Below are 57,671 nucleotides of genomic sequence, written 5' to 3'. Positions count from 1 at the left end.
ACGTGGTCGAAGAAGGCGACGGCGGCCGGTTCGCGTGCGGCGATCTCGGCGTGGAGGGCGGCCGCCTCGGCGAAGTACGGGCGCGCCTCGGCGGTGCGGCCGAGGCCGATGAGCATGCGGCCCGCCGCGAACGCGGCCACCGCGTGCTCGCCCATGTCGCCGACCGTGCGCCCGCCCGCCGTCCGGGCCGCCTCGCGGTGCGTGGCGACCGCCGCGCGCAGGTGGGCGAGGGCCTCCTCCTGGCGCCCCATCTCCCCCAGTTTTACGCCGAGTTCCTGGAGGGCCGAGGCGAGTTCCGTCCGTCCCGTGCCGTCCGCCCGGTCGACGAGGAGGCGCCGCAGCTCCACGGCCTCGGTGACCCGGTCGAGGGCTTCGTGGTGGTGGCCCGTCTCGGCGAGCCGGTTGCCGAGGACGAGGAGCGCGCCGGCCAGTTCGACCCTGCTGCCCTCGGCGCCCCGTGCCACCAGCCCGCGCCAGATCTCCACCGCGTCCCGGGCCGTCTCGCGCGCCTCCTCGTCGCGGCCTCCGACGAAGCCCAGGCCGAGCGCCTTCCGTTGCAGCGCGACGCCCAGGCCAGGGAGGTACTCCTCGGGGAGGCGCCGGTACACCCCGGCCGCCTCCTCCAGGACGTCCACCGCCTCCTCCAGGCGCCCCGGCTCGGTGCCGATCAGCGAGCCGAGCCTCAGGAGGCCGTGGCCGAGCCGCGGGAGGTACCGGTCGGGATCGGCGCGTGCGGCGCGCCGCAGGGAGGCGACGACGCGTTCGAGCTCGTCGGGCGACGCCCCCGGCCCCGGTACCTCGTTCTCCGTCATGACGTTCCCCCTCGTCCGTCCCCGCCGGAGGACCAGGATCGCCCGCCCCGGTGAAATCCGCGTGAAGCCGTCATCCGCCCGCACGGGACCGCCACGAGGGGCACGCGTTCTCCACCGCTCGCCGTCCGGGGCCCGGCGGGCGACCATGGAGGACGGGGCCCTGCGGGGGGCGAGGCAGCGCTGGAGGTACTCGTGGCGCACCACCGCACCACCACCGACGTCCTGGTCGTCGGCGCGGGCCCGGTCGGTCTGAGCGCGGCCGCCGAGCTGCGCCGGCACGGGGTGCACTGCCGGGTCGTGGACCGGCTTCCGGCCCGCCTTCCGTACGCGAAGGCGGTCGGGATCCAGCCGCGCACCCTGGAACTGTGGGACCGGATGGGCCTGGTCCGCGCCGTCCTGGAGGCCGCCGTCCCGATCCGGGGGCAGTTGGTCTACGCCGACGGCGAGGAACGGGCCCGGATCGAGCTGGAGATGCCGCCCGAGGTGCCCTACGGCTTCGCCGCGCTGCCCCAGTACGAGACGGAACGCCTCCTGGAGGAGTACCTGGCCGGTCTGGGGACGGTCGTGGAGCGCGGCACCGAACTGGTGTCGTTCGACCGGGACCGGGACGGGGTCACCGCGCGGCTGCGCACCGCGTCCGGTGCCGACGAGGAGCTGCGGGTGCCGTACCTGATCGGCTGCGACGGGGCGCACAGCGTCGTGCGGAAGGGCCTGGGGCTGTCGTTCGAGGGCGGCGCGTTCCCGGAGGAGTACATGCTCGGGGACGTGGAGGCCGACTGGAACCTGCCGCACGGCTACGGCGTGCGGTCCGGCCGCCGGTCCGCCGACGGCTCGGCCGACGACGTCCTCGTCTGCATCCCGCTGCCGGGCGCGGGCCGCTACCGGATGTCGATGCGGGTGCCGCCCGAGCTGTCCGCCGGAAGGGGCACGGCGCCGGACGGCGTCGCGCACGGCGTGCAGGACGGGCGGGCGCCCGGGCTCTCCGATCTCCAGGCCGTCGTCGACCGGTTGGCGCCCCGGCCCGCGCGGCTCTCCCGGCTGCGCTGGGCCTCGGTCTTCCGGATCAGCCACCGGATCGTGGACCGGTACGGCGAGGGGCGGGTCTTCGTCGCGGGCGACGCGGCCCACATCCATCCGCCGACCGGCGCCCAGGGCATGAACACCGGTGTGCAGGACGCCTGCAACCTGGCCTGGAAGCTCGCCCTCGTGGTCCGGGGCGAGGCGGGTCCCGAGCTGCTCGCCACGTACGACGCCGAGCGGCGGCCGGTGGGCGAGGAGGTCGTGGGCCGGACCGTGCGGCACGCCGTCCACGGCATCGAGGCCGATCCGGACGTCCGGCGGACCCTGCTGCTCCGCGAGGGCCAACTGCTCGTCGGGTACCGGGGCGGCCCGCTCGCCGGCGCGCCGTACGGTCCGGCCGGCGCGCCGCAGCCCGGCGACCGGGCCCCGGACTGCGCCGGCCTGACGACACCGGTCGCCACCTTCCCGCTGCGGCTGCTCGACGTGCTGCGCGGCCGTGCGGGACACGTGGTGCTCCTGTACGGCTCCGACGCCGCCGAGCTGGCCGGCGCGGCGGAGGCGGCGCGGGCGGCGGGCGGTCCACCGGCCGTGGTGGTCCTGCCGGCCGGGGCCGACCGCTCCTCCCTGGCCGCCCTGTCCGTGCCCGTGTACCGCGACGCCGCCGGGGAGTTCGCGCGGCTCTACCTCCCCGACGGCGCCACCGGTCTCGTCGTCCGCCCGGACGGGCAGCTCGGCGCCCGGTTCCCCCTCGGCGGTGCGGCGGCCGCCCTGAGCGCGTACCTCAGGGCCCTGTCCGTACGGCCGCGGCCGAGCGGGAACGGGAGTGGGGCGCCTGCGGGGCCCGGTGGTCCCCCGAGGCCGTGATCGTCACCCGCCAGGGCCGTCAGGGGCGGTGCCGGCAGGCCCCGGGTCCGGGAAGCGGAGAGAGGCGGTGAAGAGAGCGACGGGGGCCTCGGCGGCGACCGCCACGACCGCTTCCCGTGCGCCGTCGGTCCATTCGAGGAGTCCGAGGCCGGTCCCGCCGCCCGCCTTGAACAGGGCCTCGCCCCGCACCCACAGCCGGAGCAGCTCCGGGCCGGGGTCCGGGCGGGCGGCGGCCTCCCGCAGGTCGGCCTCGGGCAGGAGCCGCCGCAGTGCGGACGGGGGTCCCGGCCGGCGCGACGCGGGTTCCACGTCGACGCCGACCGGGCCGGGACCGACGGCGGCCGCGACGAGGCCGTCGGCGTGGCTGATGCTGACGCCGAGGCCGGGCCGGCCGTCGAGGCGCGGGCGCCCGTGCCCGTCCCGGCCGCACTCGGCGCAGTGCTGCTCCGGTCCCGACGCGTCGAGCGGCAGCCCGGTGAACCGGGCGACGCACAGGCGCACGAGGAGACGCGCCGCCAGGACGTCGTCGCGGCGGGCGGGCACCCGTATCCGGTCGAGACGGCGCCGCTCCCACGGCGCGAGCAGGCCCTCGTGCAGCTCCGGGCGGGCCAGGACCTCACCGGTGGCCGCCACCACGGCGAGGACTGGGAGGGACTTCTCCCGGTCCTGCCGGTCCACGGGGCTCTCCCCGTCCCGTTCCGGGTCGCCGTTCATCGGCGGGGACTCACCCGGCGGTGCTCAGGAAGCGCTCGTGGACGCGGCCGAGCGTGCGGAAGTCGTCGATGGTGACCTCCTGGAGGTCGATGGAGCGGCCGGAGAGCTCCTCCAGGAGGTCGACGAACTCCAGGAAGTCCATGGAGTCGATGAGACGGGCCTCGATGAGGTCCTCGTCGGGGGCGATCGGTCCGTCGAGGCCGGGGTTCTTCTCGTGAAGCCACTCGGCGATACGTTCCATGGGGTGGGGTCGCTCCTCGTTCGTGCGCTGTGCGGGTGTGCGTGCGGGCCGGGGCCCGACGGGTGTCAGGGGCCCGGCGGGCGTCAGGCGCCGGCCTCGCGCAGGCGGTCGAGCGCCCGCCCGGGAGTGCCGTGGGCGAGGACCATCGCGTGGACCCAGCGTTCGACGCCGAAGGCGACGCAGGCGCTGTACGCCGGTCCCTCGGCGCCCGCGCGGATGTCCAGGCGCTCGCCGAAGAAGTTGCGGTGCCGGTTCACGGAGGCGATCGCCGTGCCGTCGGGGGCGCTGAACTCGTGCTTGACCGGGTCGAGGGCCATCAGCCGGGCCCGGGAGCCGCCCTTGTCGTAGAAGGGGTCGTCGGCGACGGCCCGGGTGAGGTCGAGGCCGAGGCGTCCGGCCAGCTCCTGGACGAACCCGGCGCCCTGCTCAAGGTGTTCGAGGGCGCCGTCCTTGGTGCCGAGGTAGAGCACCTCGCGCATGTGGAAGCCCCACAGGCGCCGCAGGCCGTCGAAGTGGGTCTCGTTGCGGAAGCAGCGGCCGGTCGCGGAGAGCCGCAGCCCCTCCTCGCCGACGTCCCGGCCCTCCAGGGAGAGCAGCAGTCCGTAGCAGGTGGCGGACGGCAGCAGGTAGCCGGTCGGCCGGAGCGGGAGCTCCCCCGGGACCCCGCCGGCCGCCAGGGCGTCCAGCGCGTCGGGCTCGAACCGCCCGGCGGAGACGCCGAGATGGGGGAAGTTGCGGAAGAAGTCGAGGCGGGCGAGGCCCTCCACGGAGAGCAGGGGCGGCCCGACCACCTCGGGGGCGGAGAGCCGGGCGGCCAGGCCGGCGAGCAGCTCGTCGAGGCCGCGCAGCAGCGCGGTGTGGTCGGGGTCGAGGGTGATCAGGCCCGGGCCGGGGCTCCTCAGGCCGCCGTCGGGCAGGACCGTGGTGCCGGGTGTGCTCATGGGGGAACCGCTCCCTCGGGGGATGGACGAACAGTCGGGGGTGCCGGCGGGACGGACGCGCCGCGGCCCGCTCTCCGGCCGTGGACGGCCTCGCGGGCGGTCGGCGTCGACCGCGGCACGGCGAAGAAAGCGACTGACGGCCCGTCAGGAACGGGACCGCGCAGGGCGACAGTAAGCCAGCCTCCCGCTTGTTGTCTAGACCAAAGTAGCCACCCTGACAACGTTTGCCCGGAACCCTCCCCGACACAACTCGACGTATTGAGATGGCACTTGCCACCCGCTAAGGTCTAAACCAATTCTTTCGCACGGCGTGACGTCCGACCAGCGTCACGGCACTTCCGGCCGTCCGTGCCGTCCGCCGCCGCCCCTTCGCCGGGGGTCGCCGCGTGCTGCCCGCCGGCCGGGGAGGAGCACCCCGGGCCCCGGGCCCGCCCCCGGACCTCCTCCCCCGACTCCCGCACCTGGAGGGACCCATGACGACCCCCGCTCCGCACCGCCCCGCGCGCCGCCCCCGTCTGCACCGGGCGGCCTCGGACCTCCCGTACTTCAGCGCGGACGGCGAGTCCTACCTCGCGCAGACCACCCTGCGGGAGCTGGGCAAGTCACGGCCGCTGCGGGTGCTCTCGGAGGCGGACTTCGCCCACTGGCAGACGTACGGGTACGTCGTCGTCCGGGAGGCGATCCCGGCGGAGGCGGCGCGGCGGCTGCTCGACTTCGCCTGGGCCTTCCAGGGGCTCGACCCGGAGCGGCCGGACACCTGGTACGAGGACCGGCCGTTCCGTTCCCAGCTCGACCGGCAGCTGCACGTCTACGGCTTCGTGGAGGCGTACCACCACCAGCTCCTGTGGGACAGCCGCCAGTCGCAGCGGGTGTACGACGCCTTCGTGGACGTGTGGGACTGCGAGGAGCTGTGGGTCACCCAGGACCGGCTCAACCTCAACCCGCCCAACGTCAAGAACCGCGACCGCGCCCTGATCGAGCCCACCGACCGGGGCTTCGACATCGAGCTGCACTGGGACATCGACACCACGCTCGGCGTGCCGCCGCAGCGGGTGCAGGGGATCATCGCGCTCAACGACACCCGGCCGGAGTCGGGCGGGTTCCAGTGCTGCCCGGAGCTGTTCCGGCGGTTCGAGGAGTGGAAGGTCGGGCAGCCCGCCGACCGGGACCCGCTCCGGCCCGCCGCGGACCGGGACGAGTACCCCGTCGTCCGTCCCGACCTGCGCCCCGGCGACCTGCTGATCTGGAACGGGCTCCTCGCCCACGGGGTGGCCCGCAACACCTCGGAGGACCAGGTGCGGGCGGTCCAGTACCTGTCGATGATGCCGGCCCTGGAGGAGCACGAGCGGCTGCGGAGGTCCCGGGTGGACTCCTGGCGTCATCTGCGCACCCCGCGCTGGAACCGGACCCTCGTCGGCGACCCCGTCCGGCACGAGTCCGAGCGCTACCCGACGGCCGTCCTGAACGAGCTGGGCGAGCGGCTGCTCGGGCTCACCTCGTGGAAGGACCGCGACGGGCACGAGGGCAAGGACGGGGAGCCGTCGTGCGCCGCGTCTGCCTGACCCTGCCCACCGACCGGGCCTGCGCCGCGACCCTCCGGGCGGTAGCCGAGGAGGCCGCGTACGGCGCCCGGCACTTCGGCGTCGAGGTGCACCTGCTGGTCCTGGACTCCTCCGGGCCCGCGGTCCTCGCCGCCCACCGGGAGGCGGTGGCCGCGCTGCCGCCGGAGCCCGGCGTGGTCGTCCACCACTTCGACGAGGACGAGCAGCGGGCCTTCCTGCGCGGGGCCGTCGCCCGCTCCGGGGTCGCCGGGCCGGACCGGGTGCTCGACCTGATGCTGCCGTCCGGGGTCTCCTACGGGGCCTGCACCAACCGGGCCTTCCTGATCGCGGAGGCCCTGGGCTGCGCCTCGGTGCACCGCCGGGACTCCGACAGCCGGTACCAGTACCTGGACGGAAAGCCGGTCTTCCCGCTCCACCACGAGCTGACGGCGCTGGGGCGGCGGGCCGCCGACGTGGCCGGGCTCGTGTCGCGGAGCAGGCTCGACCCGGCGCTCGCCGACCGGCCGGTGGCCCTGGTCGGCGGCTCGTTCGTCGGCGAGATGTCCGTGGACGTGGCGGAGATCCGGGCGCTCGACCCGCTCGTCCACGAGGAGCTCGTCGGCCTGTCCGTCCCGGCCGGGTATCCGGAGATCTGGCGGCGGAACCTCGTCGCCGAGGCGTTCCGGGGCGCCGGGACCACCGCGTTCACCGAAGACCTCACCACGCTCACCACCGTCGGCCCGACCCGCGTGGACATGTGCAACGTCGCCTTCGCGCGCGGGGTCTACGGCCGGGTGCCGCTGCCGCCCGCCACCGACACCATCGGCAGCGACTACTTCCTCCTCCATCTGGTGCACGGCGCCCGCCTGCCCGGCGTCCTGCACAACCGGCACATCGTCAACTTCCACACGAACGAACGCCGTTCGGACGCGGGTTTCCTCGCGTACCAGGTGCGGCTGACCAAGTTCCTCCTCGCCGTCCCGTACCTCCGGGCCGTGTACGCGGGACTGGCGGCGGCCGGCGACGGGCTGCTCGACGGCGACGGCCTCGTCCGCACCTCCGCCGTCGCCGCGGTGGTCCGGGAGGACGCGGGGCCCGAACCGGTGGAGAACGCCGAGCGGTTCGACGTGGTCGAGCGCTGCTACCGCAAGCTCGGCGGCCGTTACGCGGCCGTCGCCGACGTCCTCGCCGCCCGCCGCGAACGCCTCCTCGACGAGGCGCGGCGGGACATGGCGGACTTCGCCCTGCTCCTCGACGCCTGGGGGCCCCTGGCCCGCGCGAGCGAGGGACACCCGCCCGTTCCGGCGCACGGGGGCCTCCCTTCCTCCCCCGTACACGAGGACCGCCCTCCGTCCCCGGCGCACGAGAACCGCCTCCCGTCCCCGAAAGGCAGCACCGCATGAGCCGCCCTCCGCAGCCCCTCCCCCGGCCCGGGGCGGTGGCCGCCCCGTGACCGCGCACGAGCGGGACCTCCCGCGTCCGGCGAAGACGCACACCGTGACCGTCGCCCACGCGGGCGGCGAGGAGCGCCGGGGCCCGGTCACGCTGGGCCAGGCCAACATGATCCGGTGCATGCTGCGGGACGAGCCCGAGCACATCAACATCCACGACGTGTGGCCGGTGCCGGCCGGGACCCGGACGGACGCGGTGATCGACGCCCTGCGCGCCCTGGCCGTACGGCACGAGGCGCTGCGCACCACGTTCCCGCACGTGGCGGGCGCCGTGCCCCGCGAGCAGGTGGTGGCGGCCGAGGGGGAGTTCACGGTCACCGTGCTCGACCACGAGGAGCCGCTCCCGGACGCCGAACGGTACGCCGACGCCGTGGCCCGCCGGGCCCGCGCCGAACGCTTCCGGCTCGACCGGGACTTCGGCCTGCGGATCTCCCTCGTCACCGTGGGCGGCGCGCCGGTCTCCGTCGCCCTGGCGGCGAGCCACACCGTGACCGACGTCAGCGCCCTCGCCGTCCTGGAGGAGGACTGGCTGGCCCTGCTCGCCGGCGGACCCCTGCCGCCGCAGACCGCCTTCACCCCGCTCGACCTCGCCGCCGAGGAGGCCTCCCCGGCCGGGCTCCGGAAGTCGGCGGCGTCCCTGCGGTACTGGGAGCGGATCATCCGCACCGGCCCCCAGGCCATGTTCGACGGGCCGGGCGCGGAGGGCACCGAGATCGTGACGCCGGAGGTGACGCTCCGGTCCCTGCGGGGCGCGCGGGCGCTCGCCCGGGTCGCGGAGCGCACCGGCGGGCTGCCGTCCACGGTGCTGCTCACGGCCTGGTGCGCGCTCGTCGCCCACCGGACCGGCCAGGACGCCTGCGTCGCCGCCGTCCCGACCTCCAACCGGTTCCACGACCGGCTCGTCCGCTCGGTGAACACCGTGTCGCAGGACGCGCTGCTCGCCCTCGACGTCCGGGTGCCGTCCTTCGACGCGCTGCTCGCCAAGGCGTGGGGGGCGGCGCTCGACGCCTACCGGCACAGCCGGTTCGACGCGGTCGCCCTGTGGGAGATGATCGACCGGACGACCTTCGAGCGCGGCAGCCGGTTCGCGCGGGACGTGGTCTTCAACGACGTGAGCGCCCTTCCCGGGACCGAGGGCTCCGGAGCGGCGCCGGACGGGCCGGACCTCGAACTGGGCCGGGGCCCGTCCCAGGTCCTGCCGACCCGTCTCCTCGCCTTCGTGCACGAGACGGCGCCCCTGCTGCGGATCGGCCTGTGGGCCGACCCCGCGCTGTTCGCCCCCGGCGAGGCGGAGGGCTTCCTGACCGGTCTCGTACGGCTCCTGGAGGCGGCCGCCGAGGAGGACGTGCCGCTCGCCTCGCTGACCGGGGTGACGGGGGTCCGTCCGGTGGAGCGCGGTCCGGACTGGATCCGGGTGGACGGCTGCTGGGTCTCGCCGCCGGCCGTGGCGGACGCCCTGGGCGACGCCCTCGGGGGCGTACCCGTGCACGTCACGGCGGACGGGGACGGGCCCGGAGACGGGAAGGGGCCCGGGGAGGGCCTCACCGCGTTCCTCGCCCCCGGCGGTGCCCCGCTGTCCCCGGCGGAGGCCCACGCCGCGCTGATGCACGTCCTCCCGGGCCGTCCCGGGGTCCTCGCCCCCCGCCGGTACGTGATCGTCCAGGCCCCGCCGGAGGCGGCGGACCGGACGGACGCGTGGCTCCGGCAGCACATCCTCACCGAAGGGAACGGCCGGACTCCGGCGGATCCGACATGACGACGAACGACGTGACGACGGACGACGCGCCCGTGGAGCGGGAGCCCGGCTCCCCGCCCAGCCCGTGGCGCTCACACCGCTTCCGGCTCTTCTTCACCGCCCGCAGCACCTCGCTGCTCGCCGACGGCATGCTGATGGTCTCGCTGACCACCGCCGTGCTCGGCGCGGGGTACGGGGCCTCCGGCGTGGGGTACGCGCTCGCCGCGTGGATGGCGCCGATCGTCCTCCTGGTGCTCTTCGGCGGGGTCCTCGCCGACCGGTTCACCCCGCAGGTGATGATGGTCGGCGCGGACGTGGTGCGCATGGTGGCCATGCTCGCCCTCGCGGGGCTCCTCGCCTTCGGGGACGTACGCCTGTGGCACGTCATGGCGCTGCTCGCGGTCAGCGGCGCGGCGACCGCGATGTTCCAGCCCGGTCTGGCGAGCCTGGTGCCCCGGGTCGCCGAGGACATCCAGCGGGCCAACGCGCTGCTGCGGATCTCGGAGTCGATCTGCACCCTGCTCGGCCCCGGCCTGGCCGGTCTCCTCGTGGCGTACGGGGACGTGGCGGGCTCCTTCCTGGTGATCGCGGCCTTCTACGCGTGCAGCGCCCTGGGCCTCGCGCCGCTGCGGAGGCTCGGCACGGCCCCGGACGGGACCGACGAGCCGATCTGGCAGCGGCTCGCCACGGGCTGGCACGAGTTCCGGTCCCGTTCCTGGCTGTGGGGCGTCATCGCCGTGTGGGCCGTCTACGGCCTGTTCGTCTTCGGCCCGGCGCTGCCGCTGGGCGCCGCGCTCCTCACCGAGCAGCACGGCGCCGACGGGTACGGCTGGATCGCCTCCGCCGACGGGGCCGGCACGATCGTCGGCGGGCTGCTCGGGATGCGGGTGCGGCCCCGGCGGCCGCTCGTCGCGGGCGCGTGCGCCATGTTCTTCTTCTCCCTCAACCCGCTGGCCCCCGCCCTGGGCTGGTCGTTCACGCTCACGGCCGTCACCGGCGTCCTGGCGGGCTGCGGGTTCGCCTTCTGGGGCGTCATGTGGGCGACCAGCGTGCAGTCCCACATCCCGCTGGCCGTCCTGAGCCGGGTCTCGGCCTACGACGTCGCCGGGTCCATCATGGTCATCCCGGTGGGCCGGGCCCTGGCCGGTCCGGCGGCCGAGTCCGTGGGCGCCGACCGCGTGCTGCTCTTCTCCTCGGTCATGGGCCTCGTGTGCATCGCGGTCATGCTGGCCGTGCCCGCCGTCCGGGCGCTGCGCCGGGCGCCGGAGAAGCCCGCCGGGACGGGGGCCGCCGTCGCGGACGGCTGAGCGGCGGGCGCCCGGAGGGAAACGGGTGTGCGATTGTCGTACGCGCGTGATAGTCACTACCTCCACGGGGCGAGTGATCACTGACCGCCCCGTTCGTACGGAACAAGGGGTGGGGACATGGCGTTGCTCCGTAACTGGGGGCTCACGCTGGGGAAGAGGGCGGGCCGGCCCGTCGCGCGGCTGGAGAAGGACTCGGACGATCCCGAGGTGCTCCGCCTGAAGGGGGCCGCAGCCGCGGCGGACTGGGCCGTCGTGCGGGAGGTGCTCGAAGCGCGTCCCGAGAGCGAGGGCCGGACGGACCTGCTGTGGACCGTCTGCGACACCGCCGGGGTCGAGAAGTGGATCACCGGGGTGGCCGAGGCCGAGCCGGGGGCGGCGCTGCCCCGGCTCGTGGCGGGCCTCCGCCACGTCAGCTGGGGCTGGGACGCCCGGACCTCGGCCCGCGCCAAGGACGTCTCGCGGGAGCAGTTCGAGGTCTTCCACGAGCGGCTGCGCACGGCCGAGCGGTGGCTGTACGAGGCGGCCGAGATCGAGCCCGGCTGGGCCTCGCCCTGGTACTGCCTCCAGATCAGCGGGCGCGGCCTGGAGGTCGGGGCGGAGGTCGCGAGGCGCCGCTTCGAGGCGACGGTGCGGCGCGCGCCGCACCACTTGGAGGCACACCAGCAGCAGTTGCAGCAGGTCTGCCAGAAGTGGGGCGGTTCGCACGAGGAGATGCACGCCTTCGCGCGCGCGTCCATGCTGAACGCCCCGGGCGGCACGCTCCTCGGCCAGCTCGTCGCGGTCGCGCACCTGGAGGAGTGGCTCTCCCTCGACTCCGGTCCGGACGCCGCCTACATCCGCCGGCCCGAGGTGGCCGCGTCCCTGAACGAGGCGGCGGACCACTCGTACCGGCACCCGGACTTCGTCCGCCGGAACGGCTGGGTCCAGGTGCTCAACAGCTTCGCCATGGCCTTCTCGCTCGCCGGGGACCACGAGGGCGCCCGGGAGTGCTTCCGGGCCACCGAGGGACGGGTCAGCGAGTTCCCCTGGTCCTATCTGAACGGTTCCGACCCCGTCGCGGTCTACCGCGAACTGCGGTCGGCGGCCGGCCGCTGAGCCGGCGGGCGGCCGGGCCCGCACGGACCCGCCGCCCCCACCGGGCCGCTGTCCACGACCGGACCGCCGTCCACGACCGGGCCGCCGGGGCGGTCGCTTCCGCCGCCCCCGCCCTCCCCCGTACCTCTTCCTCCGTACCCCCTTCGCCTCCCGCCCGTCGTCGCGGGCGCGTTCACCGAAAGACTTCACCGGGTGTCTCCTTCCGAGTCAGCGCACACCTTCCAGGTCGACCTGCGCGGTCTGGTCGACCTGCTCTCCCACCACCTCTACTCCAGCCCCCGCGTCTACCTGCGCGAGCTGCTCCAGAACGCCGTGGACGCCATCACGGCCCGGCAGGCGCTCGACCCCGACGCGCCCGGCGCCATCACAGTCCGCACCGGTGACGTCCTCACCGTCACGGACACCGGCGTCGGCCTGACCGAGGCCGACGTCCACCGGTTCCTCGCCACCATCGGGCGCAGCTCCAAGCGGACCGCCGACGGCGCCCTGGACGGCGCCGGGCTCGACGCCGCCCGCGGGGAGTTCATCGGCCAGTTCGGCATCGGTCTGCTCGCCTGCTTCGTCGTGGCCGACGAGATCACGGTGGTCAGCCGGTCCGCGTCGGACCCGTCGGCGCCCGCCGTCGAGTGGCGCGGCCACTCCGACGGCCGCTACACCCTCCGCACCCTGCCCGCCGCGGAGGCGCCCGAGCCGGGCACCACCGTCCGGCTCGTGCCGCGCGCCGACAACGCCGAGTGGACGAGCCCGGGGCAGGTCGTCTCCCTCGCCCGGCACTACGGCGGTCTGCTGCGGCACGAGGTCACCGTCGTCGACTCCCGGGGCGAGACGCACCGGATCAACGAGGCGCCGCCGTGGGAGCGGAGCCACCGCTCGCCGCTGGCGCGCCGCGAGGCCCTGACCGCGTACTGCCGCGACCTGTTCGACTTCACCCCGCTCGACAGCATCGAGCTGGACCTGCCGGCGGCCGGTCTGCGCGGTGTGGCGTACGTGCTGCCGACGGCGGTCAGCCCGGCGCAGCGCGCGGGGCACCGGGTGCACCTCAAGGGCATGCTGCTCACCGACAAGGCGCCCGAACTCCTCCCGGAGTGGGCGTTCTTCGTGCGCTGCGTGGTCGACACGACCAGCCTGCGGCCCACCGCGTCGCGCGAGTCGCTGTACGAGGACGGCACGCTCTCCGCCGTACGGGACGCCCTAGGCGACCGGATCCGCGACTGGCTCACCGGGCTCGCCGCCAGCGACCCGGCGCTCCTGCACCGCTTCATCGACACCCACCACCTGGCGGTCAAGGCGCTCGCCCGCTACGACGACGAGCTGCTGCGGGTCGTGCTGCCGTGGCTGCCGTTCGAGACCACCGACGGCAACGTGACCCTGGAGGAGTTCGTACGGACCCACCCGACGGTCCTGGTCACCCGGAGCGTCGAGGAGTTCCGGCAGGTCGCGCCCATCGCGGCGGCCGCCGGTCTGGGCGTCGTCAACGGCGGCTACACCTACGACCGCGACTTGGTGCACCGGCTGCCCGAGATCCGGCCGGGCACGTCCGTCACGGACCTGGACCCGGCCACGGTCACCGCGCACCTGGACGCCGTGGACCCGACCGCCGAGCTGCGGGCGGCGGCCTTCCTCGCGGTGGCCCGGGAGACGATCGGCGTCCACGACTGCGACGTCGTGCTGCGCGACTTCCAGCCGGTCACCGCGCCCGCGCTGCTGCTCGACAACCGGGAGGCGCGCCACGAGCGGACCCGGGCGGACCTGGCGGGCGACAGCGACGGGCTGTGGGCCGACATCCTCGGCTCGCTGCGCCAGGAGACGCCGCGCGCGCAGCTGGTCCTGAACCACCTCAACCCGCTGGTCCGCCAGGCGATCACGATCACCGAGCGCGGGCTCGCCGTGACGACCGCCGAGGCCCTCTACGGCCAGGCCCTGCTGCTCAGCCGCCGTCCGCTGCGGGCGAGCGAGAGCGCCCTGCTCAACCGGGCCTTCATCGGCCTGCTGACCCACGCCATGCACCGTCCGGACGCGGCGGCACCCGGCTCCGAGCCCCGGAAGGAACTGTAGATGCTGGACACGCCCGAGGCCGTCGTCGAGGCGCTGCGCGAGAACCACGACCGCCCCCACGGCATGCAGCGGACCGTCACCGCCGAGGAACTCGTCGAGGCGGCCGAGGTCTTCGACAAGCCCGACGCCCTCGTCACGGCCCTCCTGGAGCTGATGACGGCGTACGAGTTCACCGGCGAGCAGCGCAAGTCCCCCGTGGTCTTCGCCCGGCTGCTCAAGCTGTGGGACACCGCTCCGGAGTCCTTCAGCCAGTGGGAGGCCCACCAGGTCTTCTGGCGGTTCAAGTGGGTGACGACGTCCCTGCTCCAGGTGCCGGAGATGCCCCTCGCCACCGTGCGGGGCTGGATCGACACGATGAAGGAGCGGTACGAGGGGGCCGGGCACGGGATGCAGCCGGTGGCGGCGATGCGCCACCACGTGGCCGCCCACACCGGCACGGGCGTCGACGACGCCTACGACCTGTGGGCCACCCGGCCCCGTACCGGGCTGAGCGACTGCGAGGCCTGCGAGACCCGGCACCACGCCTGGCACCGGGTGGCGGCGGGCGACGACGCCGGGGCCCTGGACGTCTGGCGGCCCGTCCTGGCGGGCGAGCAGAGCTGCTCCGAGGAGCCGCAGATGAGCCAGGCGCGCGCCCTGCTGCCGCTGCTGCGCCTGGGCCGCGCGGACGAGGCCCGCTCCCACCACCTCACCGGCTACCGCCGGGTCCGGGGCAGCACCGGCATGCAGCACGAGGTCGGCCTCCACCTGGAGTTCTGCGCGCTCTCGCGCAACGAGGGCCGGGGCCTGGAGGTCCTCGCGGAGAACCGCCCGCTGTTCGAGGCGACCGGCGCGCCGCTCGACCGGCTCGGCTTCCTGACCGGCGTGGAGGTGCTGCTCGCCCGGCTCGTGGAGGACGGGCACGCGGAGACGCCCGTCGCCGGGCCGCCCGGACGGAACTGGACCGCCGGCGGACTCCTCGCCCACGTCCGCGCCGAGGCGGACCGGCTCGCCACCGCCTTCGACGCGCGCAACGGCACCACCGCCGTCGGGGACCGGCGCCGCGAGCGCCTGGCCCGGCGCCCGCTCCTGGACGAGCCGCTGCCGCTCGGCCTTCGGTCGGCCGCCCCGGTCCGTGCCTCCGCGAGCGCGGCCCCGGCGGCCCCCGCCGCGGCCGGTTCCGGGGCGCCCGAGGTCCCGGAGGACTTCGTCGCCCTGGTGACCGAGGCACGGCGCCTGGCCCGGCTCGGCCACCCCGGGGACAGCGTGCTCTGGGCCCGGATCGCCGAGCGGCTCGCGGACGGCTCGGCCGCGCACGACGACCGGATCGGCCCGGAGGAGCTGCTGCGGGCCGAGCTCGCCGAGGAGCGCGCGTACCGGCTCCGGCAGAAGGACGAGAACGCCGAGAGCGGCGCCGAGCTGGAGACGGCCGCCGGGCTCTACGAGGAGCTGGGGCTGGCGTGGCAGGCCCTCGCCGCCCGGGTCCGCGCCCTCGCGTGGACGACCGGCGAGGACGACGCCGACGCCGGACGCGACGAGGCGGTCCGGGGCCGTCTCGACGCGATGCTGCGCGAGGCGGAGCGCCTGAAGGACGAGGCCCCGCTGACCGGCGAGAAGCCCGGCGACGCCGAGCGCGCGGCCGGTGCCGACGCGGCGGCGGACCGGGTGTCGGCCTACTTCACCGTGCTGTACGCCGACGCCTACGCCGCCTACCAGGAGACGATGCGGCGGGAGCCGGAGGAGTCCGCTTCCGTTCCGGAGCGGTTCGAGCGGGCCGTGGGGGCGCTGCGCGCCGAGGCGGAGCGCCTGGGCGCGCCCCACCAGGCGGCCAACGCGCGCCAGTTCGCCGCGGACGTGGCCGGCCGCCGGGGCGACGTCGCCCTCGCCGAGGCGGAGCTGCGCGCGGCCCTCGTGGACGTCGATGCCTCGGACCGGCCCTGGCGGGGCTCGCGCCCGCGCGCCCTGCTCGCCCAGACCGTGCTGGCCCGGCAGGAGCCGGCGGAGGCGGTCGAGCTGCTGCACCGGGCGATCGCGGACGCGGTGCGGTACGACGACGCGGACTTCCCGATGGCTCCGACGTACGCCCTGCTCGGCCACGCGTCCTCGCACCTCGGGGACCGCGCCGGGGCCGTGCGCCACCTCTCCGAGGCGGCCGCGCGGTTCGACCGGGACGGGGAGCACGAGGAGGCCGCGGGCGTACGGATCCAGCTGGCCGACGTCCTGGAGGAATCGGGTCGGCAGGCGGACGCCGTGGCGGTCCTGGAGTCGCTGCTCTCCGAGGAGTCGGCCGCCGCCCTGAACGAGCGGATGGTGGCCCAGATCCGGCTGTCCCTGGCGCGCGGGCTGCGGGAGCTGGAGGAGTACCTGCCGTCGGCCGAGGAGTTCCTGCGGCTCGCGAGCACGGTCTCCGGGTGGGAGGACGACGCCCCGATCCGCACCCTGGTGGCGGCGGACACGGCGGTCGCGCTGGTCCTCGCCGACCGCTGGGAGGCGGCGGAGGCCGCGTACGGGCGTGCCCTCGCCGCGCACGACGAGGCGCCGAACCCGCCCATGATCGTGCGGATGGCGCGCGAGTTCGCCCGTCTCACGGCGGCGGCCCGGGGGGCCGAGGGGGTGGAGGAGGCGCTCGCGCACCTGGCGCGGGCCGACGCGGTCCTGGACGGCGTGCCGGAGGACGCCGAGGGCTTCGCCGTCTGGTACGAGCGCGGTGAGGTGCACTACCGCAGGTCCCACGTCCTGGCGGAGGCGGAGCGCTTCGAGGAGGCCCTGGCCGAGGCGGAGGCCGCGATCGGCGTCCACGAGGGGGGCGGGGAGCAGGGCGAGCTGCCGAGGGCGGAGGCGGTGCGGTTCGCCGCCCTGGTCGAGGGGAACGGGCTCGGCCGGACCGACGAGGCGATCGCCCGGCTGACGACGGCGGCGGCGCGCTGCCGGAACACGGGCCACCCCGAGGCCGCGCAGATCCTCACCGCCCTGCGGGAGGAGTACCTGGCGCGGCCCCGGGGCTGAGTTCCCGGGGCCGGGTGGAGGGGACGGGCGGCCGCCGGGCCGCCCGTCCCCCGTCCTACCGGGTCACCGTCCACTTCTGGTTGGCGGTGCCCGCGCAGGTCCAGATCTGGAGCCGGGTGCCGTTGGCCGAGCTGTTTCCGGTGGCGTCCAGGCACTTGTTCGCCCGCGGGTTCACCACGTCCCGGGCGTCGTTGGCGACCCAGCGCTGGGCCTCCGTGCCGTTGCAGTCCCACAGCTGGAGGGGCGTTCCGTCGGCGGTGCCGGCGGAGGCGACGTCGAGGCACTTGCCGAGCGCGCGGATGGTCCCGTCCGTGCCCACGGTCCACCGCTGGGCGGCGGTCCCGTTGCAGTCGTAGAGCTGGACGGGGGTGCCGTTCGCGGTGTTGGCGGCGGCCACGTCGACGCACTTGCCGCCGATCCCGGTGATGGGTCCGCCGCCGGCGGGGGCGTCGGAGGTGGTGACGCGGACGTGGTCGACGACGAGCTGGCTCGGGAAGGGGGTCGAGCCGTTCGGGTCGCCGGGCCAGTAGCCACCGACCGCGAGGTTGAGGATCAGGAAGAAGGGCTTGTCGAAGACCCAGGTCCGGCCGCCGAGGTCGGCGGGCGTGCGGGTCTGGTAGACGTTGCCGTCCACGGACCAGGTGATCCGGCCCGGCGACCAGTCGACGGCGAAGGTGTGGAAGGCGTCGGCGAAGGCCTGCCCGCCGGGCAGGGTGTACCCGGCGCCGATGCCGCCGGAGCCCGAGTAGCCCGGGCCGTGCAGGGTGCCGTGGACGGTGGAGGGTTCGAAGCCGACGTTCTCCATGACGTCGATCTCGCCCGAGTTGGGCCAGCCGACCTGGCCGATGTCGTTGCCGAGCATCCAGAACGCGGGCCACATGCCCTGGCCGCGCGGCACCTTCATGCGGGCCTCGACGCGGCCGTAGCGGGTGGTGAACTTCCCCGAGGTGTTGAGCCGCGCCGAGGTGTACTCGCACCGCCCGTACCAGCACTGGTAGTTGCCCGGGTTCTCCTTGCGGGCGGTGATGACCAGGTGGCCCTGGCCGTCGAGCGCGGCGTTGCGGTTGCCGGCCGTGTAGTACTGCCGTTCGTGGTTGTTGACGTTGTCGCCGGTCTCGATCTGCCACTTGCTCCCGTCCGCGGCGGCGCCCGCGGGGCCGTCGAAGTCGTCGGAGAAGGTGACGGCGGCCGCCTCGGCGGCGGGCTGGAGGGCCGCGGGCTGGAACGCGGCGGGCGTGCGGGCGGCTCCCTCGGCGGGGCCGGCCGAGGCCGCCGGGCCGAGCGCCGCGACGGCGAGGGCCAGGGCGAGCGCGGACAGGGCGGAGGACAGCGTGCGCCGTCGTGAGCGGGAGGAGGTCATGGCTCTCTCTTCCGTCGGATGTGGGGGGACGGCGTCGTGGACGCACGCCTCGGATGCATGTCAGGTACATGACACACACGGAGGCGGACCGCTTCGCCGCCCACCTGATTTAAGAAGTGAAGGAAGGGGGCGTCAAGAGGTGCGACCACGCGAGCGGCCCGGACTCCGTACGATGCGCTTCGTTGCCACTCGTACGTCTTAAGGAGATCACCATGGCCCAGGTCACGCTGAAGGGCAGCCCGGTGCAGGTCAACGGCGCCCTGCCGGAGCCCGGCAGCCAGGCGCCCGACTTCACGCTCGTCGCCGAGGGTCTCGCCGACAAGTCGCTGAAGGACTTCGCCGGCGTGCGCAAGGTCCTCAACATCTTCCCGAGCGTCGACACCCCGACGTGCGCCTCCTCCGTTCGCGCCTTCAACAAGAAGGCGGGCGAGCTGGAGAACACCGTGGTGCTCTGCATCTCCGCCGACCTGCCCTTCGCGCAGGCGCGCTTCTGCGGTGCCGAGGGCCTGGAGAACGTCAAGAACCTCTCGACGCTCCGGGGCCGCGAGTTCCACACGAACTACGGCGTGGAGATCGCGGACGGGCCGCTGGCCGGCCTGACCGCCCGCGCGGTCGTCGTCCTCGACGAGAACGACAAGGTCCTGCACGCGCAGCTCGTGGGCGAGATCGCGGACGAGCCCGGCTACGACGAGGCGCTCGCCGTCCTGAAGTAGTCACCCGGCGGCTCCGGAGCGGAGGCCGCCACCCCGGAGGGGGCCGTCACCGACACCGGTGGCGGCCCCCTTCCGCGTACCCGCTCATCCCCCCGAGCAGTCCGGGCACAGCCCCCGGTACGTCACGTCGGCCTTCTCCACGGCGAAGCCGAAGCGCTCCTCCGACGGGAGGACCGCCAGCGGGTCGCCCGTCGGGTGGACGTCCCGGATGAGCCCGCAGCCCGAGCAGACCAGGTGCTGGTGCTCCCGGCGCGCGTTCGGGTCGTAGCGCTTGGCCCGTCCGTCCGTGGAGAGCTCCACGACCTCGCCCAGGGCGACGAGTTCGCCGAGGGTGTTGTAGACCGTGGCCCGCGCGATCTCCGGCAGCCGCTCGACGGCGCGCGCGTGCACCTCGTCCGCCGTGAGGTGCACGTGGTCGCCGGCCAGGACCTCCGCGACCACGCGGCGCTGGGACGTCATCCGCCAGCCTCGGGATCGCAGCCGTTCCAGCAGGTCGCTCATATCGGTTCACCTCTTCGGCTCGGACGCGGGGCCCGTGGTGTCCGGTGTGCGGCCGGTGCTCCTCGGACAGGATTTGGCATTGTTCTTGACTTGGACAACGTCCATTGTAGGATCGATTTCGTTGATGGCCAAGGGACAGGAAGACCTCAGCGCGGCGGGAGTCCGATACGTGACGGCTCTCCGGGCACGACCCGGCCGCTCCGATCGCACTTCCTGAGTACTGTTGTCCGCCAGGTCCGGAAGGATTCCGATGTCTGAGAACCGCGTGCCCGAGAACGAAGCGCCCGAGAACCACGACGCGATCGTCGTGGACGCGAAGCTGGACGAAGCCGGGGGCGGTTGCCCGGTCGCCCACGGCCGCGCCGCCCACCCGACCCAGGGCGGCGGGAACAACCAGTGGTGGCCGAACCGGCTGAACCTGAAGATCCTGGCCAAGAACCCCGCCGTGGCCAACCCGCTGGGCGAGGACTTCGACTACGCCGAGGCGTTCCAGAGCCTCGACCTGGCGGCCGTGAAGCGCGACATAGCCGAGGTCCTCACGACCTCCCAGGACTGGTGGCCCGCCGACTTCGGCCACTACGGCCCCCTCATGGTCCGGATGGCGTGGCACAGCGCGGGCACGTACCGCATCAGCGACGGCCGCGGCGGCGCCGGCGCCGGCCAGCAGCGCTTCGCGCCGCTCAACAGCTGGCCGGACAACGTCAACCTGGACAAGGCCCGCCGCCTGCTCTGGCCGGTCAAGAAGAAGTACGGCCAGAACCTCTCCTGGGCCGACCTCCTGGTCCTCACCGGCAACGTGGCCCTGGAGACGATGGGCTTCGAGACCTTCGGCTTCGCCGGCGGCCGCGCGGACGTGTGGGAGCCCGACGAGGACGTCTACTGGGGCCCCGAGACCGTCTGGCTGGACGACAAGCGCTACACGGGCGACCGCGAGCTGGAGGAGCCCCTCGGCGCGGTCCAGATGGGCCTGATCTACGTCAACCCCGAGGGCCCGAACGGCAACCCGGACCCGGTCGCGGCGGCCCGCGACATCCGGGAGACCTTCCGCCGGATGGCGATGAACGACGAGGAGACCGTCGCGCTCATCGCGGGCGGCCACACCTTCGGCAAGGCGCACGGCGCCGGCCCGTCGGAGAGCGTCGGCGACGACCCCGAGGCCGCGCCGATCGAGTCCCAGGGCTTCGGCTGGGCCAACTCCCACGGCACCGGCAAGGGCGGCGACACGATCACCAGCGGTCTGGAGGTTACCTGGACCACCACCCCGGCGCAGTGGGGCCACGACTTCTTCGAGCACCTCTTCGCGTACGACTACGAGCTCACCAAGAGCCCGGCCGGTGCCCACCAGTGGGTGGCGAAGGACGCCGAGGCGATCATCCCCGACGCGCACGACCCGTCGAAGAAGCACCGCCCGACGATGCTCACCACCGACCTGTCGCTGCGCTTCGACCCGGCGTACGAGCAGATCTCGCGGCGCTTCCACGAGAACCCCGAGCAGTTCGCGGACGCCTTCGCCCGCGCCTGGTACAAGCTGACCCACCGTGACCTGGGTCCGATCTCCCGCTACCTCGGCCCGGAGGTCCCCTCCGAGGTCCTGCTGTGGCAGGACCCGCTGCCGGAGCGCGAGGGCGAGCTCCTGGACGCCTCGGACGTCGCCTCCCTCAAGGAGCGGATCCTCGCCTCGGACCTGACCGTCGCGCAGCTCGTCTCCGCGGCCTGGGCCTCGGCCTCCTCCTTCCGCGGCAGCGACAAGCGGGGCGGCGCCAACGGTGGCCGCATCCGCCTGGAGCCGCAGCGCAACTGGGAGGTCAACGAGCCGGACCAGCTGGCGCAGGTGCTCCGCGTCCTCGAAGGCGTCAAGGCCGACTTCGACGCCGAGGGCGGCAAGAAGGTCTCGATCGCCGACCTGATCGTGCTCGCGGGCTCCGCCGCCGTGGAGAAGGCCGCCAAGGACGCGGGCTTCGCCGTCGAGGTGCCGTTCGCGCCGGGCCGGGTGGACGCGAGCCAGGAGCAGACGGACGTGGAGTCCTTCGCCGCCCTGGAGCCGAAGGCGGACGGCTTCCGCAACCACCTCGGCAAGGGCAGCCGCCTTCCGGCCGAGTTCCTGCTCGTCGACCGGGCCAACCTGCTGAACCTGAGCGCCCCCGAACTGACGGTCCTCGTCGGCGGTCTGCGCGTCCTGGGCGCGAACCACCAGGGCTCGAAGCACGGCGTTCTGACCACGGCCCCGGGCACCCTGACGAACGACTTCTTCGTCAACCTGCTCGACATGGACACCATCTGGCGGCCGGTGGCCGGTGACGCGGACCTCTTCGAGGCCCACGACGCCGCGACGGGCACGGTCCGGTGGACCGGCACCCGCGCCGACCTCGTCTTCGGCTCCAACAGCGAACTGCGCGCGCTGGCCGAGGTCTACGCGAGCGACGACGCGAAGGAGAAGTTCGTGAAGGACTTCGTCTCCGCGTGGGACAAGGTCATGAACCTGGACCGGTTCGACCTCGTCTGACCCTCCCCCGCCCGTGGCCGGACGACGCCCCCCGTCGTCCGGCCGCGGCACGCCCGGCCCGGACGGCTCCCCCGCCGTCCGGGCCGGTCCCGTTCCCGACTCCCCTTCTCCGGCGCGCACATGACGCCGTACGGGGAGGCAACCCCGGCACGTCCGCCGCCGTCCTCCGGGGCGAGAGGGGGCACCGGGGAGCCGGACGGCCGACGCCACCGGCGGTGCTCCCACGGGAACGAACGTGAGGAAGACCGTCTTGATACGTGGCATACGCGGCGTGACCACCGCCGCCGCCTTACTCGCGCTGACGGCGGCGACGCCCGGCGCGGCGCACGCGGAGGAACCGTCCCCCGGACCGACGGCGACGACGGCCCAGGAGGCCGGGCGCGGGAACCCCGAACTCCCCCCGGGCTGGCGGGTCACCGGGACCGGCGCGGACCGGCAGCTCGTGTGGACGTCGCCCGGCCCCGTCCCCATGGGCGACGCCCGGGTCGAGTTCCACGCCGGCGACCGGCTGCTCGGCCGTCCGGCGGCCGATCCCGACGGGCGCGCCTTCCGGCTCCCCCTCGGGGACGCCCGGCTCGACGGGGGCGACCGGCTGCGGGTGACGGCCGGCGGCAAGCGGCTGGACGCCGCCGAGCCCTCCGCCCGCCTCCGGCCCACCGGGCCGCGGCAGGCCCCGCCCCGGTCCGCCGCACCCGAGGCCTCCCTCCCGGCGAACCCGGTCGACCCGGGCACGCCCGGCCCCTACCGGACCGTGAGCGGCGAGTACGTCCTGCCGTCCGTGAAGCTGCCCGACTTCCCCGTGCCCGTCGAGATGCGCGCCGTCGTGGTGGGTCCGGCCGGCGCGCCGGGCGAGCGGCCGGTGGCCCTCTTCCTGCACGGCCGGCACGCCACCTGCTACACGCCCGGGACCGAGGACGCGACGGGCGCCTGGCCCTGCCCGGCGGGCACCCGGGAGATACCGAGCCACCGGGGGTACCTGAACGCCCAGAAGCTCCTGGCCTCCCAGGGCTACGTGACGCTCTCGATATCCGCCAACGGCGTCAACGGGCAGGACCACAGCATCGACGACGCGGGCGCGCAGGCCCGCTCCTCCCTGGTCCGGCTGCACCTGGCACGCTGGGCCGACTGGGCCGCGAACCGGCCGGGCGCGCCGGCCGCCGTGCGGAAGACCGCGCCCGCCGACCTCTCGCGGGTGCTGCTCGTCGGCCACTCGCGCGGCGGCGAGGGCGTCAACCGGGCGGCGCTCGACAGCCTCTACCCGCCGCCGGCCGACCGGGACGGCCACCACGGGCCCGTACGGTGGAAGATCCGCGGCAACGTCCTGATCGGGCCCACGATCTTCGGCCAGAACCCGGCCCCCGACGTGCCGTCCACGACGATCCTGCCGGGCTGCGACGGGGACGTGAGCGACCTCCAGGGCCAGATCTACCTGGACGGCACCCGGGGCACCGGCCGGGGCACGGCCCTGCACAGCTCGGCCTACATGGTCGGGGCCAACCACAACTTCTTCAACAGCGAGTGGACCCCGGGCCAGGCCCAGGCCCCGGCCTTCGACGACTTCTCGTCCGACGAGACGCCCGATCCGGTCTGCTCCCCCGGCGCGGCGATCCGGCTGACCGCCGGGCAGCAGCAGAAGGCGGGCGCGGTCTACATCGCGGCGTCGGCGCGGCTGTTCGTCGGGGGCGACGACCGGGTGCGGCCGCTGCTCGACGGCACCGGCCGCCGCGCGCCCTCGGCGGACCCGGCCCGGGTCCTCACCCACGCCGTCGGCGGGCACCGCGTACCGGCCTTCCTGCCGGACGCCTCGACGGCGGTCTCCGGCTCGGGCCGGCTGTGCGCCCAGGTCGACCCCGACGCCGAGCGCGCCTGTCTGAACCCCGAGGAGGGCGGCGCCTCCCCGCACTTCGCGGTCTGGGACGCCTCTCCCGAGCCGGGCCGTGACGCCGTCGCGCTGCGGTGGGACGCTCCCGGGAAGCCGGTCGCGGTACGCCCGTCCCGGCCGGTCTCGCTGGCCGGCTCCGACGCCCTGGCCCTGCGCCTGGCCGTACCGCCCAACAGCGCGGGCACCCGGTTCGACGTCGCCGTGACCGACGCCTCGGGCCGCCGCGCGCACCTGGGCCGCGTCCGGGTCGACGGGCTGCCGGGCAGCGACCGGACCACGTCCGTGTGGGCGCGCGAGGTCCGCGTCCCGCTGTCCGCCGCGAGCCTGAGGGGCCTGGACCTGAAGCGGATCGCGTCGCTCGAACTGGCCCCGAGCGGCCGCGCGGGCCGCGCGTGGCTCGTGGACGGGTGGGGCTGGCGTCCGGGCACCCCGGCGGTGCGGCCGTCCGTGCTGCCGCGCGTCGACATCGGGCGTCTGACGGTCGACGAGGGCGACTCCGGGGTGCGGACCTACCGCGTTCCGGTGCGGGTCTCCGGGAAGGGTGCCGGACAGGTCCGCCTGTTCGTGCCCGGCCCCGACGGCGACCCGGCCGTCTCGCGCCTGGTGACGGTGCGCCCGGGGCGCCACGACATCGACGTGCCGGTCGAGGTCCGCGGCAACACCCGCTTCGGCTACGACACGACGCACGACGCGTTCGTGAAGGCGGTGCGCGGGGCCGTGGTCGGCTCCCACCGGGGCGGCGTGACCGCCCGCAACGACGATCCCCTGCCCACGGTGACCGTGACCCCCGTCGCGGACGACGTGACCGAGGGCGGGTCCCTGACCTGGCGGGTGAAGCTGTCCGCCGCGGCGGACGCCGACATCATGGGCACGGTCGGCGTGCTGCCGGTGACCGGCGGCGCCGAACTGTCCACGGCGGACGTCGATCCGGAGTGGCTGGAGCAGCAGATCGGCGAGGTCCCGAACCCGGCCGTCCCGCTGTCCGGGGCGGCCCCGGGCGGCCTGTCCCTGTGGTTCTCCGTCCCCGCCGGGGAGACGAGCGCGGAGCTGACCGTGCCCACCGTCAAGGACGGCGTCATGGAACCGACGGAGTCCCTGCGGGCCGCCCTGTCCCTCTTCGACGGCTCCTGGGAGCCGGTCCCGGGACCGGAGTTCACCGGACGGGTGCGGGACGCGGCGTAACCCCTCACCACACGGGAGACAGAGCGGCCGGCGGGCCCCGGGGAGAGATCCCGGGGCCCGCCGGTCGTCCTTCCCCACCGTCCGGAACGCGGGCGGCCCGGACGAAAACGCGTCGACAGCGCTTTGCGCGCCTGGCAGTCTGTCGCCCCGTGACGAGCAGCGAACTGTGGACCCGTGAGACCGCCGACCGCTACGACGCCGAGGACGCCGAGATGTTCTCGGCCGCCGTCCTCGGACCGACCCTCGACTTCCTCGCCGAACTCGCCGGAGACGGCCGGGCCCTGGAGTTCGCCATCGGGACCGGACGGGTGGGCGTTCCGCTCCGGGAACGCGGCGTGCCGGTGGTGGGCATCGAACTGTCCGAACACATGGCGGCGGCCCTGCGGCGCAAGACGGACGAGGAGACCCTCCCGGTGACCGTGGGGGACATGGCCACCACCGTCGTCCCCGGCGAGTTCTCCCTGGTGTACCTCGTCTACAACACGATCTCGAACCTGCTCACCCAGGACGAGCAGGTCGAGTGCTTCCGCAACGCCGCGCGGCACCTGGCGCCCGGTGGCCGGTTCGTCGTCGAGCTGAGCGTGCCGCCGCTGCGGTTCCTGCCGCCCGGCCGGATCGCGGTGCCGTTCGACGTCTCCGAGCGGCACCTCGGCTTCGACACCTTCGACCTGGTCGAGCAGGTCCTCGTCTCGCACCACCTCACCCTCGACGGCGACGACGGCCGCTACCGGCGCGGCAGTTCCCGGCACCGGTACGCCTGGCCGGCGGAGCTGGACCTGATGGCCCGGATCGCCGGACTGGAGCTGGAACGCCGCGTCGCGGACTGGAACGGTGCGGCGTTCGCCCAGGACTCCGCGAAGCACGTCTCCGTCTGGCGCAAGCCGGCCTGAACCCGGCCGGTTCGGAGGGAGGACGAGGTCTGTCACCGAGTGCCGATCCGCGAGATCCCCCCAACTCCGAAGCATGATCACTCACAGCCCGGGATCCGCTCCCGGCGCAGGGTCCGGTTCGGGTCCGGGAGGGAACGCCCGCCCGTGGAGGAGGAGAGGACGAAGCCGGCGTAACCGTCGCGGGCCGCTGCGTCGCACTCCTCCCGGTACCGGTCGAGCCCGCCCGCGTAGGCGAGGAACACCCGCGGTTTGCCCGGGACGTTCGCCCCGGTGTACCAGGAGTCCACCGCCGGGTAGAGCGTGCGGGCGGCGATCTCCGCCACGCGCGTCCCCCAGTCGGCCTCGGCGGACGGGGTGGCGTCGATCTCGGTGAGGCCGTTCCTGAGCAGGTGGTCGATGCAGTCGGTGATCCACTCGACCTGTTGTTCGAGGGACACCGTGATGTTGGTGAGTACGGAGGGGCTGAGCGGTCCGAGGACGGTGAAGAGGTTGGGGAAGCCGGCCGAGACGAGTCCGAGGTGGTTTCGGGGGCCCTCGGCCCACCGTTCCCGGAGCGTCACGCCTCCCTTGCCCACGATGTCGACGGCGAGCTGGGAGCCGGTGAGGGCGTCGAAGCCGGTGGCGAGGACGATCACGTCGAGGTCGTGCTCCCCGTCCGAGGTCCGGATGCCCCGGGGGGTGATCCGCTCGATCGGGGTCGCGCGCAGGTCCACGAGCGACACGTGCGGCAGGTTGTACGTCTCGTAGTAACCGGTCCCCAGGCAGGGGCGCTTGGTCGCGAACGGGAACGTGCGCGGGGAGAGCAGTCCAGCCGTCGCGGGGTCGGTCACGATCGACCGGATCTTGGACCGGACGAACTCCGCCACGGTCTCGTTGGCCTTCTCGTCGGTGAGGACGTCGGTGTAGGTGCGCAGCAGTCCGTTGAGGAAGCCCTGCCCCAGGCCGCCTCGTAGGCGGCGGTGCGCTCCGCCCCGTCCGCCTCCAGCGCCGAGCGGGTCGGGGGCTCGAAGACGGTCCCGCCCCGCGAGCGCCGCTGGGCCTGCCGGAACTCGGGGTACCCGGCTTTGAGCGCCGCGCGCTCCGTGGCCCGCAGCGGGCGGTTGTGGGCCGGCAGGACGTAGGCCGGGGTGCGCTGGAAGACGGTCAGGGAGGCCGCCTCCTCGGCGATGACGGGAACGGCCTGGACGCCCGAGCATCCGGTGCCGATCACGGCGACCCTCTTCCCGGCGAAGGAGACGTCCTCGCGCGGCCACCGTGCGGTGTGGTGGACGGCGCCGGTGAAGCTGTCGGCACCGGGGATCCCCGGATCCTTGGGGACCGACATGCAGCCTGTCGTCAGGATCACGAAGCGGGCGGTGACGGCCCCTCCGGTGTCCGTGGACAGCCGCCAGTGATGATCGTGCCCGTCGTACACGGCTCGTGTGACGCGAGACCGTAGGACGACGTCCTCGCGCAGGTCGAACCGGTCGGCGACGTGGTGGATGTAGCGCAGGATCTCCGGCTGGGCGGCGTAGCGCTCACTCCACTCCCACTCCTGGTCGAGTTCCGGGGAGAAGGAGTAGGAGTACGACATGCTCTCGATGTCGCAGCGGGCCCCGGGGTAGCGGTTCCAGTACCACGTTCCGCCGATGTCGTCGCCGGCCTCGAAGACCACGGCCGTCAGGCCGAGCTCCCGCAGCCGGTGGAGCTGGTAGAGGCCGGAGAGCCCGGCCCCGACGATCACGGCGTCGACCTGGTAGTCGGCGGCGGGCGGGTGGCCGCCGGACACCGTCGGGGCACTCGTCGGACGGCTCATCTGGCGGCTCCTGTTCTGCCGGATCGGGTACGAAGGACGGTGGGGGCGGGGAGGCCGTCGTGGCGGGTGCCGCAGCGTCCTCCCGCGTGGGTACCGACCGGCCGTCTGTCAGGTGGGGCGCCTGCCGCCCCTCGCCATGGCCGGGATGACCGCGAGGGCGAGGGCCCCGGCGGCGGCCGCCAGGACCGGGTATCCGCCACCCTCCATCACCAGCCCCGAGGCCATGCCGCCGGTCGCGCCCGCCACGGACATCCCCACGTCCGCGAGGCCCTGCACCGCGGCCCGGTTCTCGGCGGGCGCGGCGTCCGTGAGCATGGCCGTGCCGCCGAGCAGGGCCAGGTTCCAGCCGACTCCGAGCAGGACCAGCGCGCAGGCCAGGAGGGGGAGAGAGTGCGGTGGGGCGAGACCGGCGAGCAGACCCGCGCCCAGCAGGACGGCTCCGGCCGCGATGGAGATCCTCCGCCCGCCGATCCGGTCCGCGAGCAGGCCGCTCAGCGGTGACGGCAGGAACATCGCGCCCACGTGCAGGGCGATGACCAGGCCTACCGCCCGTGTCGTGTGGCCGTGGCCCGCCATGTGGACGGGCGTCATGGTCATCACGGCGATCATCACCAGCTGCGCGGTGATCATCACGGTGGCGCCGGTGACGACTCCGGGGGCGGGGCTCCCGGCACGGGCGGCCCCGGGCTCCCGGGGCGGGGCCGGGGGCAGCGGGTCCGGGCGCGACCACACCAGCAGGACGAGCGCGGCCGCCACGTACGCGACCGCCGCCAGCAGGAAGGGGCCCGTCAGCCGCGGCAGGCCCCAGGTGTCGGCGAGGTCGCCGGTGGGTCCGGTCAGGTTCGGGCCCACGACCGCTCCCAGGGTCATGGCGAACAGGACGGTTCCGGCGGCCCGGCCGCGTCGTTCGGGTGGAGCGAGGTCGGCGCCCGCGTAGCGCGCCAGGAGACCGGTGACCGTGCCCGCCCCGTACACGAAGAGGGCGGCCAGAAGCAGGACGGGCCAGCGCGCCGCGGCTCCCGCTACCACGCCCGCGCTGCCCAGCGCGGCGATGCCGTTGCCGAGCGCCAGCCCCGGACGACGCCCGAAGCGCTGGCCGACATGCCCGAGACCCGCCGCCCCGAAGGCCGCTCCGGCGGTGTAGAGCGCGGCCGGGAGTCCGGCCAGACCGGTCGAGCCGAGCAGGTCCTGGGCGAGCAGCGCGCCGACCGTGATGCCGGCTGCCATACCCGCGCCGCCGAGCGTCTGCGAGACGCAGAGCACCGTCAGGGCGCGGCGCTGTTCACGGGAGAAACCCGCCACCGTGGCCGAGGAGGCCGTCTGGGTCACGTGTGGTCCCGCACGGGGACCGTCGTCGGTCCGTCGGACGTCCCCGCCTCGTCGACCAGGCCGGCCATCTCCGCCGGTGACATGTGCAGTTCGTCGTGCAGGAACCGCACGATCGTCCAGTACGGCAGGGCGTCGGCGTCGAAGGGGCCGAACTCGGCCGTGTAGAGGGGGATCCAGCGCAGGGCCTGCTCGGCGGCGCCCTCCCGTCCGGGCGCTTCCTGGTAAGCGCCGTAGGAGATGCTCCGGTGGTGGATGAAGTGACCGCCGGGCAGGCGCCGTTCGCACAGGTCGCGGTACTCGCGCGTCTGCAGGATGAGGTAGTGCCATATCTCGTCGATGTCCTGCTCCACGGGCAGGAAGAGGCCGCCGAGCCGGTCGGGGTGGCGGGAGACGAGGTAGAGGTAGCGCATGCACTCGCGGACCTGGTGTCGCACGACCGCCGCGGACGGTGCGTCCGGCCCGGCCGTGAAGTGGCGTACCACCTCCTCGTACAGGGTCGGGCCGAGCAGCTCCTCGGCGGTGGGCGCCCGGTGGGCAGCGCTGCCCGAGGGTGCATGGGCGGCGGACGTGGGCATGGGGCTCCTTCGGGGGCGTCGTCGGGCGCGCCGGACGGCCCCGTGCGCGGGGGACGACAGGCGGGGGGCGACGGGATCGGTCAGGACGGGTCGTGCGCGGCCAGCCAGGCGTACTTGCCGGAGCGCCCGACGGGGATGGCGGCGCGGTGCTCCGTCAGGCAGTCCCGCCCGGTCAGGGCGCTGACGGCGGCGGCCAGTTCGGCCGTCTCGCCGGCTGTGAGCGGCGCGTCGTCGAAGGTCGTGTACGCCAGGCGGCACCGGTCCTCGCCGATGAGACGCAGCTGGTGCAGGAAGACGCGGGTGCAGACCCCGGCGATACGGGCGTCCAGGTCTGCCTGGGAGACAAGCCCGTCGGGCGTGCGCAGCAGTTCCTTCTCCCGCCCGCAGAAGGAGACGATCCTCTCCGGATCGGCACTGTCGTCGCGGGTGCGGACGCAGTCGCCGGACCGGTAGCGGACCAGCGGCATGTAGGGGTTACGGGTGCTGGTGACGATGAGGCTGTGGATGCCGCTGCCCGGTTCCACGGGGATCAGCTCCACGCTCATGTCCTGCAGATAGGGCTGGTACCGGCCTTCCGCGTCGCTGTAGAAGAGGTAGCCGAGTTCGGTGCTGCCGAAGAGGTCGACCACCGGGCAGTCGAAGTGGGCGCGCAGATAAGCGCGGACGTTCGACGGCGTGTACTCGTAGGCGTGGACGATGCCGGCGGGACGGGGGAAGTCGCCCCACAGGCCCCATGCGGAGACTTTGCGGACCAGGTGCGCCAGGTGGTAGCCGGAGCAGTCGAGCAGATAGGTGCCGTCGGAGTGGGCGGTGGCGGCCTCACGGATCTCGGTGAGCATGCGCTCGACCTCTTCGCGGTCCCAGTCGGCCGGGTCGAGGCGGCGGTTGAGGTACAGGGTGCGGTCGTCGAGCCAGCGTTCACCGGGGGTGGTGCCGGGCTTGCGGGCGTTCACCCGGGCCACGTGCTCGGTGGCGAGGACGGTGGTCAGTGAGACCCGTCGGGCGCCTTCGTGCCACGAGGTGCCGAGGTCGGGGTGCTCGCTCCACAGGCGGTAGTACGAGCGGAGCAGGAAGTAGGGCGGCCGGATGAGCCGCATGCGGGCGTGGTTGGTACCGGTGGAGAGCACGAACTCGGCCTCTCCCGCCTCCAGCGCGCGGGCCAGCTCGGGAGTCATCCAGTTGTCGGGGAAGCCCCGGGCCATCTCCGGCTTCTCCAGGATCGGAAAGTGACCTCGCTCGACGGAGGCGCGGTAGATCGGGATGTCACGCACCTTGTCCAGGACATCGGCACTCGGCAGGCGCTTCACGGGAGCTCTCCGGGGAGGGTCGGCGGCGGGCGGAGCGAGCGGGAGCCGTCGGCGCGGCGACGGCCGCGCCGACGGCGTGGGGCATCAGCGGGTCAGGAGATACAACCGCTCTTGGTGGTGGTGCTGATGCAGCCGCTCTTGGCGGTGGCGCTGATGCACCCGTCCTTGGCGGCCTGGGCGGAGTTGGCGGCGACCCACTTGCGCCACACGGACTCCTCCGTCATGCGCTTGATGAGCTGATCCATGGTGGAACCTCCTGAAATCGAAGGGAGAGGGGTGGACGTCCGTCAAGCGATGGTTCTGCGACGGCCGTCCATCGGCACCGAAGGTAAAGAGATGGTCAATCGACCGTCAAGGGTCGGCTTGGCGATTGACCTGAACCGCACGCCTCACGTGGACGGATCCCGACCTCTCCCGGAACGCCGGAGCGGCGGACCCTCACGGCTCCGCGCGGAACCCGCCGACTCTGGCGGAAACGCGCGGTTCCCCGCCCCCGGGCGGACTCGGCCAAGACCCCCACCGCTACGGGCGGAGACCTTCAGGGGCCACGGATCTGGCCAAACAGCCCCCACTTTCCGGGCTCTTTCCTGGCCGACACGTGCAGTTAACCCACCGCGCGACTTTACTCGCCTATGGTTCTCTTGACCATCAGTTGGGCCTCTCTTGGTGTAATCCATAGGCGTGGATTGCACAGGAAGGGAAGAGCGTGCCGCGAGCCACGACGACCCGGAGCGCATCGGCGTTCCGCGCCGCCCCGCTGCCCGTGTCCACGCTCCTCGCCGCCGCGGCCTCTTCCACGCACATTCACACCCCTGATCGCCCCACTGTCGGCAGCCGGGCCGGGACCACCCCGCTCGGCCCGGCCGACCACGCGCCGAAGTCCTCGGACCGAGGAGCGGCGGCCGGGCTCGACCACGCCGCGCCCAACGCCGTGCGCGGCCGCGCGTCGAGCAGATCCACGGCCCCTTCCGGGGCCGCGCTCCAGATGTCCCGCTGCTGACCGAGCGGGACGCCCCCCACATCTCTGTCATGCGAGTCCGACGCGCCGTCACGGCGCGCCAGGAGGAATCACCACACCATGCAGCCTCTCATCGACAACGCACGTGCCTTCGGCCGTCGTCCCGAGGAGTTCGCGGGCCTCGCCGCGGGCCAGTCCCCCGAAGTCCTGTTCATCACCTGCTCCGACTCCCGGGTCGTACCGGCACTGATCACGGGCGCCCGGCCCGGCGAGCTGTTCGAGCTGCGCACCGCCGGCAACATCGTTCCCCCGTACGCCTCCGCCACCCCCACCGGCGAGGCGGCGACGATCGAGTACGCCGTGGAGGTCCTCGGCGTCAAGGACGTCGTGGTGTGCGGCCACTCCCACTGCGGCGCGGTCGGTGCCGTGGTGCGCGGTGACGATCTGAACTCGGTTCCCGCCGTACGGGACTGGCTCGCGCACGCCGCGAAGGAACCCGGCTGCTCCGACCCCGCCGACCCGACGGTCGCCGAGGCCGTGCAGAACCACGTCCTGACGCAGCTTCTGCGGCTGCGCTCCTACCCCTGCGTCGAGCAGCGCCTGCACGCCGGTGAACTCCGCCTGCACGGCTGGTACTACGAGGTCCACACCGGACTCGTACGCGAACACCACGCGGACACCGACGCGTTCGAGACGCTCTGAGGGGACGGGTGACCATCGTGCTGTCCAAGTTCCCTCATTTACGTCAGGACTTCCTCGCCTCCGTCGTCGTCTTCCTCGTCGCGGTGCCCCTGTGCGTAGGGGTTGCGGTCGCCTCCGGCGTCCCGGCCGAACTGGGGCTCGTCACCGGCATCGTCGGCGGCCTCGTCACCGGCCTCATGCGCGGCAGCAGTCTCCAGGTGTCGGGACCGGCCGCCGGCCTGACCGTGATCGTCTTCGAGGCGGTCAGCGAGTTCGGGGTGGGCACGCTCGGCGTGATCGTGCTGATCGCCGGCCTGCTTCAGCTCGCCATGGGGTTCTTCCGGATCGGCCGCTGGTTCAGGGCGATATCCGTCTCCGTCGTCGAGGGCATGCTCTGCGGTATCGGCCTGGTGATCATCGCCGGGCAGCTCTACGCCGCGGCGGGCCTGAAGGCTCCGGAGACCGGCATCGGGAAGATCACGGGCCTGCCCCGCGCGTTCGCCGACGCGCTCGGGAGCACCGCGGCCCTGGCCTCCCTCGCGATCGGCGCGGGCACCATCGCCGTCATCGTGCTGTGGAGCAGGATGCCGAAGCGGGCGCGGTCCGTGCCCGGGGCCCTCGCCGCGGTGGTGCTGGCGACGGCCACCACGCTCGGCCTCGGACTGCCGGTCGCCACCGTCGAGGTGGAGGGCCTGCTCGGTGTCGTCCAGCCGCCCGGTGCCGAGGCCTTCGGCGAGCTGGCCAGTCCCGCCATCTGGGGCACGATCATCGCGTTCGCGCTGATCGCCTCGGCGGAGAGCCTGTTCAGCGCGGCCGCCGTGGACCGGCTGCACGACGGTCCGCGCACCGAGTACGACAAGGAGATGGTCGCCCAGGGCACGGGCAACACGGTCTGCGGCCTGCTCGGCGCCCTGCCCATGACCGCGGTCATCGTGCGCAGTTCGGCCAACGTCAACGCCGGTGCGAAGACCAAGGCGTCGCGAGTCCTGCACGGTGTGTGGCTGCTGCTGTTCGCCGCCGCGCTCCCGTTCGCCCTGGCGCTGATCCCCCTGCCCGCGCTCGCCGGCATCCTCGTGCACGCGGGCTGGAAACTGATCCCGTTCCGCCAGGTCGCCGCGTTGTGGCGGGAGCACAGGGGCGAGGCGGCGATCCTGGTGGTCACTGCCCTCGCCATCGTCGTGGTGAACATGTTCGAGGGCGTCCTGATCGGTCTGGCCCTGGCAGTCGCCAAGACCGCCTGGGAGGCCTCGCACGTCAAAATGGACGTCATCGACAAGGGCGCGGGTCCCATCGAGGCGCACCTGGCGGGCAACGCCACGTTCCTCCGCCTGCCGAAGATCCTCGACACGCTGGAGTCCCTCCCGCAGGACCGCCCGGTCGAACTCGACCTGTCGGGGCTGCACCACCTCGACCACGCCTGCCGCACAGCGCTGGAGAGCTGGGCCGAACGGCACAGTGCGACCGGCATCGAACCGGTGAAGCTCACCACCGCGGCCTGATCCGGAGAACGACAGGCCGGCCCCCGGCCGTCAGAGGCCGCCGGGGCTGCCGCAGCCCCGGCGTCCGGCGGTCCGGGGGCGATCAGACGACCTCGCACGGTCTCCGTTCGGCTTGTGGCGGGCCGTCAGGCGCGGACGAGCGCGGCGGCTCCGAAGGAGACGTCGAACCGGTCGCACCAGATGCTGACGCTGGGGTACTCCGACCAGTCGACGTCCGTGGGCAGGGGGTAGTTCTGGTCGCCCCTGTTGCCCTTGAGCCTGGCCAGGTCGACGTACCGCCCCTCGTCGAAGACCCTCCATCCGGCCGTGCCCTCCTTGACCGGCGCGTCGCTCAACAGGACGTGCAGGTCGGGGCCGTTGCTGGTGTCGAGTCCCTCCAGTCGCAGGGTGTGGGTGCCGTCGGCGAGGCGGACGACCTTCGCCGTGCCGGTGGTCGCGTGTTCATGGCTGATGAACGCGCCCCGTGCGACCGTGACCGGTGCGGCGGCCGAGACGGAAGGGCCCGGATTCGCCGTCGGCGTCGCGGCCGGGGCGCTCGCGGAGGGCAGTGCCTCGTGGACGGTCTCGTCCAGCCACAGGGCCCAGGGCTTGAACCACACCAGTCCCGCCGCCACGGCCACCACGGCGGCGGCCGCAAGACCCGCCCACCGCCTCTTCTTCCGGCTCCACTCCACTGCCACTCCCCTTTCTCGCTCGTGCTTCGTCGTCGGCTCGTCATTTTCGGGCACGCAGAGGAGCACCGCTAGGACGTCCACGTGGGCGTTGTCGACGGCTTCGACGGGAACGGCCGGACACCGGGCCCGGAGGGCGGCCCTCCAGAGGTCGCCCCGGCGGCGCGTGATCACGACCGACAGGCCGGTGCGGAGCAGGACGAGTCGACTCGACACGGCCGCCGTACGCGAACGCTTCAAGCACACGGACGCCTGGTCCGGAGCCGTGTCTTCGACGGCGAGAGAACCTGCGGGATCCGTCGCGGCGTAACGCGACACCCCTCCGCCCTCCCTGCGATGTGGTTCGGCGAACCTGCGCCCGGGCTCGGCGCCGAGCCTCGCGGCTCGGTCACGTCCCGTGCGGAGCGAAGAAGGCCGAGAGCGCCGCCGCAACGGCCTCGGCGTCGTTCTCCATGGGGATGTGGCCCGCGTTCGGAACGCGCACCAGCTCGGTGTGCGGCATCTCCTCGGCGAAGCGCTCGGCGTACGCGATGTCCTGGAAGCCGTCGTTCTCTCCCCACACCAGCAGCTTCGGCATCGCCGAGCGGCGCAGTGCCGGGAGCAGGTCGAGGGTGTAGCGGTTGTCGGCCGCGCCGGCCAGTGCCATCCAGGAACGGCCGACGCGCCGGCTGCGCCAGGGGTCGAGGTACTCGGAGATCTCCTCCTCGGCGGCCGGGCGGCCCAGCGCGGCGGTGACCGCGGTGCGCCGGGCGGTGAGCAGTTCCCCCACGGTCGTGGCGGCCACCACCTCGGGGTTCCGGAAGCGCTAGCCAGCTCCGTCAGGACCGGCAGCCACACCCGGCTCCAGTAGGTGCCGTGCAGCAGCAGGACGGCCGGACGGTCCGCGAGGCCGTCCGGCCCGTCTGCGGTGAGGTAACTGGCGGGCCGGCCGTCTACGTCGACGGCCTCGCGAGTGACGGTTACAGACGACATGCCGCCTCCGAAGTCGTGTCCTCAACGTTCGAGGTCATGACCTTCCCGGCCTGAATATGTTTCCGTCAAATACCATGACCGGCATGGGGGTATGGGCCCGTCGGCATAGCTGCTGGTGAGCGGTCGAAGCACAGGGGGTGGAGCGGGTGCGGCTATCGCACTTGCGGGTCTTGCTGGCCGTCGCCGAGCACGGGGGGTGCACCGCTGCGGCGGAGCGGACCGGCATGTCCCAGCCACACGTCAGCCGGTCGATCGCGGCGCTGGAGGCCGATCTGGGCACAGCGCTGCTGGTGCGGCGCCGAGAAGGTGTCGCCCTCACCGAGGCCGGGCGGCGGGCCGTCTCCCGGGCCCGGGAGGCGATCCGGCACTTCGATCTGATCCGCCCGGACGTGGCGGCCGCGGTCGGTCACGTGGTGGGGTCCCTGCGGCTCGCGAGTCTGCCGAGCGCCACCGGGACGCTGATCGCCGCTCGGCTACGCGCGTTCAACGACCGTCACCCCCAGGTCAGCGTGCGTGTTCTGGAGGGTTACAGCCCGGAGATACGCGCCTGGCTGAAGAACGGAGCCGCGGAAATGGGCGTGGTCGTCCTCCCGGAATCCGGGGTGCACACCGTGCCGCTGGGGACGGACACGATGGTCGCGCTGCTGCCGCGGGACCACGCACTCGCCTCGGCGCGGACAGTCGCCGTGCGCGCGCTGGCAGGCGAGCCGTTCATCCTGACGACCGGCGGATGCCGGCCGGTTATCCTGAACGGCGTGCGCCAGGCAGACGCCACCCTCAGCATCGCCTACGAAGCGGGCGAACTGTCAGCCATCATCGCGATGGTGGACGCCGGTCTGGGAGTCAGCATCGTGCCCACCCTGGGCCTGCCCACAGATCTCGGCAACACCGTCATCCGCCCTCTGGACAGACCGATCCACAGGACCCTCGCCCTGGCCGTGCCCTCTCTCGACGACTGCACTCCGGTCGCCCGGGCGTTCCTGGACCACGCGCTCCTCCCGTGAAGTGGTGCGATGATCACGCCGCCCCTTCCCTGCAACCGCGTTCCCCTACCTCACGGGTGATCACGACTTCCGGCTCACCGGGGCAGGCGCCGAGGCTTCGGCCGGGCCAGGACGCGTTCGCCGGGCGCGGCCACGCTCGGCCATGGGTTTCCCCAGGTCAGCGCAACCGTCCGCGTGGCTTCAGCGGGGTGGTGGGCAGTTCCGGGGCGGGCAGGCGGGCGCCGTCGTAGCCGTGCACCTCGCCGAACCGCGAGCCCTGCTCCCAGTCGTCACGCGCCTGTGCGATCTCCTCACCGGACCGGGCGACGAAGTTCCACCACATAGCACGGGTTCGCCGTTTCACCCCAGCTCAGGGGCTTGATCGACCATCCGGGGTCAGCAAAAGGTCAGCAAGACGCCCGGGAGCCGACAACCATGGCCACCATCAACCTCGTCCGCGGCATGGGCAGCTTCTTCAAGGAGTGCGAGCACCCCGAGAGCCGATGGCCCAGGTGCCCGCACGAGTACAAGATCCGCTATCGCAACGCGGCCGGACGGCAGGCCGAGGAATCCGGCTTCTCCACCCAGGACAAGGCCAAGGCCCGTCTTGCCGAGATGTACCAGGCCCGGAAGAACAATCCACAGAACCAGCACAAGGCCGAACGCATCCAGAAGTACAGCCCGATGCAGTTCAAGCAGTACGTCACCGAGTGGAAGGCCGGCCAGCGCGACCTCAGCCCCAGCTCCCTGCGGCACCTCGAATCACTGCTCGTCCACCACCTCTACCCCGCCTTCCAGAGCCGCCGAATGGGCACCTTCAACCACAAGGTCGTCGAAGCCTTCATCCAGACCATGGAGCGCAATGGCGTCGGCCTGGCCACCCAGTCCAACGCCTTCGACAAACTCAAGTCGATCCTGCTGGACGCCCACCGGCTCGGCCTCTACGACGACAACCCGCTCGACGGCGTCAAGCCCCCGCAGTACGACCCCAAGCGCGCCGTCATCCCCTCCCCCTCCCAACTCCACGGCATACGCACCGCCGGCGACGACGTGTTCCGCCTCGTCGCCGACCTTATGAGCGGCTGCGGTATGCGCAACGGGGAAGCCCTGGCCGTCAACATCAACAACATCGTGGCCGACGACGTGTACCGGATCACCGAGCAGGTCAACCAGACCACTAAGACCTACGCGCCCCTCAAGCACCGCAAGGCCGACGACTACCGTGACGTCCCGCTCCCGGCCCGGGTCAAACACTCCATCGAGTGGTACGCGGACACGTACGGCACTATCGACGGTTACCTGCTCCGCAACCCGCGAGACCTGACTATGCCGATGTCCAACCACCACATCGGGAACCAGTGGAAGCGCATCAAGAAGAACGGCCTCGTCGAGATCCCCGACGGCATGGTCGTCTACGGCTTCCGCCACTTCTTCGCCTCCAACTGCCTCACCCACAACATCCCCATCACCGACGTCGCGGAATGGATGGGCCACCGCAGCCTCGACATCACCTTCAAGATCTACCGCCACCTCATGCCCGGCTCGATCGGCCGAGCCGCCCAGGTCCTGGACCTCGACCTCGCCGCCTGAACGTTCAAGGCCCTCTCCTCAGACGAGGAGAGGGCCCTGCATACATCCGTCCGAATAGCCTCAATCACCCGGCAACCGCTGCTGTTTCACCCATGCTTGAACCTCGGCCACCTTGAACTGAAGCTTGGCATTCCGCCCACACCCGAACCTGTACGGAACGAGGCCCGCGCGAGCAGCTTCCCGATACACCCACGGCACCGACATGTTCAGATACTTGGCAGTTTCCTTGGCACTCATAAAATTCCGGTCCATTGGTTCCCTCTCGACGAGATCCTGCATCTGTCGGGGAGAATCACACGCAGGGAATCGTTTTGTGGAACCGAAATACTGTGCTAATACATCGTTCTTACCCTGACCGGCCTCGTCGTCTCGCACCACGAATTCCCAGGCAAAGCTCTGCTGCCGGGTGAAGGGAAGGACAACGTAGAAAACCGCAGGGCCCGGGCTGCGTCGAGCGCGCTTTCGCCTGAATAAAGCACTACGTGGTCCTCTATGACCGCTGCCAGCGCAGCACCGGCCTCCACCACTCGGTCCAAGTCGTCGCTTACGTGCGCGACCTCAACCCCGCCACATACCAGGCTGGCCTAAAAAACTGGCTCTGACCTGCTCAGAAGCGACCTTCTACAACACGCTTCAGGGACCACTGGGTCCGGGAAAGGACCGTTCGGCACTGCCCGCGTACGACGTCGGTGCAGCAGGCTGGAATCCGAAGGAACTGTCGCGTCCCCCTCACCGATCAAGGCGACCACTCAGGAGGGACTGTGCTGGTCCAAGCAATCGGAGCCATTCTGCCGGCCGCGTTGGCGGTCGCGCTGAGTCCCTTCCCGCTGATCGGGATCGTCCTGATCCTGACCGGCGGGCACGGCCGCCGCAACGGTCTGCTCTTCGCGGCGGGATGGATCGCCGGGCTCGCGGTCCTGGCCGTGCTCGGCGTGGTGGTGTTCGGGGGCGCCGACGAGCCCGACAGCCCGTCGGCGGCCGTCGCCGACTGGGGGCGCGTGTTCGCCGGGGCGACCCTCATCGTGTGGGGGGTGCGCAAGTGGTGGAAACGGCCCCGCAAGGGTGACCGGGTCGAGGAGCCGGGCTGGATGGCGTCCCTCGGTGACGCGACGGCAGGGCGGGCCCTGCTGCTTGGTGCACTGCTCTCGGCTGCCAATCCCAAGAACCTCGTCCTGACGGCATCGGCCGCCGCGTCGATCATCGAGGCCGGCGCTCACGGTGCCGACCTCGCCGTGGCCGTCGTCGCCTTCGTCCTCATCGGTTCCTGCACGGTGCTCGGCTCCGTCGGCGCTCATCTCCTCGGCGGGCGGCGCGCGGTCTCGTTCCTGGACGGCGTCAGACGTTTCATGACCGCCAACAGCACCGTGATCACGGTGATCGTCATGCTCCTCCTGGGCGCCGGCGTCCTCGGCGACGGACTCACCGGCCTCGGTCGCTGATCCCCTCCCACCGGTACGAACGGTGGACGTGTCGGCGTCCGGGTGAACACCGGTGCCCATGGAAGCCGCTCATACCGGACAATTCTCGTGGGGGCGGGTACGTGTCCACCGACCATAGGGGTCGCCATGTCCGATCTGCCGGCAGCCGGAGCGCCGACGCGGGTGTTCCTCGTGGACGACCACGAAGTGGTACGCCGGGGCCTGCGCGACCTGATCGACGACGAGCCCGACCTGGAGGTGGTCGGGGAGGCGGCGACGGCGGACCAGGCGCTGGCCAGGGGCCCCGCCCTGCGGCCTGACGTGGCCGTCCTGGACGTGCGCCTGCCCGACGGCGACGGGATCACCGTGTGCCGGGAGCTGCGCTCGGCGATGCCCGGTCTGGCGTGTCTGATGCTGACCTCGTTCGACGACGAGGACGCCCTGATCGACGCCGTCATGGCGGGGGCGGCGGGGTACGTGCTCAAGCAGATCAAAGGTTCCGACCTGGTATCGGCGGTGCGGACGGTGGCTGCGGGGCAGTCGATGCTCGACCCGGCCACCACGGCCCGGCTGATGCGGTCGCTGCGGGACCCGGAGACCGCGAAGCACCCGGAGGACGAACGGCTCACGGCGCTCTCCGAGCGGGAGCGGGCCGTCCTGGAGCTCATCGGTGAAGGGCTCACCAATCGGCAGATCGCACAGCGGCTCTATCTGTCGGAGAAGACGGTCAAGAACCACATCTCCCGACTCCTGGGGAAGCTGGGCGTGGAGCGTCGCGTCCAGGCGGCGGTGATCGCGGCGCAGGTCCACGAGCACGAGGCGGAGGAAGGGTAGGCCTCACTCCCGAGGAGTTCTCAGGGGGACGCGCCATTCGAGCACCGTGCCGCCGATCGGGTCGGGCCGGGCGCGGACGGACAGGGCGCCGCCCAGGCGCTCGGCCCGTTCGGTGAGGTTCCGCAGGCCGCCGCGGTGGCCGCCCTCCCGGGCGCCGATGCCGTCGTCGCCCACCGTCACCGCGAGGACGCCGTCCCCGGCGACGACCGCGACCTCCGCCCGGCGGGCCTTCGCGTGCCGGGCCACGTTGGTGAGTGCCTCTCCGATCACCGCGACCACCTCGTCGGCCACACCGGCCGGCACGTCCGTGTCGAGCAGGCCCTCCATGCGCAGCGCGGGGGCGAAGCCGAGCGCGGGGGCGGCCGAGTCGACCGCTTTGACGACGTGGTTCCTGAGTTTCGGGGCCGTTCCCGGTCCTTCGTGCTCCCGGAGGCCGAAGATGGTCGAGCGGATGATCTTGATGGTGGCGTCCAGGTCGTCGATGGCCCGGGTGAGGCGGGCTGCCGCTTCGGGGTGTTCGACGAAGCGGCGGGCGCTCTGCAAGGTCATGCCGGTGGCGAACAAGCGCTGGATCGCGAGGTCGTGCAGGTCACGGGCGATGCGGTCGCGGTCCTCCAGGAGGCTCACCTGTTCGGCGTCGCGTCGCCGGTCGGCCAGTTCGAGGGCGAGGGCCGCCTGGCCGGTGAAGACCGGCAGCGCGGTGATCTCGGCACCCGTGAAGGGTGGTCGTCCGGCCCTCCGCGCCAGGACCAGCACGCCGCTCAACCGTTCCTTCGTGCCGACCGTGACGGCCACCGCCGGACCGAAACCCTTCCAGCGCTCCGGTCGCACCGTGATCCGCTCGTCGGTCTCGATGTCGAGGACCGTCACGAGGCCGTCCTCGGCGAGGGCGGCCGCCGCCAGGGTGCCCTCGGCGCTGGGCAGCACCACGTTCCGGTGCGCGTCGGCCCCTTCGCCGTAGGCCAGCGTCCCCGGCAGTTCCCCGCTCGGCCCGACCAGGTGGAAGATCCCCACGTCCGCGCCCGCGATGTCCACGGCCCGCTCCAGCATGCCGTCGAGGACCTCGGTCTCCGCCGCCCCGGACAGCAGGGCGCTGGTGAAGTCGGAGCTGGCGGCCAGCCAGCGCTGGCGCAGGCCGGCCTCCTCGTAGAGGCGGGCGTTCTCGATGGCGATGCCCGCCGCGACCGCCAGGGTCGTCACGACGGCCTCGTCCTCCGCGTCGAAGTCCGCCCGGCCCCGCTTCTCGGTCAGGTAGAGGTTGCCGAACACCTCGTCGCGGACCCGGATCGGAACGCCCAGGAAGGAACGCATCGGCGGGTGATGGGACGGGAAGCCGTACGAGGCGGGGTGCTCGGACAGTTCGGACAGGCGCAACGGCTCGGGGTTGCGGATCAGCTCGCCGAGGATGCCGTGCCCCGACGGCAGCGCGCCGATCCGCTCGTGGAGCTCGTCATCGATGCCGACGGTGAGGAACTCCGAGAGCCTCTGGTCGTCGCCGATGACGCCCAAGGCCCCGTACTCGGCGTCCACCAGGGTCACGGCGGACTCCACGATGCCGTGCAGCACCTGGGGCAGGTCGAGCCTCCGGCCGACGGACATGACGGCTTCGAGGAGACCGTTGAGCCGGTCCCTGGTTCCCCGGACCTCGCCGATGCGCGTCTGGAGCTCGTCGAGCAGTTCGTCCAGCCGCAACCGCGGCAGCCGCGCGTCCCCGGCCCGTGCGTCGTCCCGGTCCATCAGAACCTCCGGTCGCGTCGGGCGCGGGTGAGACCGGCCACGCCCGGTTTCACCGTAGTCCTGATGCTCCGGACCTTCCTGTCGGGTTCGTCCTGCGGAAGGCGGTCCGGACGAGCCTCGCGGCGAAGAACCCGATCGGGGCGCAGGCGGCACCGATGCCCGCACCGGTCGGGCCGAGCGCTTCGGTGTCCAGCACCTGGCTCAGGAAGGGCACGTACAGCGCCGCTGCAGCCAGCAACGCGGAGAGGAGCACCGCCAGGGGGAGGGAGGGGTTCCTTCGGGTCAGCAGACGGTCCCGCAGCCCCAGGACGGTTCCGAGCTGGGCGGAGAGCAAGGCGAGGAAGAGGACGCTCTGCCAGGCCAGGTCCAGCGCGTGGGCGACGAGCCCGGCGCCGAGGGCGGCGGCCGTGACGGCGGTGGCGAGGAGGAGCAGCCGCTGCCAGGCGCCGTCGCCGAGGATGTGCTGGTCCGGCGGGCGCGGCGGGCGCCGCATGGCTCCCGGGGCAGCCGGTTCGGCGCCCATGGCGACGCCGGTGAGGCCGTGCGTGAGGAGGTTGATCCACAGGATCTGCCCGGCCCGCAGGGGCAGGGGGAGCCCCAGGAGGGGGCCCGCGAGCATGACGAGGATCTCGGCCGCGCCGCCGGCCATTCCGTAGACGAGGAAGCGGCGGATGTTGTCGTAGACGCGGCGCCCCTCCTCCACGGCCGCGACGACCGTGGAGAGCTCGTCGTCGGTGAGGACGAGGTCCGCCGCCTGGCGCGCGACCTCGGTACCGCGCGCCCCCATGGCGATGCCGATGTCGGCGCGGTGCAGGGCGGGGCCGTCGTTGACCCCGTCGCCGGTCATGGCGGTCACCGCGCCCCGGGCCCGCCACGCCTCGATCACGTCCAGTTTCTGCTGCGGATCGGTGCGGGCGAAGACCCGGACCGCGGTGAGGTCGGGAACGCGTCCCGCCGCCACCTCCGCCCCCGTGACGACCCGGTCCCCGGGCTCGTCGCCGTCCGCGAAGAGCGCCACGCGGGAGGCCACCGCCTTCGCCGTCGCGGGATGGTCCCCGGTGATGAGGACGGGGGTGATCCCGGCCGTACGGCAGGAGGCGAGGGTGGCGGCCGCGTGGGGCTTGGGCGGGTCGCTGAGGGCCACCAGGCCGAGGAGAGCGAGTCCCGATTCCGCGGCGGTGACCGGGCTCGGTACGTCGCCCCGCGTCCCGGAGGCCACGGCGAGCACCCGGTATCCGCAGGCGGCCAGGCGGGCCGCCTCCCGCCGGGCCCGGGCGAGCAGGTCCGGGCGGTCGGTGAGGACGGTCGGGACCAGTACCGCTTCGGGAGCGCCCTTCAGGCAGACGAGCACCCGGTCCTTCCCGGCGGAGTGCAGCGTGGTCATGCGCTTGCGGAGGCTGTCGAAAGGGACTTCTCCGATCCGGGGGCGGGTCGCCGACAGTTCCAACGGGCGCGGGCAGCCCGCTTTGGTCGCGGCGGTGAGCAGGGCGGCTTCCGTGGGGTCGCCGAGCGCCGTCCAGTGGGTGTCGGGCACCTTCGGGTCGGGTGGGCGCAGCGCGGCGTCGTTGCAGAGGGTGGTGACCCGCAGGAGTTCCCGTACCGGGGCGAGCTCGTCGCCGTCGGCCGATCTCCCGGCGACGAGGGCCTCGCCCTCGGGGTCGTAACCCGAGCCGGTGAGGTCCACCGCCGTGTCCGGGGTCCAGACGTGCTGGACGACCATGCGCCCCTCCGTCAGGGTGCCGGTCTTGTCGGTGGCGAGGACGGTCACCGAGCCGAGCGTCTCCACCGCGGGCAGCCGCCGCACCAGGGCGTGCCGGGCGACCATGCGCCGGGCGCCCAGGGCGAGGGCCAAGGTGACGACGGCGGGGAGGGACTCGGGAACGACGGCCACGGCCAGGCCGATCGCGGTGACCGCCATCGTGCCGGGCGGGAGGCCCCGTACGAGTCCGAGGACGAAGACCAGGGCGCACAGGACCAGCGTCACCGCGGCCAGGACGCGGCCGAGGGCGGCCAGGCGGTGCTGCAGGGGGGTCGGCTCGCGCCGGTCGTCGAGCAGGGCGGCGATGCGGCCGAGCGCGCCGGCGGCGCCCGTCGCGGTCACCGTGGCCACTCCCCTGCCCCGCACGACCACGGTGCCGGCGCTCAGCGGGTCCCCGGTCTCCTTGTCGACGGGCACCGACTCCCCCGTGAGCATCGACTCGTCGAGGAGGAGGGCGGACGCCTCGGCGAGTTCGGCGTCGGCGGCCACGACATCCCCCTCACCGAGCAGGAGCACGTCCCCGGGAACGACCGCCGAGGCCGGGAGGTCGCGTACGGCGCCGTCGCGCCGCACACGAGCGTGTGGGGCGCTCAGGGCGGAGAGGGCGGCGACGGCGTCGTCGGCGCGGACCTCCTGGACCACGCCGACCGTCGTGTTGACCACGACGACCAGGGCGATGACGATCGCGTCGGCGTGGTCGCCGATCGCGAGGGTCAGGACGACGGCGCCGAGGAGCACCATGATCAGCGGGTCCCGCAGCTGGATCAGGATCCTGCTGTGGAGCCGGACAGGCTTCCTCGCGGCCACTTCGTTGGGGCCGACGGCGGCGAGGCGGCGGGCGGCCTCCGCCTCGGTGAGCCCTTCGAGGCGTCCGGTCGTCAGGGCCGTCCGGGCGGCCGCCGAGGCCGTCATGGCGAACTCAGCCGACGGGAACGGTGATCACCGGGCAGTGGGCGCGGTGCAGCAGTCCGTGGACCACCGATCCGACGCGCATGCCGGTGTAGCCGCCCCGTCCCCGGCGGCCGACGACCAGGGCGAGGGCGTGCTCCGCAGCCTCCGCCAACACCTCGACGGGCGAGCCGATGAGGACCTCGTGGGTCAGCCGGACGTCGGGGTACTTCTCCGCCCATCCGGCGGTGGTCTCCGCGAGCAGTCGGCGCTCGGTCTGGAACAGCGTGTCACCGGTGTGCAGGGAGAAGACGGGCGGCTGCCACACGGCGAGGGCGCGCAGGGCGCAGCCCCGGAGGTCCGCCTCCTCGAAGGCCAGGGCGAGGGCGGCCCGGGAGGGCTCACTGCCGTCGATGCCGACGACCAGGTACGGCGGATCCTGGGTGGTGTGCTCCGCGTCGCCCACGACGACGACCGGGCACCGCGCCTGAGAGGTGACGGGAACGACGAGCGAGCCGGCGCTCAGGAACTCCTCGGTCCGGCTGAGGTGCCGGGATCCGAGCACGACCATGGCGGCCTCGCGCGACAGGTGCGCGAGCACCCGTGCGGGGAACCCGTCGAAGAGTTCGGCGGCGATCGCGACGTCGGGATGCCGGCCATGCACCCAGGTCGTCGCGGCGAGCAGGGCCTCCCTGCCCGCCGACGTCTGTGCCTGGTGCCGGGGGGTGTCGTCGACGTGATGGGTGTCGTGCTGCGGGGGGACGACGACCACGAGCCGCAGGGCCGAGCGGCGCCTGTGCGCCTCGTCGGCCGCCCATGCCAGGGCGAGGTGCGAGTTCTTGGCGGGGTCGACGCCGACGAGGATCTCACGGCGCTCCGTCGTACCGGTCATGATGGGCTCCCGTGTCCGGTTCCGTGCCCGGCCCGAGGGGTCCGGGACATGCCGACTGCTCCCAACGTGACATGCGGTGGCCGGCCGGATGGAGGGCCGCTGGGGGCAAGGGCGGGGCCAAAGGTCCCCCTTCCGCGATCGGACCCTGTCGGACCGGGGGTGGGGCCGTTCGGCCCTCGCCGTGAGCTGGCGGCCGTCGGACGGTGGGAGGAGAACCGGAAGTTCCCAGCGTCCCGGCGCCGTCCGACGAGCCCGCAGAACAGGACGAACCATGACCACCACCGCTCCCACCCGCGCACTCGTGGCGTCCCTCGTCGAGGACGCCGTCACCGCCCCGTCGATGCACAACGCGCAGCCGTGGAGGTTCGTCCACCGGACCGCCGCGGACACCGTGGAGCTGTACGGGGACCCGTCGCGCGAGATGCCTCACGCGGACCCCGACCACCGCGCCCTCCACCTCAGCTGCGGGGCGGCCCTGTTCGGGCTGCGGGTGGCCGCAGCCCACCAGGGCCTGGGCGCGAGGGTGCGGCTGCTGCCCGATCCGGAGGACTCGTGGCACCTCGCCGACGTACGCCTCGACCAGGCCACCGGCGCGGACGAGGAGCTTGCCGAGCTCCGGCCCGCCCTGGCCGAGCGGCACACCAGTCGCTTCCCGTTCTCGGAGGAGCGGGTGCCGGCCGAGATCCTCGACGGGCTGCGGGCTGCCGCCATTCTGGAGGGGTGCCGATTGGTGGTGCCCGGAGACTGGCACGCCGAGGTTGTCATGGGGCTCGTGCACGCCTCCGCGCTGTTCGAGGCCGCCGACGCCTCGGTCCGCGCGGAACTCGCCCGGTGGACCCGTACCGCCGCGACCGAGGAGGATCCCGGGACGGAGGGGATCCCCTCGTACGCCCTCGGTCCGAGGCAGTATGACGTCACCTCGCCGGTGCGGGACTTCGACCCGCCGCGCCGGGTGCCCGAGCGCGCCTCGGCGCGCTTCGAGAAGGACCCGCAGATCTCGCTGCTCGGTACCGTCAGGGACGCACCGGGGGAATGGCTCATGGCCGGGCAGGCGCTGCACCGGGTCCTGCTCCGGGCCACCCTCGACGGGCTCGCCACCTCGTTGATGTCCCAGCCGCTGGAGTGGCCCGAGCTCCGTCCCCTCGCGCGGGACCCGCTCTCCGCGACGAGCTTCGTCCAGATGGTGATCCGCATGGGGTACGGGCCCCGGGGGCGGGCCACTCCCCGCCGGCCGGTCTCCGAGGTGCTCGCGTTCGTCTGAGCGGCCCGCACGCGCCGCTGCTCACAGCCGGAGCCAGCGCTCCTCCCCCGGTGCGAGGACATAACGGCGCTCGCCGGGGAGGACGACGGCCAGGGAATCGCGGGACGAGACGGGCACGCGAACGGCAAGCCGTCCTGGAAGTATGCGCATACGTATTCCCCGATGTTCCTGGAAGCAGATCGTGAAGGCGAACCGGGGGATCTGCGCGAGGGCCACCGGTTCCACGCGGAGTCCTTCCGGGCCGGCCTCCAGGCCGGTGATGCCGCGCTCCACGAGGTCGACCGTGCCCGCCATCGCCCCGAGGTGGATGCCCTCCCCGGTCGTCCCGCCCTGCACGTCGGCCACGTCGCCGAGCAGGGCCTCCTCGCAGTACCGCCAGGCATCGGCACCCTTCTGCCGGGCGATCACCCGGCCGTGGACGAGGCTGCTGAGCGTCGAGCCGTGGCTGGTGCGCCGCAGGTGGTACGCGACGGTGGCGCGCCACACGTCGTCGTCGAGGCGGTGGCCGAGCCGGGCGAAGAGGCCGTACAGCTCCGCGGGCCGGAAGAGGTACCCGAGCATGAGCGTGTCGGCCTGTTTGGAGGCCTGGTAGCGGTTGACCGTGTCGCCCTCCGCCTCCAGGATCCGGTCGAGCCTGCGGATGTCGCCGTACCGCGCCCGGTACGCCTCCCAGTCGAGCTCGGCCAGGTCGCCGTAGCCCTCGAACTGGCTGATCACGCCCCGGTGGAAGGGGATGTGGAGGCGGCGGGAGACGTCCTCCCACCGGGCGAGCTCCTCGTCGTCGAGCGACAGCTCCTCCGTCAGCTCCGCCCGCCGGGCGTCGGGCAGTTCGGCCAGGAGGTCGAGGCCCCGGGCGAGGACCCAGGCGGCGGTCGCGTTGGTGTAGGCGTTGTCGTCGACGCCCGGGACCGCGGCGTCGGGGTAGGCGTCGTGGTACTCGTCGGGGCCCATGATCCCACGGATCCGGTAGCGCCCCAGGGCGGGGTCGAGGTCGGCGGCGCCGGCCCAGTACCGGGCGATCTCCAGCAGGACCTCGGCCCCTTCGGCGTGCAGGAACCCCCGGTCGCCGGTGGCCGTCGCGTACTGCCAGACGTTGTACGCGACGGCCGAGCCCACGTGGCGCTGGAGGTGCGAGTGGTCGGGGAGCCAGCGGCCCGAGCGGGGGTTGAGGTGCAGCTCCTGGGTCTCCTCCCGGCCCGAGCTCGCGCTCTGCCACGGGTACACGGCCCCCGCCGCGCCGGCCCGGCGCGCCTCGGCGCGCGCGGCCGGGAGCCGCCGGTGGCGGTACATGAGCAGGGCCCGGGCCACCTCGGGGAAGTGGAGGTTCAGATGGGGCAGGACGAACAGCTCGTCCCAGAAGACGTGGCCCCGGTAGGCCTCACCGTGCAGTCCCCGGGCGGGGACGCCCACGTCGAGCTCGGCCGTGTGCGGGGAGAGCGTCTGGAGCAGGTGGAACAGGTGCAGGCGCAGGATGCGGCCCACCTCGCCGGGGACGTACAGCTCGCCCTGCTCCCAGAGGCGCCGCCAGGACGCCTCGTGGGTGGCCAGGAGCCGGGGGAAGGCGGGCGCCCGGGCGAGGTCGTCGCAGGCCGCCGTGCGCGGGTCGCCGTCCGGCCGGTCCGCCGAGGTGCGCAGGACCAGGGTCTTCACGAGCGTCACCGGGCGGCGGGGGCCGGTCGGCAGGCGGTACGTCCGGACGGTGCCGGTCGGCACGGCCTTCTCCTCGGCGGGCGCCCCGGGGTGGACGTCCGTGCGGACGGCCAGGGCGAGGCGGACGTCGGGGTCGGTGGTGCGGCAGGAGATCCAGTCGGTCCCGCCGGGCCCGCAGCCGCTCCGGTGGTCCGTCAGGTGGCGGCCCTCCAGGTTCCGGTAGCGCTCCACACCGGCGTTGACGACCGCGCCGTCGAGGACGGACTCCACCTCGACGGCGCCGGTCCAGCCGTAGGCGCGGAACGTGCTGCGCTGGGCCGCGAGGCGCGGGTCGCCCATGTGCACGATCCGGGTGTGCCCGACGCGCAGTCCGCGTCCGTCCGCGTCCCGGAAGAACAGGTGCCGGATGAGCGTCCCCGTCTTCAGGTCGAGGCGTACGCCGTAGTGGCACAGGTCCGGGGAGTCGGGCGTCAGCCAGGCGCCGGGCGGACCGCCGTCCGGGAGGCAGCGGTAGCGCAGCCGCGTCCAGTCGGGGAGGTTGACCAGGTCCTCGTTCTCAACCCGCCGGCCGGCGACGGTCGAGGCGCGCCGGTCGTAGCAGCCGGCCAGGTAGGTGCCCGGATAGTGGACGGGACCTGCCGGGCACTCGGGTGCGGAGCCCCGGGTGGCGAACCTGCCGTTGCCGAGCGTGCAGAGCGACTCGACGAGGCGCTCGCGCGCCGGGTCGTACCCGTCGTAGGTCCACGTCCATCCGTCGGTCATGTCCGTCCGCTCCACGTCTTCCGCACCAGTGCCGTCAGGTCGGGGACCACCAGGTCGGCGCCCTCCGCGTGCAGGGGGGCCGCTCCGTGCCCGTCCGGGGTCCGGTCGAGACCGACGACGAGGCCGAAGCCGCCCCGGCGAGCCGCCCGTACCCCGGCGAGCGCGTCCTCGACCACGGCGGTGTCGCCGGGAGAGGTGCCCAGGCGGGCGGCCGCGTGGAGGAAGAGCGCCGGGTCCGGTTTTCCGGGGAGGGCGAGCCGGGCGGCGTCCCCGCCGTCCACGACGACCGCGAGGAGCCGGTCGAGGCCGGTGTCCGCGAGGAGCGTCCGGGCGTGGCGGGACGCCGAGACGGCGGCGCACGGCACGTGGAGCGCGCTCAGGGCCGTGAGCGCCTCCTCGGCGTCCGGGAAGGCGACGACGGCACCGGAAGCCAGGGCTTCCCGGAACACCGCTTCCTTGCGTGCGGCGACGGCCCACACGGTGTCGCAACCGGGTGGGTCGTCGGGGCTCCCGGGCGGAAGGCGGATGCCCCGGGAGGCCAGGAACGCCTCGGCTCCGTCGTACCGCGACCTGCCGTCGACGTAGCGGCGGTACTCGGCGTCCTCGTCGAACGGCGCCCGGATGCCGGCGGACGTCCTCTCCGCGAGGCAGACGTCGAACGCGGCCTTCCAGGCCGCCGCGTGCACGGTGGCGGAGTCGAGCAGCACGCCGTCGGTGTCGAGGACGACGGCGTGCGGCGGCGGAACGCCTTCGTCGCGCCCGCTCACGCGGCGGCCGGAGGGTCGGGGACCTGAACGACCGTGTGCTGCGGGCCGCCGAGCACGACCTTGAGGGCGCCGGTGTCGGCCGCGCGGCCGAACACGTCGTACGCCTCCTCCATCTGCCCGAGTTCGAAGCGGTGGGTAACCAGCTCTGACGTGGGCAGCCGCCCGGCGGCCAGCATGTGGAGCAACATGGGGGTGGACGAGGTGTCCACGAGTCCGGTGGTGATCGTGACGTCCTTGATCCACAGGTCTTCGAGGTGGAGGGTCGCGGGCTTGCCGTGGACGCCGATGTTGGCGACCTGTCCGCCGGGCCGGACCATCCGGGTGCACGCCTCGAAGGCTTCCGGAACTCCGACCGCCTCCATGACGACGTCGGCGCCCAGGCCGTCCGTCAGGTCGGCGACGAGCTGTTCCGGCTCCTCGTCGGCGGCCGCGGTGGCGTCGGCGCCGAGCTTGCGCGCGGCCTCCAGGCGGGATGCGGCGAGGTCGACGGCGATGATGCGGCCGGGACTGTAGAGGCGTGCGGTGGCGATCGCGGCGAGGCCGATGGGCCCGGCGCCGACCACGACGACCGTGTCGGCCGGCCGGACGCGCCCGTTGAGGACGCCCACCTCGTAGGAGGTGGGGAAGATGTCGGCGAGCAGGACGGCGTCGAAGCTGTCGACCGCGCTCGGGAGCGGGTGTGTGGACAGGTCGGCGAACGGCACCCGGACGTACTCCGCCTGCGTGCCGTCGACGGTGTGCCCGAGGATCCAGCCGCCTCCGCCACGGCACTGGCCGTAGCGGCCCTCGCGGCAGAAGCGACAGCGTCCGCAGGCGGTAATGCAGGAGATCAGGACCCGGTCCCCGGGCCGTACCGTACGGACGTCCCGGCCGGTCTCGACCACCGTGCCGACCGCTTCGTGGCCGAGCACCCGGCCCGGTGTCACCTCCGGCACGTCGCCCTTGAGGATGTGCAGGTCCGTGCCGCAGATCGTGACGACGTCGACCCGTACGATCGCGTCCCCGGGGTCCACGAGGCCCGGGTCGGGGACGTCCTGCCAGGCCATGCTGCCCGGCCCCTGAAAGACGGCGGCCTTCATGCTGCCCACCCACTTCCTGTACGGCGTTCGGGTGTCCTTCTCCCTCAGGTTCGGCCCTCGCGGGATGCCGACGCATGGGCCGGTCGGTCCCGGAAGAGGACCGCTCGGGCCCTGGGGTCCGCCCGGCGGTGCTGCGAGGGTGGAGGCCGACGCACGCTGTGAAGGGGCGAACGATGTCCGAGGCGGTCACGGCTCCCGCTCCGCGCCCCGCGCTGCTCAGTTTCCTGGGCGGCGTGGGGACGGTCACCGGAAGCAAGTTCCTGGTCGAGAGCGACCGTGCGCGCGTCCTCCTCGACTGCGGTCTCTTCCAGGGTTTCGCGAACCTGCGGCGCCGCAACCGGGAGCGCCTGGCCCGGGACGCCGCCGACATTCGTGCCGTGGTCGTCACCCACGCGCACCTGGACCACTGCGGCTATCTGCCCCGTCTGGTGCGGCAGGGTTTCCGGGGTCCGATCCTCGCCAGTGCCCACACCGCCCGGCTCGCCGGGATCGTGCTGCGCGACAGCGCCCGGCTCCAGATGGAGGCGGCCCGGCACGCAGACGAGCACGGCTGGTCCAAGCACCGTCCGGCCGAGCCGCTGTACGACGAGTCCGACGTCGAGAGGACGCTGGCGTTCTTCGACCCGGTGCCCGTCGGCGACGAGGTCGAGATCATGTCCGGCACCCGGCTGACCCTCCACCACGGGGGGCACATCCTCGGTTCCGCCTGGGCCCGTCTCGTCCTGTCGGAGTTCGCCTCCGTGATCGCGCGGACCGTCGCCCGGAACGGCACCGTCGTCGTCCCCGCCTTCGCGATCGACCGGACCGAGGTCGTCCTGCACGAACTGACCCGCCTGCGGGACACCGGGATCCTGCCCCGGTCCGTGCCCGTCTACGTGGACAGCCCCATGGCTCTGGCCGCCCTCGACGTCTACCGCGACGCCGTGCGCGCCCGATCCGCCGAGCTTCGGCCGGAGATCCTCGCCGAGGGCGAGGCCGCGCTGAGTCCCGCACCGTTCCTCGCGGCGCGGACGGTCCGGGAGTCGATCGACATCAACGGCACGCGCGGACCGGCCGTCATCATCTCCTCCGCCGGAATGGCCACCGGCGGCCGCGTCCTGCACCACCTGCGCCGACTGCTGCCCGACCCGCGCAACACCGTGGTCGTCGTCGGCTTCGCCGCCGCCGGGACCCGGGCACGGGACCTGGTGGACGGCGCGCGGGTGCTGAAGATGTTCGGCGAGTACGTGCCCGTACGGGCCGAGGTCGCCGACGTTCCCCACTTCTCGGCCCACGCCGACGCGGAGCAGATCGTCGACTGGCTGCGCGGCGCTCCCGCCCCGCACACCACCTACCTCGTGCACGGCGAGCCCGCCGCGTCCGGGGCCCTGCGCGACCGCATCGACCGCGAGCTGGGCTGGACGGCCGTCGTACCGCGCTCCGGCGAGGCCGTCCTGGTCCGCTGACCGGGGGCCGTTCGGCCCCGTGCGTGTGGCCTCCGGGGCCCTCCCGGCGCCTTCGGCGGCGGAGGAACCTGTCCCTGGGGCACGCGGGTGAGGAGAGAGCCATGACGACCCGGACGTTCACGGTGGCCGACGTGATGACCAGGAAGGTGGTCGCCGTCCGGCCCGGCGCGGAGTTCAAGGAGATCGTCGCCGCCATGGAGCGGTGGAAGGTGACGGCCGTCCCGGTCGTCGACGAGGAGGAGCGCGTCGTCGGTGTGGTCTCCGAGGGCGACCTGCTGCTCAAGGAAGAGTTCCACGACCACCGTCCCGGTCTCCTCGAACAGCGGGACCGGCTCGACGCCACGGCCAAGGCCGGCTCCCGGCGGGCGCGGGAGCTGATGACCTCTCCCCCGGTCACGGTCGGCCCCGGCGCCTCGCTGCCCCAGGCCGCGCGCCTGATGGCCACCCACCGCGTGAAACGGCTGCCGGTGGTCGACGCGCGGGGGATGATCAAGGGCGTCGTGAGCCGGTCCGACCTCCTCAAGGTGTTCCTCCGTCCGGACGCGGACCTCGCCGCCGAGGTCCGCGACGAGGTCGTCGGACGGCTGTTCTCCGCCCCCGGCGACCGGGTCGACGTCCGGGTGGACGCCGGTGTCGTGACGCTGTCCGGCCGGATCCGCGACAGCGCGCTCGTGCCGCTCGCGGCGCGGACGGCCCTCGCCGTCGAGGGCGTGGTGGACGTCCGGTGCGCACTCGTCACCGGTGCCGGGGAAGGGGCCGCCTCCTGAGGGCACCGGGCGGGCGACGGTGTCACGGAGGGCTCCCGCCCGGAGCGGCCTCAGGCACCGCCCGTGCCGAGGGAGGCGAGCGCGGCGTCGAGGCGGCGGCCGGCCTCGTCGGCCACGGGCACCGTGGCGTCGACGCCCGCGAGCGTGACCATGACGGCGGGGTCGATCGCCTGCACGACCACCTCGTCGCCCTCGGTGTGGACCACGACGTTGCACGGCAGCAGCAGGCCGATCGAGCGGTCGGCGTCCAGGGCCTGGCGGGCCAGCGGCGGGTTGCAGGCGCCGAGGATCAGGTAGGGCTCCATGTCGTGGTCGAGCTTGGCCTTAAGGGTGGCCCGTACGTCGATCTCGGTCAGGACGCCGAAGCCCTAATCGGCGAGGGCCCGGCGGACGGCTTCCACGGTCTCCTCGAAGGTTCCCGTCAGCTTCACGGTGCGGTCGTACGGCATGGTGCTCGCCTTCCTTCGCGATGTCGGCACTGCCGGGGCACCCGCTCCGGAACGGCGGGACCCCACAGCCCGGAATATACCCCCGGGGGTACTACTGTTAGGGTGGATGACATACCCCAGGGGGTAATTTCCATCGAAGGGAGCAAGCCCGTGTTCTTTGTCGACACCATCGATGTCGAGGGCCTCGGAAACCGCGGTTACCTGGCCGGGGGCGAGCGGACGGCGGTGGCGGTGGATCCGCCCCGTGACGTCGACCGGGTGCTTGCGGCCGCCGCCCGGCGCGGGGTGCGGATATCCCACGTGGTGGAGACGCACCTCCACAACGACTACGTCACCGGCGGCCTTGAGCTGGCCCGGCTCACCGGCGCCGCCTACCTGGTCCCGGCCGCCGCCCGCGTCTCGTTCGCCCGCGTCCCGGTCGCGGACGGCGACACCGTCGACGTCGACACCGGCCTGAGCCTGGCGGCCGTCGCCACCCCCGGCCACACCCCGCACCACACCGCGTACGTGCTGAGCGAGAGCGGCCGGCCCGTGGCGGCCTTCACCGGCGGCTCCCTGCTCATCGGCACCGTCGGCCGCCCCGACCTCGTCGAGCCGCGCCTCACCGAGGAACTGGCCCGCGCCCAGCACGTCTCCGCCCACCGGCTCGCCGACGCCCTGCCCGACGAGACCGCCGTCCTGCCCACCCACGGGTTCGGCAGCTTCTGCTCCTCCGCGCAGGCGGACGGCGACGCGACCACGATCGGCGAGGAGAAGGCCGCCAACCCCGCCCTCACCACCGACGTGGACGCCTTCGTGGCCGACCTGCTCGCGGGCCTGGAGGACGTCCCCGCCTACTACGCGCACATGGGCCCGGCCAACGCATCCGGCCCCGCAGCGGTGGACCTCACCCCGCCCGCCCCCGCCGACCCGGACGAGATCGCCGCGCGGCTCGCCGCCGGGGAGTGGGTCGTGGACCTGCGCAACCGGGTCGCGTTCGCGGAGGGGCACGTGGCCGGCTCGTTCAACTTCGAGGCGGACGGAAAGCTCGCCACCTACCTGGCCTGGACCATCCCCTGGGGCAAGCCCGTCACCCTCCTCGCCGAGACGGTCGAACAACTCGCCGACGCCCAGCGCGAACTGGTCAGGGTCGGAATCGACCGCCCGGCCGCCGCCGCCCTCGGCGGACCCACCGCCTGGATCCGCGACGGCGAGACCCCCGCCTCCTTCCCACGGGCCACGTTCGCGGACCTCGCGGCCCGGGACACCGACGGGACCGTCGTCCTGGACGTACGCCGCGCCTCCGAACGCGCGGCCGGATGGATCGAGGGCTCCGTCCACGTCCCGGTCCACGCACTGCACCACCGCATCGGCGAAGTGCCCGACGGAACGGTCTGGGTGCACTGCGCCGGCGGCATGCGCGCCGCCATCGCCGCCTCCCTCCTCGACGCGGCCGGCCGCGAGGTGGTCGCCGTCGACGACGGCTTCGACGCCACCACCGAGGCCGGACTGACCGTCGTCACCGGCTGAACCGAGGACGGCCCCGGGCGCCCGGGCCCGCCGCACCCCGAACGAGAACGACAGAACAGAAAGGCGAGACCGACGATGTTCCTCTTCCGAAGGCGTGAACAACGCCTGTCCGCGGACGAAGCGCGCGCCCGTACCGGTGGGGACCGGCCCGAGGCCGTCCTGCTGGACGTGCGGGAGAAGCCCGAGTGGAAGGCCGGACACGCCCCCGGCGCGGTGCACGCCCCGCTGACCGGTCTGATCAGGGGCGTCGCGCTGCCCGCTTCCGCGCAGGGCCGCCCGCTCGTGGTGATCTGCCGCAGCGGGCACCGCTCGCAGCAGGCCGCGAAGCTCCTCGCCGAGCGGGGAGCGGACGCGGTGGACGTGAAGGGCGGCATGAACGCGTGGGCCGCCACCGGGTACCCGGTCGTCGACGAACGCGGGCACAGCGGCTCGATAGCGTGAGCACCCTGGTCCTCGCCCTGGCCGCCGGGGCCGTCGTCGGCCTGGCGCTCGGCGCCCTCGGTGGCGGCGGCAGCGTCCTCGCGGTCCCGGCCCTGATCTACCTGCTCGGGTTCTCCCCGGCGTCGGCGACCACCGCCGCACTGGTCATCGTCACCGCGACCTCCGCCGCCGCCCTCTCCGCCCACGCCCGGGACGGCAACGTCGCCTGGAGGACCGGAGTCCTCTTCGCGACAGCGGGGATCGTGCCGGCGTTCCTCGCCGGAGCCGCCGCCGGGCACCTCCCGTCGGCAGTGCTCACCGGCGCGTTCTCGCTCGTCGCCGCCCTGGCCGCCGTACGGATGCTGCGTCCCGCGAGCTCCGGGCCGCCGGACCGGGTGCGCCCGGCGAAGGCGGCGGGCGCCGGGGCCGGACTCGGTGCCGTCACGGGATTCCTCGGCGTCGGCGGCGGGTTCCTCGCCGTCCCGGCCCTGGTCGGTGTCCTCGGCCTGCGGATGAAGCAGGCGGTGGGCACGAGCCTGCTCGTCATCACCGTCAACTCCCTGGCGGCACTCACCGCGCGGACGGGAACCGGCGGGGACCTGCGGTGGGAGGCGGTCGCCCCCTTCGCCGGAGCGGCGATCCTCGGCGCCTGGGACGGCAAACGACTGGCGTCGAAGATCACCGGACCGACCCTCCAGCGGGTCTTCGCCTTCGTCCTGCTCGGCGTGGCGGCCCTGATGCTCGTGGACGTGGTCGTATGAGCGGATCCACCGCCGTCGCGCGGCTCAGGCCAGGGAGAGGAAGAGCCTCTCCAGGCGACCGCGCATCTCATCCCGGTCCTCGCGGGAAAGGCCGCCGTCCTCCGTCCCGGCCAGGCACTGCTGCAGGCCGGTGGCGACGATCGAGAACCCGGCCCGGTCCAGTGCCCGCGACGCGGCCGCCAGCTGCGTGACGACCTCCTCGCAGTCCCGGCCCTCCTCGATCATCCGGACCACTCCGGCGATCTGCCCCTGCGCCCTGCGCAGACGGTTCAGGACCGCCTTCAGCTCTGCTTCCGCCAGATCAAGCTCCACCATCACTCCTCACTCAATACCCCCAGGGGTAATGTACTCCGCCTCCTCGGGGCACTCCAGAAAAGGACGACACCCGCCATGACCGCACCCGCGACCCTCGGCACCGGCGAAGCCCGCACCCGCCTGCACGAACTGACCGTCATCGATGTCCGCACCCCCGGCGAGTACGCCGGCGGCCATCTGCCCGGCGCCCTGAACATCCCCCTGGACCAGATCCAGAGGGCGCTGCCCGACATCCGCGACGCCGCCGACCGCGGCGACGTCCTGGTCGTCTGCGCGTCCGGCGCCCGGTCCGAGAACGCCTGCCGCGTCCTCGCCGAGCACGGCGTCGCCGCCGCCACCCTCACCGGCGGCACCGGTGCCTGGGCCGCCGACGGCCACGACCTGCACCGCCCCCGAGGTGGGGCCCGTACCGCCTGGGGCATGGAACGCCAGGTCCGCCTCACCGCCGGCACCGTCGTCCTCCTCGGCCTCCTGCTCGGCGTCCTCGTCCACCCGGCCTTCCAGATCCTCTCGGCCGGCATCGCCGCCGGGCTGGTCTTCTCCGCCCTCACCGACACCTGCGGCATGGGCGCCATGCTCGCCAAGCTCCCCCACAACCGTCCCCGCGCCACCGATCTGGAGGCGGCCCTCGCGGCACTGCGCGCCCGCTGACACGAGGGCCGCACCCCATGTCCCCGTGCGGACCGCCGGCCGGCCGCGCATGCTCGAAGTATGTCCCAGGTGACGACCACCGACCTGTACCAGGTCACGATGGCCCTCTCGTACCTGCGGGAGGACATGCGGGGCCGGGCCACCTTCAGCCTCTT

At 73.4% G+C, this 57,671-nt stretch carries 48 protein-coding genes and 2 pseudogenes (1 of these 50 running past the window's edge); 26 read left to right on the top strand and 24 right to left on the bottom strand.

All coding sequences use genetic code 11. The features are described from left to right. On the bottom strand, positions 1-812 hold the 5' end (the start) of the coding sequence (locus tag AB0398_RS32030) for a tetratricopeptide repeat protein (RefSeq protein WP_366379169.1). The gene continues 1,063 nt to the left of window position 1, outside the view; 812 of the gene's 1,875 nt are visible here — the first part of the coding sequence; its start codon is at positions 810-812; its stop codon lies beyond the left edge, outside the window. Between the two features lie 192 nt (positions 813-1,004). Here AB0398_RS32030 and AB0398_RS32025 point away from each other — a divergent pair, with 192 nt between their 5' ends. Continuing rightward, positions 1,005-2,696: an FAD-dependent monooxygenase gene (locus AB0398_RS32025; protein WP_366379168.1), complete on the top strand. Its 1,692-nt coding sequence runs from the start codon at positions 1,005-1,007 to the stop codon at positions 2,694-2,696. Between the two features lie 3 nt (positions 2,697-2,699). Here the strand turns inward: AB0398_RS32025 and AB0398_RS32020 are convergent, their stop codons facing one another. The 3 genes from AB0398_RS32020 to AB0398_RS32010 all read right to left on the bottom strand — a co-directional run bounded on the left by AB0398_RS32020 (position 2,700) and on the right by AB0398_RS32010 (position 4,592). Beyond that, positions 2,700-3,374 carry a 4'-phosphopantetheinyl transferase superfamily protein gene (locus AB0398_RS32020; protein ID WP_366379167.1) on the bottom strand — a complete coding sequence of 225 codons (675 nt, stop codon included), beginning with the start codon at positions 3,372-3,374 and terminating at the stop codon, positions 2,700-2,702. Positions 3,375-3,420: 46 nt separating this feature from the next. Then, a complete protein-coding gene (locus AB0398_RS32015; protein ID WP_366379166.1) occupies positions 3,421-3,651 on the bottom strand; it encodes an acyl carrier protein in 231 nt (76 codons plus the stop codon). Between the two features lie 83 nt (positions 3,652-3,734). Beyond that, positions 3,735-4,592 carry a hypothetical protein gene (locus AB0398_RS32010; RefSeq protein ID WP_366379165.1) on the bottom strand — a complete coding sequence of 286 codons (858 nt, stop codon included), beginning with the start codon at positions 4,590-4,592 and terminating at the stop codon, positions 3,735-3,737. Positions 4,593-5,065: 473 nt separating this feature from the next. On the opposite strand from AB0398_RS32010, the gene AB0398_RS32005 reads away from it, so the two are divergent. The 7 genes from AB0398_RS32005 (at position 5,066) to AB0398_RS31975 (ending at position 16,761) form a co-directional block, all read left to right on the top strand. Beyond that, positions 5,066-6,154: a phytanoyl-CoA dioxygenase family protein gene (locus tag AB0398_RS32005; RefSeq protein WP_366379164.1), complete on the top strand. Its 1,089-nt coding sequence runs from the start codon at positions 5,066-5,068 to the stop codon at positions 6,152-6,154. Beyond that, complete coding sequence (locus AB0398_RS32000; protein ID WP_366379163.1) at positions 6,136-7,536, top strand: DUF6271 family protein; 1,401 nt, start codon at positions 6,136-6,138, stop codon at positions 7,534-7,536. Before AB0398_RS32005 ends, AB0398_RS32000 begins: the two co-directional genes overlap by 19 nt. 46 nt (positions 7,537-7,582) lie before the next feature. After that, entirely contained in the window at positions 7,583-9,340 is a 1,758-nt protein-coding gene (locus AB0398_RS31995) for a condensation domain-containing protein (RefSeq protein ID WP_366379162.1), read from the top strand. Positions 9,341-9,351: 11 nt separating this feature from the next. After that, complete coding sequence (locus AB0398_RS31990) at positions 9,352-10,626, top strand: MFS transporter (RefSeq protein ID WP_366379179.1); 1,275 nt, start codon at positions 9,352-9,354, stop codon at positions 10,624-10,626. Between the two features lie 117 nt (positions 10,627-10,743). Continuing rightward, positions 10,744-11,721, top strand: a complete 978-nt coding sequence (locus AB0398_RS31985; RefSeq protein ID WP_366379161.1) for a hypothetical protein — start codon at positions 10,744-10,746, stop codon at positions 11,719-11,721. Between the two features lie 192 nt (positions 11,722-11,913). Next, positions 11,914-13,776 (top strand): HSP90 family protein, encoded by a 1,863-nt coding sequence (locus AB0398_RS31980; protein ID WP_366379160.1) that lies wholly within the window; start codon positions 11,914-11,916, stop codon positions 13,774-13,776. Then, positions 13,777-16,761, top strand: a complete 2,985-nt coding sequence (locus AB0398_RS31975) for a hypothetical protein (protein WP_366379159.1) — start codon at positions 13,777-13,779, stop codon at positions 16,759-16,761. Between the two features lie 55 nt (positions 16,762-16,816). On the opposite strand, the gene AB0398_RS31970 is transcribed toward AB0398_RS31975, so the two are convergent. Then, entirely contained in the window at positions 16,817-18,121 is a 1,305-nt protein-coding gene (locus tag AB0398_RS31970) for a family 16 glycosylhydrolase (RefSeq protein WP_366379158.1), read from the bottom strand. 212 nt (positions 18,122-18,333) lie between these two features. Between AB0398_RS31970 and tpx the strand changes: the two genes are divergently transcribed. Then, positions 18,334-18,834, top strand: a complete 501-nt coding sequence (gene tpx, locus AB0398_RS31965) for a thiol peroxidase (protein ID WP_366379157.1) — start codon at positions 18,334-18,336, stop codon at positions 18,832-18,834. An 84-nt stretch (positions 18,835-18,918) separates the two neighbouring features. Here the strand turns inward: tpx and AB0398_RS31960 are convergent, their stop codons facing one another. After that, positions 18,919-19,335, bottom strand: coding sequence for a Fur family transcriptional regulator (locus AB0398_RS31960; protein ID WP_356546595.1), 417 nt, complete (start codon positions 19,333-19,335; stop codon positions 18,919-18,921). A 250-nt stretch (positions 19,336-19,585) separates the two neighbouring features. Here AB0398_RS31960 and katG point away from each other — a divergent pair, with 250 nt between their 5' ends. From katG to AB0398_RS31945, 3 genes are all read left to right on the top strand, one after another. Then, on the top strand, positions 19,586-21,838 hold the full coding sequence (katG, locus tag AB0398_RS31955) for a catalase/peroxidase HPI (RefSeq protein ID WP_366379156.1): 2,253 nt from the start codon (positions 19,586-19,588) through the stop codon (positions 21,836-21,838). A gap of 250 nt (positions 21,839-22,088) precedes the next feature. After that, a complete protein-coding gene (locus AB0398_RS31950) occupies positions 22,089-24,902 on the top strand; it encodes a hypothetical protein (RefSeq protein ID WP_366379155.1) in 2,814 nt (937 codons plus the stop codon). Positions 24,903-25,051: 149 nt separating this feature from the next. Beyond that, the gene (locus AB0398_RS31945) at positions 25,052-25,792 is read left to right on the top strand and encodes a class I SAM-dependent methyltransferase (RefSeq protein WP_366379154.1); all 741 of its coding nucleotides are present in this window, start codon (positions 25,052-25,054) and stop codon (positions 25,790-25,792) included. Between the two features lie 77 nt (positions 25,793-25,869). Here the strand turns inward: AB0398_RS31945 and AB0398_RS31940 are convergent, their stop codons facing one another. The 6 genes from AB0398_RS31940 to AB0398_RS31915 all read right to left on the bottom strand — a co-directional run bounded on the left by AB0398_RS31940 (position 25,870) and on the right by AB0398_RS31915 (position 31,043). Beyond that, positions 25,870-26,658 (bottom strand): hypothetical protein, encoded by a 789-nt coding sequence (locus tag AB0398_RS31940; protein WP_366379153.1) that lies wholly within the window; start codon positions 26,656-26,658, stop codon positions 25,870-25,872. Then, entirely contained in the window at positions 26,619-27,587 is a 969-nt protein-coding gene (locus AB0398_RS31935) for an NAD(P)/FAD-dependent oxidoreductase (protein WP_366379152.1), read from the bottom strand. The genes AB0398_RS31940 and AB0398_RS31935 overlap by 40 nt, the downstream gene beginning before the upstream one ends. Positions 27,588-27,695: 108 nt before the next feature. Next, on the bottom strand, positions 27,696-28,916 hold the full coding sequence (locus tag AB0398_RS31930) for an MFS transporter (RefSeq protein ID WP_366379151.1): 1,221 nt from the start codon (positions 28,914-28,916) through the stop codon (positions 27,696-27,698). Continuing rightward, complete coding sequence (locus AB0398_RS31925) at positions 28,913-29,491, bottom strand: hypothetical protein (RefSeq protein WP_366379150.1); 579 nt, start codon at positions 29,489-29,491, stop codon at positions 28,913-28,915. The genes AB0398_RS31930 and AB0398_RS31925 overlap by 4 nt, the downstream gene beginning before the upstream one ends. Before the next feature lie 80 nt (positions 29,492-29,571). Next, positions 29,572-30,798 (bottom strand): hypothetical protein, encoded by a 1,227-nt coding sequence (locus tag AB0398_RS31920; protein ID WP_366379149.1) that lies wholly within the window; start codon positions 30,796-30,798, stop codon positions 29,572-29,574. 92 nt (positions 30,799-30,890) lie between these two features. After that, on the bottom strand, positions 30,891-31,043 hold the full coding sequence (locus AB0398_RS31915; protein WP_366379148.1) for a hypothetical protein: 153 nt from the start codon (positions 31,041-31,043) through the stop codon (positions 30,891-30,893). Between the two features lie 461 nt (positions 31,044-31,504). Between AB0398_RS31915 and AB0398_RS31910 the strand changes: the two genes are divergently transcribed. From AB0398_RS31910 to AB0398_RS31900, 3 genes are all read left to right on the top strand, one after another. After that, a complete protein-coding gene (locus AB0398_RS31910; RefSeq protein ID WP_366379147.1) occupies positions 31,505-31,798 on the top strand; it encodes a hypothetical protein in 294 nt (97 codons plus the stop codon). 78 nt (positions 31,799-31,876) lie between these two features. Then, complete coding sequence (locus AB0398_RS31905; protein WP_366379146.1) at positions 31,877-32,458, top strand: carbonic anhydrase; 582 nt, start codon at positions 31,877-31,879, stop codon at positions 32,456-32,458. Between the two features lie 8 nt (positions 32,459-32,466). Then, positions 32,467-33,936 (top strand): SulP family inorganic anion transporter, encoded by a 1,470-nt coding sequence (locus AB0398_RS31900; RefSeq protein WP_366379145.1) that lies wholly within the window; start codon positions 32,467-32,469, stop codon positions 33,934-33,936. Between the two features lie 125 nt (positions 33,937-34,061). On the opposite strand, the gene AB0398_RS31895 is transcribed toward AB0398_RS31900, so the two are convergent. Both AB0398_RS31895 and AB0398_RS31890 read right to left on the bottom strand, forming a co-directional pair. Further along, positions 34,062-34,559, bottom strand: a complete 498-nt coding sequence (locus AB0398_RS31895; protein WP_366379178.1) for a DM13 domain-containing protein — start codon at positions 34,557-34,559, stop codon at positions 34,062-34,064. Between the two features lie 436 nt (positions 34,560-34,995). Beyond that, positions 34,996-35,391: an alpha/beta hydrolase gene (locus AB0398_RS31890; protein ID WP_366379144.1), complete on the bottom strand. Its 396-nt coding sequence runs from the start codon at positions 35,389-35,391 to the stop codon at positions 34,996-34,998. 325 nt (positions 35,392-35,716) lie between these two features. Between AB0398_RS31890 and AB0398_RS31885 the strand changes: the two genes are divergently transcribed. After that, positions 35,717-36,583: a LysR family transcriptional regulator gene (locus tag AB0398_RS31885; protein ID WP_366379143.1), complete on the top strand. Its 867-nt coding sequence runs from the start codon at positions 35,717-35,719 to the stop codon at positions 36,581-36,583. A 157-nt stretch (positions 36,584-36,740) separates the two neighbouring features. Here AB0398_RS31885 and AB0398_RS31880 read toward each other — a convergent pair. Beyond that, a pseudogene (locus AB0398_RS31880) lies at positions 36,741-36,905 on the bottom strand (pirin family protein); the annotation flags it as partial. Positions 36,906-36,997: 92 nt separating this feature from the next. Between AB0398_RS31880 and AB0398_RS31875 the strand changes: the two are divergent. Continuing rightward, on the top strand, positions 36,998-38,152 hold the full coding sequence (locus AB0398_RS31875; RefSeq protein ID WP_366379142.1) for a tyrosine-type recombinase/integrase: 1,155 nt from the start codon (positions 36,998-37,000) through the stop codon (positions 38,150-38,152). A gap of 60 nt (positions 38,153-38,212) precedes the next feature. Here AB0398_RS31875 and AB0398_RS31870 read toward each other — a convergent pair whose 3' ends face one another. Then, positions 38,213-38,527: a helix-turn-helix domain-containing protein gene (locus AB0398_RS31870; protein WP_366379141.1), complete on the bottom strand. Its 315-nt coding sequence runs from the start codon at positions 38,525-38,527 to the stop codon at positions 38,213-38,215. Positions 38,528-38,913: 386 nt separating this feature from the next. On the opposite strand from AB0398_RS31870, the gene AB0398_RS31865 reads away from it, so the two are divergent. Together AB0398_RS31865 and AB0398_RS31860 are read left to right on the top strand one after the other, a co-directional pair. Next, entirely contained in the window at positions 38,914-39,591 is a 678-nt protein-coding gene (locus tag AB0398_RS31865; RefSeq protein WP_366379140.1) for a GAP family protein, read from the top strand. 126 nt (positions 39,592-39,717) lie between these two features. Further along, positions 39,718-40,404 carry a response regulator transcription factor gene (locus AB0398_RS31860; protein WP_366379139.1) on the top strand — a complete coding sequence of 229 codons (687 nt, stop codon included), beginning with the start codon at positions 39,718-39,720 and terminating at the stop codon, positions 40,402-40,404. Between the two features lie 3 nt (positions 40,405-40,407). Here AB0398_RS31860 and AB0398_RS31855 read toward each other — a convergent pair whose 3' ends face one another. Genes AB0398_RS31855 through AB0398_RS31845 form a run of 3 tightly spaced genes read right to left on the bottom strand, consistent with a single transcriptional unit; the run spans position 40,408 to position 45,680 of the window. Then, positions 40,408-42,141, bottom strand: coding sequence for a GAF domain-containing protein (locus AB0398_RS31855; RefSeq protein WP_366379138.1), 1,734 nt, complete (start codon positions 42,139-42,141; stop codon positions 40,408-40,410). 49 nt (positions 42,142-42,190) lie between these two features. Further along, positions 42,191-44,812 (bottom strand): cation-translocating P-type ATPase, encoded by a 2,622-nt coding sequence (locus AB0398_RS31850; RefSeq protein WP_366379137.1) that lies wholly within the window; start codon positions 44,810-44,812, stop codon positions 42,191-42,193. Between the two features lie 7 nt (positions 44,813-44,819). Next, positions 44,820-45,680, bottom strand: coding sequence for a universal stress protein (locus tag AB0398_RS31845; protein ID WP_366379136.1), 861 nt, complete (start codon positions 45,678-45,680; stop codon positions 44,820-44,822). 88 nt (positions 45,681-45,768) lie between these two features. Here AB0398_RS31845 and AB0398_RS31840 point away from each other — a divergent pair, with 88 nt between their 5' ends. Further along, entirely contained in the window at positions 45,769-46,941 is a 1,173-nt protein-coding gene (locus AB0398_RS31840; RefSeq protein WP_366379177.1) for a nitroreductase family protein, read from the top strand. 21 nt (positions 46,942-46,962) lie between these two features. Here AB0398_RS31840 and AB0398_RS31835 read toward each other — a convergent pair whose 3' ends face one another. From AB0398_RS31835 to AB0398_RS31825, 3 genes are read right to left on the bottom strand one after another with little or no spacing between them, the layout of a single operon-like run. Further along, entirely contained in the window at positions 46,963-49,353 is a 2,391-nt protein-coding gene (locus AB0398_RS31835) for a glycoside hydrolase family 65 protein (protein ID WP_366379135.1), read from the bottom strand. Further along, the gene (locus tag AB0398_RS31830) at positions 49,350-50,120 is read right to left on the bottom strand and encodes an HAD-IA family hydrolase (protein WP_366379134.1); all 771 of its coding nucleotides are present in this window, start codon (positions 50,118-50,120) and stop codon (positions 49,350-49,352) included. Before AB0398_RS31830 ends, AB0398_RS31835 begins: the two co-directional genes overlap by 4 nt. Continuing rightward, positions 50,117-51,199 carry a zinc-dependent alcohol dehydrogenase family protein gene (locus AB0398_RS31825; RefSeq protein ID WP_366379176.1) on the bottom strand — a complete coding sequence of 361 codons (1,083 nt, stop codon included), beginning with the start codon at positions 51,197-51,199 and terminating at the stop codon, positions 50,117-50,119. Before AB0398_RS31825 ends, AB0398_RS31830 begins: the two co-directional genes overlap by 4 nt. A gap of 173 nt (positions 51,200-51,372) precedes the next feature. On the opposite strand from AB0398_RS31825, the gene AB0398_RS31820 reads away from it, so the two are divergent. Further along, entirely contained in the window at positions 51,373-52,644 is a 1,272-nt protein-coding gene (locus tag AB0398_RS31820; RefSeq protein WP_366379133.1) for an MBL fold metallo-hydrolase, read from the top strand. 101 nt (positions 52,645-52,745) lie between these two features. Continuing rightward, positions 52,746-53,411, top strand: a complete 666-nt coding sequence (locus AB0398_RS31815) for a CBS domain-containing protein (RefSeq protein ID WP_366379132.1) — start codon at positions 52,746-52,748, stop codon at positions 53,409-53,411. 50 nt (positions 53,412-53,461) lie between these two features. On the opposite strand, the pseudogene AB0398_RS31810 reads toward AB0398_RS31815, so the two are convergent. Further along, positions 53,462-53,860, bottom strand: a pseudogene (locus tag AB0398_RS31810) (DUF302 domain-containing protein). 150 nt (positions 53,861-54,010) lie between these two features. Here AB0398_RS31810 and AB0398_RS31805 point away from each other — a divergent pair. The 3 genes from AB0398_RS31805 (at position 54,011) to AB0398_RS31795 (ending at position 56,550) form a co-directional block, all read left to right on the top strand. Beyond that, positions 54,011-55,369, top strand: a complete 1,359-nt coding sequence (locus tag AB0398_RS31805) for an MBL fold metallo-hydrolase (RefSeq protein WP_366379131.1) — start codon at positions 54,011-54,013, stop codon at positions 55,367-55,369. A gap of 75 nt (positions 55,370-55,444) precedes the next feature. Further along, the gene (locus AB0398_RS31800; RefSeq protein WP_366379130.1) at positions 55,445-55,810 is read left to right on the top strand and encodes a rhodanese-like domain-containing protein; all 366 of its coding nucleotides are present in this window, start codon (positions 55,445-55,447) and stop codon (positions 55,808-55,810) included. Continuing rightward, on the top strand, positions 55,807-56,550 hold the full coding sequence (locus tag AB0398_RS31795) for a sulfite exporter TauE/SafE family protein (protein ID WP_366379129.1): 744 nt from the start codon (positions 55,807-55,809) through the stop codon (positions 56,548-56,550). The genes AB0398_RS31800 and AB0398_RS31795 overlap by 4 nt, the downstream gene beginning before the upstream one ends. Positions 56,551-56,574: 24 nt before the next feature. Here AB0398_RS31795 and AB0398_RS31790 read toward each other — a convergent pair whose 3' ends face one another. After that, positions 56,575-56,862, bottom strand: coding sequence for a metal-sensitive transcriptional regulator (locus AB0398_RS31790; protein ID WP_366379175.1), 288 nt, complete (start codon positions 56,860-56,862; stop codon positions 56,575-56,577). A gap of 78 nt (positions 56,863-56,940) precedes the next feature. On the opposite strand from AB0398_RS31790, the gene AB0398_RS31785 reads away from it, so the two are divergent. Beyond that, positions 56,941-57,516, top strand: coding sequence for a rhodanese-like domain-containing protein (locus AB0398_RS31785; RefSeq protein WP_366379128.1), 576 nt, complete (start codon positions 56,941-56,943; stop codon positions 57,514-57,516). Positions 57,517-57,671 lie beyond the last annotated feature (155 nt).

It is taken from the genome of Streptomyces sp. NPDC086147 (genome assembly GCF_040702165.1).
Lineage (GTDB): Bacteria > Actinomycetota > Actinomycetes > Streptomycetales > Streptomycetaceae > Streptomyces.
This window is presented reverse-complemented; position numbering and strand designations above follow the sequence as displayed.

Coding starts and splice junctions, on each gene's coding strand:
- katG (WP_366379156.1), top strand. CDS start 19,586: ATGTCTGAGAACCGCGTGCCCGAGAACGAAGCGCCCGAGAACCACGAC.
- AB0398_RS31840 (WP_366379177.1), top strand. CDS start 45,769: ATGGAGGGCCGCTGGGGGCAAGGGCGGGGCCAAAGGTCCCCCTTCCGC.
- AB0398_RS31970 (WP_366379158.1), bottom strand. CDS start 18,121: ATGACCTCCTCCCGCTCACGACGGCGCACGCTGTCCTCCGCCCTGTCC.
- AB0398_RS32005 (WP_366379164.1), top strand. CDS start 5,066: ATGACGACCCCCGCTCCGCACCGCCCCGCGCGCCGCCCCCGTCTGCAC.
- AB0398_RS31905 (WP_366379146.1), top strand. CDS start 31,877: ATGCAGCCTCTCATCGACAACGCACGTGCCTTCGGCCGTCGTCCCGAG.
- AB0398_RS31915 (WP_366379148.1), bottom strand. CDS start 31,043: ATGGATCAGCTCATCAAGCGCATGACGGAGGAGTCCGTGTGGCGCAAG.
- AB0398_RS31850 (WP_366379137.1), bottom strand. CDS start 44,812: ATGACGGCCTCGGCGGCCGCCCGGACGGCCCTGACGACCGGACGCCTC.
- AB0398_RS31875 (WP_366379142.1), top strand. CDS start 36,998: ATGGCCACCATCAACCTCGTCCGCGGCATGGGCAGCTTCTTCAAGGAG.
- AB0398_RS31825 (WP_366379176.1), bottom strand. CDS start 51,199: ATGAAGGCCGCCGTCTTTCAGGGGCCGGGCAGCATGGCCTGGCAGGAC.
- AB0398_RS31960 (WP_356546595.1), bottom strand. CDS start 19,335: ATGAGCGACCTGCTGGAACGGCTGCGATCCCGAGGCTGGCGGATGACG.
- AB0398_RS31855 (WP_366379138.1), bottom strand. CDS start 42,141: ATGGACCGGGACGACGCACGGGCCGGGGACGCGCGGCTGCCGCGGTTG.
- tpx (WP_366379157.1), top strand. CDS start 18,334: ATGGCCCAGGTCACGCTGAAGGGCAGCCCGGTGCAGGTCAACGGCGCC.
- AB0398_RS31800 (WP_366379130.1), top strand. CDS start 55,445: ATGTTCCTCTTCCGAAGGCGTGAACAACGCCTGTCCGCGGACGAAGCG.
- AB0398_RS31925 (WP_366379150.1), bottom strand. CDS start 29,491: ATGCCCACGTCCGCCGCCCATGCACCCTCGGGCAGCGCTGCCCACCGG.
- AB0398_RS31845 (WP_366379136.1), bottom strand. CDS start 45,680: ATGACCGGTACGACGGAGCGCCGTGAGATCCTCGTCGGCGTCGACCCC.
- AB0398_RS32010 (WP_366379165.1), bottom strand. CDS start 4,592: ATGAGCACACCCGGCACCACGGTCCTGCCCGACGGCGGCCTGAGGAGC.
- AB0398_RS31985 (WP_366379161.1), top strand. CDS start 10,744: ATGGCGTTGCTCCGTAACTGGGGGCTCACGCTGGGGAAGAGGGCGGGC.
- AB0398_RS31785 (WP_366379128.1), top strand. CDS start 56,941: ATGACCGCACCCGCGACCCTCGGCACCGGCGAAGCCCGCACCCGCCTG.
- AB0398_RS31935 (WP_366379152.1), bottom strand. CDS start 27,587: ATGAGCCGTCCGACGAGTGCCCCGACGGTGTCCGGCGGCCACCCGCCC.
- AB0398_RS31975 (WP_366379159.1), top strand. CDS start 13,777: ATGCTGGACACGCCCGAGGCCGTCGTCGAGGCGCTGCGCGAGAACCAC.
- AB0398_RS32015 (WP_366379166.1), bottom strand. CDS start 3,651: ATGGAACGTATCGCCGAGTGGCTTCACGAGAAGAACCCCGGCCTCGAC.
- AB0398_RS31835 (WP_366379135.1), bottom strand. CDS start 49,353: ATGACCGACGGATGGACGTGGACCTACGACGGGTACGACCCGGCGCGC.
- AB0398_RS31820 (WP_366379133.1), top strand. CDS start 51,373: ATGTCCGAGGCGGTCACGGCTCCCGCTCCGCGCCCCGCGCTGCTCAGT.
- AB0398_RS31815 (WP_366379132.1), top strand. CDS start 52,746: ATGACGACCCGGACGTTCACGGTGGCCGACGTGATGACCAGGAAGGTG.
- AB0398_RS31860 (WP_366379139.1), top strand. CDS start 39,718: ATGTCCGATCTGCCGGCAGCCGGAGCGCCGACGCGGGTGTTCCTCGTG.